Genomic DNA, 56,722 nt, shown 5'->3' with positions numbered 1-56,722 from the left:
TAGTGCCATTGTACGAGCATTGACCAAAATCGCATAAGAAAAGACTAATAATACAACTGGTTTTCGCATAGGACTGTCGATATAATAAAGATCAGAAAACAAAATCAAATACATCAAATAATAAATATAAGGGAGTGCAGCTCACATGTCACGAATGAATATTGGTTTGCAATTGTACACGTTAAGAGACGCTACCGCACAAGATTTTGAAGGCACGCTTCGCAAGGTTGCAGCAATGGGTTATGAGGGCGTAGAATTTGCAGGTTACGGTGATATCAAAGCTGAAGACATGCGCGACCTGCTTCAAGAATTGAATTTGAAAGCAATCGGCAGCCACGTCGGCTTGCATCTGCTTGAAGGCAATCTTGATGAGGAAATTGCTTATCTTCAAACCATTGGAGCTAAATATGCTATATGTCCTTGGTTGCCGGTAGATGCTCGTGATACAGAAGCATGGCGCGGACATCTCGTGAAATTTGAAGAGTATGGTAAGCGTTTCCGTGAAGCAGGCATTTCTTTTGCTTACCACAACCATGAATTTGAATTTGAAGTTGAAATCGACGGCCAAATCGTATTTGACGCTTTGTATGAGCGGATTGATCCGCAATATCTACAAGTTGAAATGGATATCGGCTGGGTACAATACTCCGGTGTAGATCCGCTTGCTTACATTGCAAAATATGCAGGACGTCTGCCACTTCTTCATTTGAAGGACTTCCGCGCTGGTGAGAAGGGTCAACAAATCGATACAGTAGAGCTTGGCCGTGGCGATTTGCCGCTTCTTCCTATTATTGATGCTGCCTCGAAAGCATCTGTAGAATGGATTATTGTTGAGCAGGACACTTGTGCGAATCCTCCGATTGAAGCTGTTGCAGAAAGCATGGAATGGTTGAAAACTAATTTTTTGAACAAATAATAATCTAATTAATAATAGATAGGGGAAAATATTCATGTCTAAAGTACGTGTAGCAGTTATAGGTTGTGGATCGATTTCGAAATACCGTCATATCCCGGAATATGCAGCTCATGAGAATGTTGAGCTTGTTGCATTCGTAGATCCAATTATCGAGCGCGCAGAACACTATGCGAATTTGCATGGCGGCAAAGCGTTTGCTGATTTCGAAACGATGCTTGCAGAAATCAAACCTGATGCAGTAAGCGTATGTACGCCAAATGCATTGCATGCTTCAATGTCAATTACTGCAGCTAATGCGGGCGCTCATGTTCTTGTTGAGAAACCAATGGCTGTAACAGATGAAGAAGCGGAAGCGATGATTGAAGCAGCTAAGAAAAACGGCGTTCACTTGATGGTTGGTCATAACCAACGCTTCATGCCGCCGCATGTTAAAGCGAAGCAAGTATTGCAGTCCGGCATTCTAGGCAAAGTACTTACATTCCGCACATCGTTTGGTCACCCTGGTCCAGATGGCTGGAGCATCGATGGCGCAGAAAGCTGGTTCTTCCGTAAGCCAGAAGCTATTATGGGCGCAATGGGCGATCTTGGCGTTCATAAATCCGATCTTATTCGCTGGATGCTTGACGACGAAGTTTCAGAAGTAGCTGGATTTGTTGGCACGCTTGATAAAGATACCGATGTTGATGATAACGCATCATGTTTGCTTCGTATGAAGAGCGGTGCAATCGGCACGCTTGTAGCAAGCTGGACTTACTATAAGGGTGAGGACAACAGCACTATTTTGTGGTGTGAGAACGGCGTTATGAAAATTGGTACGCATCCTGACGATCAAGTAATCGTGGAGCTGCGCAACGGCACAGTTGAGAAGCATAAAGTAGGCGCAATCTCGACTAACGATAAGCAAGAGACAAGCGGCGTAGTCAATGCTTTCTTGGAAAGCATTCTTACGAACACAACACCTGCTGTAAGCGGTGAAGATGGCCGTGCTTCTTTGAAAGTTATCTTGTGTGCATTTGAGTCACAAGCAACAGGTAAATTCATTAGCGTAAACTAAGTAATGTACAGGAATGCCTTCAACCGACGTGCGCAAGCCGTGAGGTTGGAGGTATTCTTTTTTGCACACTATCTTGCATTGTAGAATAGCATGTGGTAAATTATACAAAAGACGGAATTGCTGTACAGTGCTATACTGTATTGATTAATAGTAAGTTATGCTTAGTATCTTTCCACATACAGTACCGAAGAATTAGAACTTCAATGATGGAGGACACGAAATGAACATTCAATTTAAAAAGGGCGTGCTTGAAATATGCGTTCTTGTGCTTGCGACAAGGGGAGATCGATACGGCTATGAGCTGGCTGTTAAAATTTCCGAAAAGTTTGAAGTTGCAGTCGGAAGCGTCTATCCATTACTAAGCAGATTGACACAGGACGGCTATTTCTCAACCTATTTGAAGGAATCAACTGAAGGCCCGCCTCGGAAATATTATCAATTAACAGCAGAGGGCTGGAGTCATATGCGCAAATTAATTGCAGAATGGGAAAGTTTCACGCAATCCGTAAATGAAATTGTAGAGGAAGGTTTAAGACCATGACGACAAGAGAWCGATATATGTTGGAGCTTGAGAGCATGCTCAAAGTCATTCCAGAGCCGCAGCGGAAGGAATGGCTGTACGATTATTATCTTCATTTTCAGCAAGCGGTAGAGAATGGTCAAACCGAGGAGCAAGCAGCAAGCGAGCTGGGAGATCCAAGAATGATTGCGAACGAGATGCTGCTTGGATACCGAGTTAATCAGGCAGAGACGAACAAGGGCTTCGGAAAGCTCTCTAAGGCTGTATTTGCAACAGCAAGCCTTGGTTTATTCAATGTTATATTCGTTCTAGGCCCCTATCTGGCTCTGGCGTCGGTCATTGTTGCTTTATGGGCGTCAGCTTTGGGAATAGGCGTAGGCGGTATCGGAATCATGGTAGAGAGCTTATGGAATGGCACATTTACTATGCCACAGGCATTGACGATAGGCTTGATTACAAGCTCAATTACGATTTTACTCATCATCGGCTTAAAGGCACTTACAACTTCCTTCTATAAGATGACCTTAAAATATTTGAAATTCAACACAAGAATTGTAAAGGGGAATAACAAATGAAAAAACTAGCCGCATTCGCTTTAATTTTGCTTGGTATAGGAGTACTTTGCGCGTTTTTTGTATTCGATAAAGATGAACTTGTAACGAAATTTCAGGGCGAACCTTTTTTGCAGGAAAAAACGATTGATGCATCGTCCATTCGCTCGATCCATGCGGAGACGGATACGTTTAATATCACTTTCGTTCCCGGCACAGCAGATGATATTAAAGTGAGACTTGAAGGAGATGTAAGTGAAAAACTTGCTGGAGACGTCATCCTAACGGCAGCTCCTAAAGGGGATACGCTTAATATTGAGGCAAATACGAAGGATCGTTTTACATTCGGTATTTCTATCGTTAACTTGAAGCTGACGATTGAGGTGCCTGCTAAGCTATGGACCTCAGTTGATATCGAAACCGATACAGGAAACATTGTAGTGAATCAGATGGAAGCTGACAAAATGAAATTAAAATCAGAAACCGGCAATATAAAATTAACGAATTACACGGCTCAGGAGCTTGAATTAAAAACAGATACTGGAAACATTACTATTGCGGACGGAAAAGGCATCCTAAAAGCGGAATCTGAGACGGGAAATGTACGAGTTGAAACAGATGAATTGCGTAGCGATCTTACAATTAAGACGGATACCGGGAATATCGTCGTTAATGCAGATAAACAGCCTGCTTCGGCTTCTATTCGTATCAAGAAGGATACCGGAAACAGCAAGGTGGATTGGGATGGTTTCTCGGTTAACAAGGAAACAGAAAATAATATTGAAGGTGTAATCGGCAGCGGTGATATCAAAATAAGCATGGAGTCGGAGACGGGAAACATCAAACTCGGCACTCGATAAGCAAAAATTGATTTATAAAAACAAGAAGCAAGTCGTGGAATATATCCATGGCTTGCTTTTTTTATGTGTTTGCCGTCTCGATTCATTCATGTATCGCATAAAATATAGCAATTGTTTATCGAGAGGATGCGTTGCGAAATGGTCGTAGAGCGCAAATATTTTCAAAGGTTTACTTTTGCGGAGTATGTTGAGTATTTGAAACCATTCGTATCAAAAGTGAAGTTTTCGCAGATTCATGTGCATGGAACATGGAAGCCGACTATTGTGGATTATCGCAGAGCTGCGGATAAAATGAAAATCATTCAAGGGATGTGGCGGTTTCATGCGATTACACAAAATTGGGGTGATATCGCCCAGCACGCAACGATCGACCCTGACGGCTATATATGGGAGGGGCGTTCTCTTCTGGAGGCTCCGGCCTCTGCTGTTGGCTACAACGACCCTGATCCAGACCGCATACATCCGTTTATGTTCGAGATGATCGGTAATTTTGATGTTGGAGCTGAGAAGCTGGAAGGTGCTCAGCTTGCTTCAGCCGTTAAGCTGACAAGTCAAATTGCTGCCATGTGGAAGCTGCCAGACAGTCAAATTTTGTTTCATCGCGAAATGAATCCAGCGAAAACATGTCCAGGAAGTTCAGTTAACAAAGCGGCTTTCTTAGAGCTTGTTCGTGACTGGAGGGATGTTGATATGAACGCATCAGATGCTAACAAAATTATCTCTACTTGGCTCTCTCCAGCATGGTTTGCAGCAACCACCAAAGCGGAGAAAGATGAAATTCATCGGCTCGCAAATGAGCTTCGAAAAGCTAGCGGACAGCTCTAAAAGCAGCAAAAAGCGGTGATGAGCATATTCTCATAAAGCAGTAATGGTGCTGTTTTGCTAGCTATTTTCACGCGATTACCAGTTTTTGTGTCATGAAACACCAAAAACCCCATGGTAAGATAAGTGGCGTCAGGAAGAACGATGCGCAAACGAAACGAATGCGCAGCTGAAAAAGCTTCAGTCGTCAGACGCTTTTTTACAAAAACTTATCTTATTAGGAGGATTCATTCATGAAGATGCAACCAATACGTGTAGGTGTCGCTGGCATAATCGCAGCAACGGTGATCGGCGCAGGTTTTACGGCTCCAACGGCAGGTGCAGCACCGGCTGTGAAAACTTTCTCCACGATTCAACAACCATGCCTCATTAGCCAAGATACGATCAAACAGATCGGTGATAAATATGGAATAGATATTAGCAAGCTTTTGAATGGCAGCTTCATTCAATGGCCTACGACAGGCGGTAACACAGGAACAGTAACAAAACCAGGAACAGGTACTGGAACAGTAACTAATCCGGGAACAGGTACTGGAACAGTAACTAAGCCAGGAACAGGCACTGGAACAGTAACTAAGCCAGGAACAGGTACTGGAACAGTAACTAAGCCGGGAACAGGCACAGGAACAGTAACAAAACCAGGAACAGGTACTGGAACAGTAACAAAACCGGGAACTGGTACAGGAACTGAAACAAAACCTGGAACAGGTACCGACACAGGGGCTTCCAATTTGAGTGCTTATCAATCACAAGTTGTCGACTTAGTTAACAAGGAACGTGCTAAAGTTGGCTTGTCCGCTTTGAAGAGCGATACGCTTCTTACGAAAGTAGCGTCAGAGAAAGCAAGAGATATGGACGTTAACAACTACTTCAGCCACACATCGCCGACATACGGATCTCCATTTGATATGATGCGTTCTTTCGGAGTGACTTATTCTTATGCTGGTGAGAACATTGCTTCTGGTCAAAAAACACCACAAGATGTTATGACTGCTTGGATGAACAGCCCAGGTCACAAAGCAAACATTCTTAGCGGCAACTTTACAAAAATCGGCGTTGGTTATGTAAACGGCGAATGGGTTCAAATGTTTATCGGCTAGTCTTTCCTTAAACCTTAGATAACAGCAATACGTTAAGGGCGGACAACCGCCCTTAACAAGATTTATAATCACGTGATCGAAGTTGTGAAACTTCGGGAACGCACAGGAGGATTTACCCCATGTTTAAAAAACGTACATTAGCAGCAGCAGTAGTAGGATTATCGGTTATGATGGCAGCAGGAACAGTAAGTGCAGCTTCGAAAACACATACAGCGAATGACAATGATACATTCTGGAAGCTATCCAAGCAGTACAGTGTACCTTTGGATACACTAATGGAGGCTAATCCAAAAATCGATCCTCTTAACCTATATAAAGGTTTAAAGCTTACTATACCTTCCACAGAAGCTTCTGTAGAGAAGAAACCAGCAACGATGAATTCAGCAGCTGACGACTCCTCAAAAACAGTTAAAGCCATGAATGGTAAAGAATACGCTTACTCGAAGGCGCTTCTCGTACAAGCTACGGCTTATACAGCAGCAGCATCTGAGAATGGCAAGTGGGGAGCAGTTGACTACTTTGGAGACAAGCTCCAGGTTGGTACGATTGCCGTAGATCCGAAAATGATACCTCTTGGCACAAAGCTTTATGTGACAGGGTATTCCTATAATGGTTTGCCGCAAGGCGGAATGATTGCAACAGCAACAGATATTGGCGGTTCGATTAAAGGCAATCGCGTTGATATTTTTGTACCAGGCTCAACAAGCCAAGCCATGTCTTTTGGTATCCAAAACGTGAAAGTATTCGTTCTTGAATAAAAATATAGATGGAAAAGGCAATCCACTCTTCATGAGGGATTGCCTTTTTTTGTACAGAAAACTCAACGGGCTGCGGATTGTCCGACGAGTTCAGGCAATGTAACGAGCTCATACCCTTTGCTTTCCAGCAATTGGATGAGCTTCGGGAGTGCAGCAACCGTGCCGGATAAATTTTGTCCGACTCCTCCGCCTGCGTGCTGTAAAATAATCGATCCAGGTTGAAGTGTTCTTTTTATATTTTGCAGCACCAATGCGCTGCTAGGATTGTTTTTCCAATCTATGGAATCCACATCCCAGTTGACGATAGCAAAACCAGCCTGCTTGCTCCATCTTACTTGCTGAGGCAGCAGTTCACCGTATGGCGGTCGTATAAAATGAGGGGAATATCCAACTATATTTTTAATTATGGTGTCCGTTCTCCAAATTTGCTTCTGATACTTCGTTAAAGTAAGCTTTGAAAAAATGGCATGGTCATAAGAGTGATTTCCAATGACATGCCCTTCGTTATGTATCCGCTTTACTAATGCAGGGTATTTGGCAGCACGGTTCCCTACAATAAAAAAAGTAGCGCAAACATCATGCTCCGCTAATATATCCAAAATAGCTGGTGTATATCTGGGATCGGGAACATCATCAAACGTTAGCGCGACTCTTTTCTTATTACGAGGCCCATTAAGGAGAAAGGCATTGGGAAATTGCCTATGAAGCCTATCCCAAGACACGACAGCCGTTTTTCGTTTTTTTGATTCTTTTGCAGGTTTGAACTGAGCTATTTGCTGCTTATCAGCAGTTGAAGCATAGGAATCGGTTGATAGGTTAAGCAGCATAAAACCGATTAAAGCAATGCCCGCCACAGTCTTCCCCATTTTATGTGGTGTTTTCCACATTTGCATCAGTCCCCATGATTGATTGTAAACAAGCCGTGCCGCTATTTTACCCATGCTGCATACTTTCATGCGCTTTACTTTAAAAAAAGAGAGGCTTAAACTAAACATAGTTCACCAATTCATGGCAGGGAGGTTATCTTTTATGAAGTTATTGCAGTTTAAGCAATCCGATCAACTAAAACTCGGCGTGCAGGTTGACTTAGGAATTATTGATATTAAAATGGCCTCTCAAGCTCTGGATATTCCAGCTCCGCTTTCTATAGAAGAAGTTATAAGAGGCGGTAAAACAGCATTAGCGGAACTTCAAGCGGTTATTGAGGCTGTCGTTGCAACTAACAACCACATGTATGTGCTTGAGGACACAAATTTCGCTTACGCACCGGTCGTTTCGAACCCGCAAAAAATAATTTGCGTCGGTTTAAATTACCGCAAGCATGCAGAGGAGACGAAAGCTGAAATTCCGACCTCCCCTATTTTGTTTAATAAATTTGCCAATGCCCTGAGTGCACATGGTGATGAGGTGGAGCTGCCGCTTACGAGCAATGAGGTGGATTATGAAGCTGAGCTTGCGATCATTATAGGAAAAACGGCAAAAAACATCGAAGAAGCGGATGCGCTTGATTATGTTTTTGGCTATAGCTGCGCTAATGATTTGTCAGCAAGAAACCTGCAGCGCCGTACATCTCAGTGGATGCTTGGCAAAAGCTGCGACGGATTTGCACCAATTGGTCCTTATATCGTAACGGCAGATGAAGTAAATGATCCGGATAAGCTCACTATTTCTTGCCGCGTAAACGGTGTTCAAAAGCAGCATTCGAATACGGAAGATATGATTTTTTCTTGCCCATCTATAATTAGTTATATTTCTAAGCATATGACACTCGTACCTGGCGATATCATATTAACAGGGACTCCGGAAGGGGTAGTAATCGGATACCCGAGAGATCAAAGGGTTTATTTAAAATCAGGTGATGTGGTAACCGTGGAAATCGAGCAGCTTGGTGAGTTAACTGTCACAATGAGATAACGAAATGCAATTGATAATCATTTTCGTCCGTTGTATAATAAATCGTATCGTTTATTATTGTACATTCATGTTATGGAAGGACGAGAACATCAATGAATGAAGCGTTGTTTGCGATGTTGGAGGACAGCTATGATTTAACGGTAAATAAACGAGAAAATCTTCTGTTTACCTGCCCTGCAATAGATCTGTTGGATGAGAACAAATTGAAGCAATTATTAGCTTTCTATACACCGCTAGTTAAAGGCATGGACCCTTCCGTAGGGGAAGTGTACATGGCAGGTTGGTTTCGCGGGCCTATGCTGGGCTTGCTTTATACGTTGTCTGTTTTGAAACAAGCGCCGGATTTATCACTTAACAATTTAACAGTTCAAATATACAAGGCTGAATATAACAATCATGAATATATTGCTGTCAGCTTTTACTTACATAACTCTGAATTTGTAGCGGCTCCACTACTTTTAGATGAACAAGACATGTGGATTAAGGATAAAATCAGCTTTTTTTTTGAGCATACGATACGTCCTATATTTGACATGATTGCAAAGGTAGGAACGTTGAAAGTAGGCATGCTTTGGAGCCAGCTTCCTACCACGCTTGAATATGGGTATGACAGAATGCTGAGTGCCGAAGTAGATGAACAGGCAAAGCAAAGCATTGTGACCTATTTCAATATGGTCAAATCACTTGATGGCGATGTTTTCGGCAGAAGCAAAAATCCGCTTGATGTGAAATTCCGTATGACAGAGTCATTGGGAGACAAAGATAAGCAGGTTCGGCTGAAAGCAGCATGCTGCTTGTATTACTTAGTTGATGGCGGCTATTATTGTTATACTTGCCCAAGGGTTAAAGAAAGTGTTCGTGCAGAACAGCGTGAAGAATATCGCTGCAAGCAGCAGGCGTAAAATAAGAAAGACCATAATCATCCATTTTGAATGGAAAGATTATGGTCTTTTTTTGTTACGCGATAAGCAATCAAATACTTGATTATTTCATTTTGAAAACATTGATGGTTCTGAGCAGCTGAGCCGCCATTGTACGCATACGTTCCGTTTCTTCTACCACTGCTTGTACAGATGCGATCTGCTCATTCATCGAAGCGGATACTTGCTCCGTGCCAGCAGCCGATTGCTGCGTAATCGCGGATATGTTTTGGATGGCTCCGGAAATTTTGCGGGCACTCTCAAGCATAGCGTCGCTTTCTTGGGAGAAAACATAAATTTTATCCGTAATAAATTGAACACTTTGTACAATTTCTGAGAATACGACTTCGGATTCCTTAATATGCTCCGTTTGCAGCTTAACGACTTCTTCGTTTGTTTTCATATTGCTGATCGTTTGCTTGATACCCTCATCAATACTTTTCACTAGGTTGAATACTTGTTTAGTTGAAGCGCTGGATTCCTCAGCAAGCTTGCGGACTTCCTGTGCAACAACGGCAAAGCCTCGGCCGTGCTCGCCTGCTCTTGCAGCCTCGATAGAGGCATTCAATGAAAGCAGGTTAGTTTGCTCAGCCAAATCGGAAATAGTCGTCGTAATTGCACTAATGCCTCTTGCTTTGCGGGCTAGATCTTCAATTGTAGCTGATACCTTCTCGGTTGCCTCAACGTTGCGGCGCATGCCGTCGGCTTGAATATCAAGAGCCTTCATGCCTTTATCTACGAGCTGAAGCGTTTGCTCAGAGCGTGTGTTCATTTCCTTAGTTGAGGTAGCGTAATCGGAAACTTTCTCTTCGATCTCAGTAATGGATTCGCTCATCTCGGAAACGTCCTCGGAAATTTCGTTTGCGCCAGTAGCAAGCTCGTTTGCGGAAGCAGCAACCTGCTGCATCGCGATTTGAATATTATTATTTTTGTCAAAAATGCTGTGACTTGTATCGGACACATGACGGATGATGTTCGTCGTTTCCGTTAGAATGTCGCGAAGTTTATCAATCATACTGTTAAACGAATGTCCAAGCTCGCCTAAAGCTGATGAAGACGTTGTGTCGATTTTTTGAGTGAAATCACCTTTGGAAATACGAAGCGCAGTTCCTTTAATTTCATCAAATGAATTATTGATGGATCTCTCGATGAAGGAAACGAGTGGAAGCGTAGCGATTGCCATAATGATTGTGAAAATAATTCCAGCGATAAGCGAGCCGCCTGATACTGATAATATGACAAGCATAATGAGGGCAAACACTGCTAAATTTAGGTAAGAAGTAATCAGCAGCTTATTGCGCACGGAAAGCGAATAGTACCATTGGATCATTATGTAAGCGCTCCTTTTAATAGAATATCCATATTATAGCACCAGCTGCGAAATTGGTCTATAATTGTCGATTCATAAAAAATAGATAAATAATGACCGCATGCGGCGCTTCGGAAAATACTAAATACGTTTTCGGTGTAACAATAAATAGAAAATGATACCATTATCGGTAATTAGAAATCATTTTTATTATTAATTGATGGTTTAGATTGCATGGTACATAACTCCTAAGTAAGAAAGAAAAGCATCTTGAAATTAGAATTGAAAAATTAAATAAAAAATATTATTTTAGTTCGCAAGGTTCATTTTATTTAGATGTAATGAAATGATCTTTCTTTAATTATGTAAAAATAAGTTATATAATCATTAAATGAGAGTCGAATAATATCAAATAAACAAAAATAATGTTGTTTAGTATATTGATAATGATAGAAATGGACTATATAATATGCGTTGAGACCTAAGTGGAAACTCATGCCTAATAAATCATAAAGGAGGATAATAAGTATGCAAACGGAATCTGCAGCTCTCGCTCGTCAAGTTGAATTTGTGTTTCGTCAGCTTGAAAGTGAACTGACAAACGCTACGGCTGGTACAGTATTAATACATATTCGAAACAATGCGGTGGGTAAATTTGGGGTTAGGCACCATCCAATCGAATGCAAAAATGGAAAGTTCGAGAGTGTCGATAAAGGACTGACAGCTGTTCAGGTACAGGCATTTAAACAAATGGCCATTGAATCGCTTAAGTTTAGGAAAGACTGGTCGCATGGCGAAATTTTATATGATTTTTCCGTTCGTTCAAGCGCTAATTCTTGGTCGGCAAGCATACTTTTTGAATCTAATTACAATATGGCCAATTGGAATTCTCGCTATTATCCGAAAAGAAATGATTTATGGGATTCACAATAAACAAAATTACGTAAAGAAAAAAAAGAGCTGACGGCATCCGTCAGCTCCTCATTTTATTGTCCGAAATCAAGATCAGGATACACATAAGGCGATTCCGGCACCTTGATTCGTTCAAGCCGCTGGGCTTCTAAAGTCATGACAACATGATTCATATAAGTTGATGTCGTTAACCTTCCTGTCACCGTCACCCATTCATCGTCGGCGTAATCCATCGCTTTAGGCCAAGATACCATAAGTCCATAAGGCATAGCGTCGGCTGAACAACAATTCATTGCAAATCTACTGACCGCAAATCGCTCCTTGCCCATCTCGTCCTCGTGGTAAATAAACCCCGAAATTTCAACTTCTTTACCGATTAGTTTCTCTCGAAAGAGATCAAATGTCGTCAACGTCTCAATAAATTGAGTATCAGGTACACGGATAAGTGGTTGGCTGTACAGTTTCTTCGCGTATGCTGTATGTGCTTCCATATAGCCATCGAAAGGATAAAAGGCATCGACTCCGGAACCATTCTCTTCAGCTGTTGAAATTCCAGATAAGCTGATCCCTTTTTTTGAAGCAATATCGCTCCCAAGCGTCCCGGCAGGGACGAGAAAACCGAGCAGCAGCGGAAAAATAAACAACCCATAAATGATGATGTTTTTGAACACGGATGGAGATGGCTCGTGCTCGCAATCACAGCTTGGCGTTTGATTTCCGATACGTTTCTGTAAAGCGGCATAGACTTGATAAATAGCTGCTGCATAGAGACCTAACGCTGACAGCTTTACGTATACCTCCATTTTTGGAGCGATATAAAGAGCCATTTCACCCGTTCGATCCAAGTAGAGAATAAACAGAGCAAAACCTGTAAGAATTGCGGCACGCAAAAGATGATGAATCATAGCAGCGCCTCCATTATCCAAGCGCCGATGAAGGTTAGCGCCGCGGTTAGTACAATGAGAATAAATACGAATTTAATACGGAATGTCGTTAGCAGCATTAACGTATTTTTAAGATCGATCATTGGGCCGAATACAAGAAAAGCAAGCAGCGGTCCAAAATCAAACATGCCGCTGAACGATGAAGCAATGAAAGCATCTGAAGTGGAGCAGATTGATAAAATAAAAGCAAAGCCCATCATGAAAAGGTATGAAAATAAAGGCTGATCAGCAAATGCCTCAAAGGTGCTGCGATCAATAACCGTTTGAATAATGGCGGTCAACATTGCTCCGAAAATAAAATATTTGCCCATTTCAAAAAACTCGTTTGAAGCATGTGATAGGGTTGAGGCGGCTCTTCCACGGAATCCAGTACCGCTTGTCCCATGCTCATGATTATGGGTGTGATTGTGGCTATGTGTATGACCCTGCTTGATTAAATGAAACGGTTGAGCTAATTTGAGCGGACTGCTTCGCATAAATTTATAAAGGAGCAGGCCGATAATAACGGCTATGACAAAGGCCAATATCATTCGTGCATAAGCCATTTCTGGCGTCGTTCGAAAAGCAGCAAAGGTTGATGTAAAAACGATTGGATTAACGATGGGGCCTGCCAATAAATAAACGATTCCGATATAAGCAGGCATGCCTTTACGAATAAGCCGCCTGACAACCGGTATCATTCCGCATTCACATAATGGGAATAAAATGCCTAGCAGCGCCCCAAAAAGAACGCCTAATACCGGGTTTTTGGGCATGAATTTTTGAATGAGCTCGTCCGAAACGAAGACTTGCAGAAGTGCAGAAAAGATCACCCCGAGCAGGATAAATGGAAATGCTTCTAAAATAATGCTTATAAATAATATTTTGAAGGATTGCAAATTAGTGATACTAAAAAGATGTGTGGGAAGCTCTCGATTGGTTACGATAAGGGCGAGCATGATCAAGCAGCCTACTCCGAGCAATGGGGTGCAGATGCGGTAAAGAAATTTTGCCATAGTACAATATCCTTTCTTTATGTAAGGATTACGATTATGACTATAGCTTATGCGGTATCGATGCGGGATAGGACAACTTTCGTATCGCTTGACATTAACGATTACAGATGTATAATCGTTTTAAATGCAATGATGGGAATAAGTAGGCTCGATTGGATTGCGTACAGAGAGCCGGTGGTTGCTGCGAACCGGTGCAAACAACGATGCTGAATGGGCCCCGGAGCCTATGAACGGAAACTGGCTGCACGAGCAGCCGAAGATGTTTGTACGGACGCTCCCCGTTACGGAGCAACAAGGCTTATGGGATTTTTAATACGCTTCGATTGTATAACAAAGCGTACCATAAGCGAATTAGGGTGGCACCACGGTCCTTCGTCCCTTGCGGCGGGGGATTTTTTGCGTTTTTTTTTAGACTAAAATTGACAAGAAAGAGGTCGAAGCATTATGAAAAAAGTACTCTCCGGTATTCAGCCAAGCGGTCAGCTTACACTTGGAAACTACATTGGCGCCATGCAAAACTTCGTAAAGCTGCAGCATACAGAAGAATGCTTTTTTATGATTGTTGATTTGCATGCGATTTCGGTTCCACAGGAGCCGGCTGCCTTAAGAGAACAAACGGAAGCGGTAGCCGCATTATTTATTGCTGCAGGCATAGATCCGCTCAAAGCGAATGTATTTGTACAATCGCATGTTCGCGCGCATGCTGAGCTTGGATGGTTGTTTACAACGCTTGCTAATATGGGCGAGCTGGAAAGAATGACGCAGTTCAAAGATAAATCTGCAGGCAAAGATTCTGTTGGGGCGGGGCTATTCGTCTATCCGACGCTGATGGCTGCCGATATATTGGTTTATAATGCGGATCTTGTTCCTGTTGGCGACGATCAAAAGCAGCATTTGGAGCTTACTCGTGATTTGGCGCATCGCTTCAATACAAGGTTTGGCAAATACTTTACGATACCGGAGCCTTATATTCCGAAGGTAGGCGCACGGGTAATGTCGCTTGATGATGCCAGCAAAAAAATGAGCAAAAGCAATCCAAACGTAGGAAGCTTCATCGCGCTGCTTGATTCTCCAGATGTGATTCGCAAAAAAATTAGCAGAGCGACAACAGATTCAGGCCGTGAAGTGAAATACGATCCAGCAAATAAACCTGAGATTAGCAATCTAATGAGTATTTATGCTCATTGTGCAAATATGAGCATTGAAGATATCGAGGCTCGTTATGAGGGGCAAGGTTATGGACCTTTCAAGAAAGATCTTGCGGAGCAGGTGGTTGCGGTTATAGAACCGCTGCAAGCTAGATATAATGAAATTCGCAGTTCAGGCGAGATTCATCAAATCTTGAAGCAAGGCGCAGAAAAGGCTTCCTTGGTCGCAGATCGTACACTTGCAGACGTGAAAGAGCTTATGGGTTTTCTGCCGCCTCGCGGTTAATCTTTTAGGTACTTACAAGGCTGACGCCATAGCGTCAGCCTTGTTTTTTTCTGCGCAAACGAGCTTTTGTAATAAAGCCGGCTCCTACAGTGAAAAGGCTTAACAAACCAAACAATAATACAAACCAGCCATTATAGCTGATGGAAATAGCCATAGCGCTCATAAATACGATAGCTAGTACGGAAAAGAACAAAGAAAGCGGTTTGGACATCTTGTTTTCTCTCCTTAATAAATCGTCAATATATTTTAATGGTTTAAGAATAGATTCTTTGATGGTGCACATAATAAGCTTGCAAGCTTGCAACACACATCAAAGTGCAGAGGACGAAAGGAGAAATACATTATGGCAGGAAGCAGAAATCAACTTGTTGTTCCACAAGCAACTGCAGCATTACAACAAATGAAACTTGAGGCAGCGCAAGAACTGGGCGTACAAATTCCTCAAGATGGCTACTACGGTAATGTTTCAACTCGTGATGCAGGCTCCCTAGGTGGTTATATTACGAAAAAGCTTGTTCAAATTGCTGAACAACAATTGTCAGGCGGCTCCCGTTAATCGCTTCTAATACACAGTGATGAAATGAAGCCCAAGGGTAATCCTTGGGCTTTTTATTATGGTAACCATCATTTTAGCACAGGGCTGATCGACTTTCTTCAATAATATAAAACAAAAAAAAGAAAGCCCCCTCTATTTTGAAGCAAAGGGCTTTCGAACGTCAATACTAAAAAGTATCCATGCGCAATCTTTTCAATAAACGTTCATCGCTGAGCCAGCCTACATAAGAGCCAATGGTCTCATCCTTTTTATTCATAAGCAGAACGCCAACGAATGGGTATTGCTTGCGATGGCGATAACGTACGTCGCACCATCTGACCTCATAGCCCCATGTATGCTCCCGAACGTCTGCGCAGGCAAAGCTGGTGAAATATAAAAAGGATCGAATGGCGGGATCGTTTTTGGATTTGGCGACTGCCGGGTGATCAGAGCATTCCACATAATCAATCCATACTAAATTGTTATTGCGTAAATTTCCGATGGCGAATCCGCCATTTTTAACTTGCTTGACTACATTCCATATCGTTAGAGAAATCGTTGGAATGACGATATAAGCATCGCCTTCATGATATTCAGTGTCCAGCGTCTTCATCCGTTGCAGCGTACTTCTGGAGGTAACTGTTCGCCAAACAAAATAAACGGCTAGAAACAAGTACATAAGCGGGAATATTGAAGCTGGATTTACGAATCCGCCTGCCCACAGTAAAATAGCTATGACATGCGTTGTGAAAATGATGGGATCAAATATGTGTATAATGTTCCAAGAGATCCATTTGTCCGTGAAGGGTCGCATCGCTTGAGTGCCGTAAGTATTAAATAAATCGGTGAATACATGCACGCATACGGCGAGCAGCACCCAGCCCCCAATATGCAGCCAAGGGAGCGAGCCTCGGTAAAACAATTGGAGGAGGCCGGTAATTAGCGCAGTCCAAATGGCGATAGCCGGCAAGGAGTGAGAGATGCCGCGATGATTGCGAATGTAAATCGCATTGCCTTTTAAACGAAGTAGGCCATCTAAATCGGGCGCTTGCGATCCGATAACTGTGCCAAGCAAAACAGCGGTGTGAATGGCTGGATTTGCTGCTACCACGGGATCAATTGCGGCAAGGCCCCCTAAACCGATGCCCATGATAAGATGTGTGCCTGTGTCCATGACAAGTCCTCCCCAATCGATAATTAGATGTAGTATCGGCGGAGGGGAGCAACTTTATCAATATAATCTAAAGGAGACTGAAGGCAAATGTACATTTGTTTTGCAGAATATCGTGTTTCACCAGAATTTCGGGCACAATATCTTGACTACACAGCTTCGCTGCTAAAGGAAGGACACGAGGTGCAATTATATGAAGGAACAGATCAGCCGGGTTTATTTGTAGAGGTATGGAACGCAGCTACCTGCGAGCAAGCAGAGCAAATCAAAAAGGAACGCTGCAGTGAGCGTTCCTCTTGGATGCATATTTCGAGCTTTATTGTTGGGGGAGCTGCGAAAATGCACATTTGGACGTTTAAGCCGGCACATCTAAAGGGCGAAGCAGCGATTAACGGCTAGAATTTGCTGTGCCGAGAGTAGCCATGCCAAGTGGAGTGGAAGAGCTTACTACTCCGCCTTGGAACGGATATTCATAAGCAATCGGCTCATCGAATGTCACATAATCAAGATTAAGCGTCAAAAGTAAGTAGCGCATACCAGTCGTTGGATCGCTAATAACGATGTGATCACGTCCAGCAGCTTCGATGATTCCTTTAAAAATTTTGGCGTTCCACTCGCGATTGTTTTCGTAAGTCATATAAAAAGTTGCCATTTTGCCGCGGTTCAGACGCAAAATATTTTCTACATAGGATTCTTCAACGGTAGGCATTGCAACGATAGTGCCGCCTTGTGGCGTAATAAACGATCCGCTTGGCACATTTGGCGGAATGACTTGTGCTTGTTGGGTTTGAAAGTTGGCTGGGAGCGTAGTTGGCTGTTGCATGCCCATCGGCTGCTGCATCCCCATTGGAAACTGGTATTGACCATAACCGCCGTAGCCGAATCCTTGAACGGGACCTGTATTTGCGGGGCTTACCTGATTTTTGTAACCATAACCATTAGACATTTAGAATTTCCTCACTTTCATACATTAGAAATAGTTTTAATAAACGGCCGGACAATCCTCTGGCGTTGGAACGAAGAAGCAGTGTTTCTTATACCTGCCGCTGTTAGCCTGATCCCACCACGTATCAGGGCAGCTGCCTGCTGGGCGGAAAAACCATAATGCATTAGAAGCCGGGTGCTGACGTTCGCCGTTAATGACCCGCTTTGCTAATCGAATATCTTTATCACGAGCGCTTTGATAAAAGTAGCTTTTGGTGATTGCTTCGAAACCGCCAGGACTTTGATAGACCATGTCTGGGATGGACCGAAGATTTCTAAAGTCGATACAATTTCCTAGTACACGGTTTACGCCAACGTTGCCTACCATAAGCATGCCGAGCTCGCCCTCGCCCTCTGCTTCCGCTCGCATGAGCCTAGCGAGCATCTTCGTATCTTCGGAATTGGTTTTGATGACAGCCATGGAATTGACAGATCACTTCCTTTCGTAGACTTTAGGACGGTTTGATGTGCTGTTCGGCATAGGCATCAAACTACATAGTTATTGTATTGTGTACCCGCCCATTTGGTTACTAAATGATTTGTCACAATTTACGTGGCAAAATGATGAACAAAACCGTCGAACGTTGTCATCGTGTTCTTTTTTCGGTATGATTAAAAACGATTCATCAATGGATGATAGACGCCATCAGCGTCTTGTCGCATAACTTGGGAGGCTAGCTTCGTGCTTAAAGACTGGATTGCATTGACAAAACCGCGGCTACTTCGACTTAATGTATTTGCTGCGATAGGTGGTTTCATGGTTGCTTCCAAATGGGACATTAACGTTCTATTGCTTATATGGGCGATTATCGGCTCAACGTTGACGATAGCGTCAGCAACCGTGATTAATAATTATTGGGATCGGGAACTTGATTTGAAAATGGAACGTACGAAGGATCGCGCGCTTCCGACCGGTCGAATGACGCCAGGCTCTGTTCTGGCTTATGGTATTATTTTGGGGGTTGTTGGACTAGCTGTTCTCTTCCTGCTCGTTAATCCTTTATCAGGCTGGCTTGGACTGCTAGGCTGGGGTGTTTACATTGTGGTGTACACGATGTGGCTCAAGCGTACTTCAACTTGGAGTACATCGGTTGGAGGCATCTCTGGCGCGATGCCGCCGGTTATCGGTTATTGCGCGGTAACAGGTGAAATCGATGCGGGTGCTTGGATATTGTTTGCTCTGATGTTCCTGTGGCAGCCTGCTCATTTCTGGTCGCTTGCCATTAGAAGGGTAGAAGAATATCGCGCAGCAGGTTTTCCATTGCTGCCTGTCGTGAAAGGAATCAAACGTACGAAGTTTCAAATGATTCCTTACATCGTATTGCTTTTGCCAACGGGCATATTGTTTTATTCCTACGGTTACGTTGGTATTTTCTTCTTGGTCATATCCGTTGCAGGCGGCTTAATCTGGCTTATCCATACGTTGCGCGGACCAAAAGCCAAGGATACCGACAAATGGGCAAAAACCAATTTTCTTATCTCGGTCAATTATTTAATGGTTATATTTATCGTTATGATTCTTAATACGACGGGATCATAATTATCGTCTTAAGGAGTGACTGGCGTGGATTTTGTCAAAAAGCATAGCTTCAAAATTGCAGTACTTGCGCTTTGCGCAGCAATGGGAATTTATTTATTTATTACGTACGGCATGCCGGAGAAGCAGACTCTTCCAATCGAGAAGGCTGCGCCAGCGTTTGAGCTGACGGATCTGGATGATCAGAAGGTAACGCTCGCTTCAACAAATGGTAAGGCGCGAATTGTATATTTCTATTTCGCAAATTGTCCAGATGTTTGTCCGCCTACTACCTTCTTGCTGTCGCAAGTACAGGAGCAGCTTAAAGAGGAAGGCAAGCTCGGCACTAAAGCAGAGCTCATCTCCATTACGTTTGATCCGGTACGGGATACACCTGAAGTCATTCGTGATTTTGCAAAGCGGAATTTTGCTGATCTTAATGGTTGGCGTTTCCTGCGGGGCGATGAGTCAAACACGATGCAAATTGCTAGAGATTTTGGCATTGGCGTCATTAAAAATGAGGACGGCTCCTTCTCTCACTCCAATGTCATTACGATTGTGGATAAGGACGGTCAAATTCGCAAATGGATTGATGGCAGCAAAGAAGATTTGACGGCTGAGGAAATCGTAAATCAATTAAACAAGGTGCTTTAAAATTCATCTTTGCTCCAAATAGAAGCGGGACTCTGCGCAGGGTACAGGATATGCGCATCGAGGCCCGCTTTTTCTAATTGCTCAATTAAATATTCCTCTGGCGTATGCTCTACGCCTGAATAACCTCTGCGGGTATAAATATGCTCAGCATCTGGAAATACGTCGCGCAATAAGAAGCGAATCCGTTTTCCAGAGGAATCATTGTCGGTGAAAATATAAGCTTGGCTTTTGCCAATTTGTTTTCTAAGCTTGTCCAATTGCTCCGAACCGGGCGTGCCGAAGGTGCAGAAAATCGGTACATCTTGATGAAGGACGCGCTTAAGTCTTGCCTTGTCATTTTTTCCTTCTACGATAATGGCTATATCCATGGAACTCACCTCGCGTAGTGAATGTAGAGCAGGGTCATGAAGCATATGTATAGTTTACCACCAAAAATCGATTTTACCGAGATCGGGAATGATTGGTTCTTTCGTTTGAAAATGAATAAACGGTCTGCAGTTTGCAGACCGTTTATTATTTTACTAGTAGAGGCAAGTGCATGCTATGATTACGAGCAGGATAAACAGTACAAGGATAATGCCAAGGTTTGAGAAACCTCCGTGGCCATAACCACGATTTTCTGAACTTACATTTGCAGACATATATGGGGTCACCTCGTTTCCGTAGTGTTAGAAGGATGAATGCAAACAGCTGAGCTTAGCTGTTCTAACTAGTCACCTGTCATAATACAGCATATGACATGATGGGGAATTAGCCCTGTGCATTTACCTATGCCTACGAAAAATGGGTGCGGGAAGAAAGTGAACGGGAAATTCGCAGCGGAAGCAGAGCGACTGCTATCATCAATGCAATAAACGCTATGTAGTAAGGCGATATATAGTTGCGAAGCTGTCCTGCCGCCATCGGTCCGATAAACGCACCGATGGAGAAGGCGATGGATAATACGGAAAAAGTACGGCCGTAACGTGCTCCGCCGCTAAGCTCAATTAATAAGGTGGACAGCGCGGGCAAAATGACTCCTTTCGCCATACCGACAAAGAGCAGCATCAATGTTAGAGGTGCCGGTATATCGGATGCAATGCCAAAGTAAATAATGGCAAGAATGAGCGAGCCCCACAACGTTCGCAGATACGCGGATACGCGGTTCAGAAACAGCATGCTTAATGTGACGAGTGCACCGATACTGATAACGGAAAATAAAAGGCCGGTCGTCATCATCGCTTCCTGCGTTTTGGCTAGCAGTGGCAGCTCGAACGATAGGATACCCTGCGCGCAGCTTATTGCAACAGGCAGCAGGTAGACCAGCCAAGGAATTGGTACTGCAGGTTCAAGCGGGAGCATCGTTTTCTTTTTCCCGTCGTTGCTTTCAGCTTCCGTTTGCTCTACCTTCTGGCGAACTTCTTTAATAAAGAACAGAGCGCAGACAGATGTTACGATCAGAACCCATCCAAGCAGCGTAAAAGCGGTTGAAAATCCAATTTTTGCAACGAGATACGCTCCTGCTGCTGGAGATACGACTGATGCTAGTGTATGAACTAGTCCATTGCCAGCCATAAGCTTTCCTTGCTCCGTTCGATCGCTCGTTATTCTTGCAAGCAGGGACAAGCAAGCCGGAGACAGAAATGCAAGCACAAAACCGCTGATGGAGCGGAGCGTGAGGAGCTGCCAAGGATTAGTTACATGTGATTGAAACAGGAGAACAATGCCGGCTGCCATAAGACTGAACACGATAAACAATCTGCTGCCATAACGGTCAACGCCAAAGCCTGCAATGAGATTTCCAGGCAAATGCGTAATGGAGTACATGCCCATCATGAGTCCGATGAAGGAAGGCGCTGCACCTAAAGAGATGGCAAAAGGTGTTAAAATGGGGTATTGCGCATGCAAATCAAAAAAGGCGATAAACAAAAATAAGTACAGCCAAACCGCGGTTTTCACAGAGCTGACCCTCCTTGCCAATTACATTCTTATATACTTGTACGTCTAATTGGGACAGGATATGTCTGCATAAAAAGGAAACGAGCGTTTACGCCCTATATTCCGTAGGTTATAATATTTTGTAATGGGATTTTGTACGAGGTATAATGGAGGGGATCGCAATTGGATTTTTTGAATTTTTCGACCTATGATTGGGACACTTGGACAGCTTTTCTTAAAGAACATTGGCTTGTGCTTGTTATTGCGCTTATCTTACTATTAATTATTATCCGCATCGTGAAAACTGTAGTTAAATGGGCACTTGTGGTGGCAATCGTGCTTGGTATTGTCGTATATAGCGGCTACACTATGGATGATTTGAAAGAGATTGGCACTAAGGTTGCAGATACAGTGAAACAGGAAGCCGTTAATGCAATGGTAGGCGAAGCAAAGGATGCTACTTTCGTGAACAACGGGGATGGAACCTTTACAGTGAAAACTAAAAATGTAGAGCTTACCGGAGAGCCGGGTGCGAATGAGGTTGCCATTTCATTCCGCGGAACGGCGCTTGGCAAGTGGGAGCTCGATAATACGATACAAACCTTCATCGACCAAGCGAAGCAGAACGGGTAATGCCGATGACAAGCTGGGATCAATTATTTAGAGAGCCGGAGCCAATTGCTATCATTGTGCTTCTATTGCTAATTGGCTCTCTTATACAGGGGATGAGGAGAGGCGCATCGGGATCTGCGAGGCGTCTTTTCTTTTTTGTTTGGGAAGGTTTAGCAGTTATCGTATGTTTGGTACTGGCAGCACAGCTCACGAATACATTGTCACTAGCTGTAGCGAAGTGGTTGACTAGCAAGGTGAAGGTTCCTCTTCATGACCTCAGCGGGGTGGAGCAGGCATGGTACACGCTGCTTACGAGTTTGAGGGATTTTGCATTGCTGCGCTATGGCGTCTTGTTCCTGCTCAGTTATTTACTGCTGCGGGCATTGGCAGCTTTAATTGAGCCTTTGCTGGAAAGGGCAGTAGAAGGCGTTCTGAGGAGCGGCAAGGAAGAGCCTATTGCTCACTTGCAAGGCAGGCGAAGTGCAAGCCGTGCCATAGGGGCTTTAATTGGTGCTGCTCACGGAGCGGGTCGTTCATTTGTATTCGTCGTTCTTTTATTCGTTTATGTGTCCCTTGTGCCAAATGGCTGGTATGTCGACAAAATTTCCGAATCGACGGTTTATACCAAAGCGGCTTCGTGGCTGAGTCCAGTTGCCGGAGACGTTCTAGCAGGGCAAGGACCCGTGCTCGCCCAAGCGGTTGAAGCGCAGTTCAAACAAATTTTACAACGAAAATATGAGATTATTGATTACGCCATCCCAGCTGAGATTGAGAAAGCTGCTCTTTATGTGACCAAGGATGCGCAAACGAATGAGGATAAGGCGAGAAAGCTATATGACTTTCTTGGAACAAGAATTGCTTACGATTGGGACAAAGCTCGGAATTATGAAGAGCAGGGAATTTGGAAGGAACAGACACCTCCCGAAACATTTGATACGCGCAAAGGCGTATGTATAGATATAGCTCGTTTATATGCTGTAATGGCTAGGTCGGCAGGTCTAGAGGTTCGGGTTGTAACTGGAATGGGAGCTAACGGTAAGGGAGGCTTCGGTCCGCATGCTTGGAATGAGGTGCGAATCAGCGAAGGGGATAATGGCTGGATTCCACTGGATGCTACTTGGGCAAATACCGGGAATTGGTTTAATCCGCCGGCATTTGACGATACTCACATACGTGATGCATAGCTTAAAATGAGAAGGTTATGAGGTGATTAGACGTGCAAGATGATCCGCAGAAACGGGAAATTATAAATCGACGTCATTTTTCGTTTCGATTGAACTTATTTTTCTTTATTACGTTCGCATTATTTAGTGTTTTGATTGTAAGGCTAGCCATTTTACAGTTTGTTGAAGGGCCGACTCTAAGTGCTGAAGGGATCGGCAAAAGTACACGCAGCGTGAAGATTCCGCCGATAAGGGGCAATATTTACGACGCTACGGGTCATGCAATTGCGTATTCGACTTCGACCCAGTCTATTTATTTCACGATTCAGCCTGAGCTTAAGCTGGAGAAAGCGACTGCAAGTGCAAAAGAGATGGCGCAGAAGCTTTATGACATATTTACAGAGCTTGGCGATCCTGCCAAGGCGATGACGGTTGACGATATTATTCGCCAGATGGATCTTGATTTTAAACGGAATAATATCTCGACTCCGCGGCGGATTAAATCCGGCCTCACGAATAAAGAAGTGGCTTATTTCATGGAAAATCGCACGTCGTTCAAAGGTGTAGATATCATGGAGGAAAGCGTTCGGAACTATGATAAAGATTCGATTTCGGTGCAGCTTGTCGGGTATTTGAAGAAGTTTAATACCGTTCGCGAAAACGTAGACTTCTACAAGGAAAAGACGACTGAGGAAGATCCTACGCTGAGATATTTGGATGAAGAGGACGTTGGCTTCGACGGTCTTGAGCGGATGTATCAGGACGTGCTGCGCGGCAAAAATGGTTTGAAAACCTATCCCGTTAACAACGCGGAGCGTATTATCGGGCCAATGGAAATAACGAATCCTACAAAAGGGTCGGATCTTTATTTAACCATTAACAAAAACGTGCAGTTAACGACGGAAACAGCAATTATGGATCAGCTCAAAAAAATATCAACGTCTACAAACAAATATGAGCGTGCCAAATATGCACAAACCGGATTCGCAGTAGCGATGGAAGTAGATACAGGTAAAATCGTGGCGATGGCGAGTATGCCGGATTATGATCCAAATATTTGGTCAGGCGGCCGAATTAGCAAAGAGGATTACGAGAACTTCCAGAATATATTATCGAACGGTACGATTCGAACAGTCTATGGCAAATATTCAGAAGAGGAGCGCAATCAACATCCATCTTCCATCCTGCCACTTGGCTCGACAATGAAGCCGTTATCCGTATTAGTCGGATTGAATGAGAAATTGTTTAAGACGACAGATACCTACCCGGACACTGGGAGATTCTCGTATGGTAGAAAAGGATATGAGACTTATATCGGCAACTCCCAAGGCAAAAAGTTTGGCTACATTGATGGCGCGCAAGGCATTCAACATTCTTCCAATACGTTTATGGCAGCTATGATTGGCGATAGGCTTTATAGAAGAGACCCGCAAAATGGCGTAGAAATTTGGGACGAATACATGAAGCAATTTGGTCTTGGCGTCCTGACGGAAAGCGGCTTGCCTAACGAAACGAAGGGCGTTATTGAGTACTTTAACGAGGCGAAAAGTGCCAGTTCACAATCAGCGCTTGTTCAAGCCTCCTTCGGTCAGCAAGGGCGTTATACAACCTTGCAGCTCGCGCAATATACTGCCATGCTTGCCAATCGCGGCAAACGAATGAAGCCGCAATTTGTAAACGAAATTAAGGATGCAGACGGAAATATTATTCAAGGCTATACGCCTGTTATTTTGAATGAAGTAAATTACCCGATTGAATATTGGAAAGAAATTGAGCTAGGCATGTCGAAGGTTAGCTCGCAAGGCTTTGAAGGTGTGGATTACACCTATAACCGTAAGACAGGTACGTCAGAGCAACAAGTAAAAGGCCGGACTGCAGAAAATGCGGTATTTATCGCCTATGCGCCTGCCGATAAGCCGAAGCTTGCTGTAGCCGTTGTTGTACCTGATGGCGGGTTCGGGGGTTACGGTGCTTCTCCAATCGCTCGTAAGATTTTTGATGCTTATGACGAGGAAATTGGTTTGTACGGTGTGCCGAAAAAGAAGGCGCCAGCTACAAATGATACTGCTGGTAACACGGCTAATCATACAGCGGATGATGCTAATGCAGGAACTGATACAGGAACAGGAGCAAACGAATAGTGGTCTAAAAACATCAAAAAGGCAGGTCGGAGCATCAACTCCGATCTGCCTTTTTTGCTGTGCAAATCGCCCATTTCAAAATAAATGTTGCACGAGTGAAACATTTTTGTGTATTATTAAAAAAAAGGCATTAGGTAAACTAAGATTCATAAGGGCAAACTTTAGAGCATATAAAAAATGACAGGGATGGAGGAGGTAGCACAATGCGTAAAACGTACAAAACAAATTCTGCTCTTCGGAGATTTATTATGGTTATCGTTTTTTTGGCGATGACGGCAATGGTAACCTCAGCTTGCGGGCAGCAAGGAACGAGCGATGGGAAATTGAAAATTACGACAACAACAGGAATGATCACGGACGTAGTGCAGCAGGTAGGCGGTGAGTTTGTCGATGTTAGCGGATTGATGGGGGCAGGGATTGACCCCCATCTATACAAGGCATCTCAAGGAGACGTGCGGAAGCTGGATAATGCGGACATTATTTTTTATAACGGCTTGCACTTAGAGGGCAAGATGGCCGAGATGTTCGAGAAATTGGAGAAGCGCAAGCCGACGGTAGCCGTCTCCAAATATTTGACGGAAGATCAGCTGCACTCCGCCCCAGGGCAAGGGGCTGGCATGCATGATCCGCATATTTGGTTCAATGTGAAGCTTTGGATTTCTACAACAGAGGTGATCCGCGACACGCTGATGGAGAAGGATGCGGTCCATGCGGAGTACTACAAAGAGCATGCAGCAGCCTACATCAAGCAGCTGGAGGAGCTGGACAATTATGCGAGAGAGCAAATTGCACTTATTCCAGAGGCAGATCGCATTTTAGTAACAGCACACGATGCATTTGGATATTTTGGGGAAGCGTATGGTCTAACTGTCACGGGTTTGCAAGGGATGAATACGATGTCGGAGTACGGCTCAAAGGATGTTAGCAAGCTGCGCGACTACTTAGTTGAGAAAAAAATAAAAGCTGTTTTTATCGAATCCAGCGTTCCGAAAAAATCAATTGAATCGGTCATAGAAGGGGCAAGAAGCTTAGGCCATGAGGTGAAAATTGGCGGCGAGCTTTACTCCGACGCAATGGGAGATGCCGGTACGTTTGAAGGCACTTATATCGGAATGGTGAAGCATAACGTGGATACGATTGTAGCCGCTTTGAAATAGCACATAAAAAAGGCAAGGAAAGTGAGTGATAAAAATGAACCATTCTACAACAGCAGCCAAGCAAAATACGAAACAAATTGCACCGCTTACAATTAAGGGACTAAGCGTTGCTTATCAGAAGAAGCCAGTGCTTCGGAACGTATCGTTTGAAGTAAGCGAGGGTGAGCTCGTCGGGGTAATCGGACCCAATGGTGCAGGTAAGTCGACGCTGATGAAAGCGGCTCTTGGCCTCATACCGAGTATTGGCGGAGAAGTGTTAGTATACGGCAAATCTTATAAGCAGCAGCGGAAAATGATCGGTTATGTCCCGCAGCGAGAATCGGTGGATTGGGATTTTCCAACGAATGCGCTTGATGTTGTACTTATGGGCCGTTATGGTCATTTAGGCTGGTTCCGCCGCCCAAGCGCGAAGGATAAGGCGATTGCGCTGGAGTGCCTGAACAAGGTTGGCATGGCCGATTATGCGGGCAGGCAAATCAGTCAGCTCTCTGGCGGACAGCAGCAGCGCGTGTTTCTAGCGCGTGCACTGGCGCAGGACGCGAAGCTGTACTTTATGGATGAACCATTTGCAGGCGTGGATGCGGCGACAGAGAAAGCCATTATCACATTGCTGCAGGAGCTGAAGCTGCAAGGGAAAACGGTCATCGTTGTCCATCATGATCTAGCGACTGTGCAAGATTATTTTGACTCGGTACTGCTTCTGAATGTAGAGCTTCAAGCATTCGGCAAAACAGAGCAAACCTTTACGCAGGAGAAATTACAGCGTACTTACGGCGGCAGACTGGCGTTTCTTGATCGCAGCATGCAGTCTCCGTCACGTTTTGACGGAAAGGGTGAGTAATTCATGGATAGAATATGGTTGATGCTGACCGATCCGAATATGCAATGGATTTTTCTAGGCTGTACACTGCTTGGTTTAAGCAGTGGAGTGATCGGCTGCTTCTCGTATCTTCGGAAACAAAGCTTAATGGGCGATACGTTAGCCCATGCGGCATTGCCAGGCATATGCATTGCATTCATGCTCACTGGCGTTAAATCGATTGGACTGTTTCTCATAGGAGCAGGCATATCTGGTCTTATCGCAACATTCGGTATTGGATATATTACTCGAAACTCTAAGCTTAAACAGGATGCAGCGATGGGGATCGTCTTGTCAGGATTTTTTGGCCTAGGTATCGTATTGCTTACACTTATCCAGCATGGCAGCTATGGCAATCAAGCCGGATTGGATAAATTCTTGTTTGGGCAGGCGGCTTCCATGATTGCATCTGACGTTATTACGATGACAGTCGTGTGTGTGTCTCTTATTACGGTTTGCACGCTGCTCTTTAAACAGTTTAAAATTATTTCTTTTGACCCCGGGTTTGCTAGAGGTATCGGTTATCCCGTAGCCTTTCTTGAGCAGCTGCTCATGCTTCTAATCGTCGTTGCTGTAGTAGCGGGCATTCAAGCGGTAGGTGTCGTACTCGTAGCTGCGCTGCTTATTACACCGGCCGTATCGGCTAGATACTGGACGGATCGCCTTGGGCTCATGGTTGTATTGTCAGGCATATTCGGTGCAGTTAGCGGTGCGGCAGGCACTTGGATTAGCGCATCGGTGTCTAACTTGCCAACGGGACCTGTTACGGTGCTGGCAGCAACATTGCTCTTCTGCATTTCCATTCTATTTGGTCCAAAGCGCGGATTGCTTGCCAAAAGACTGGTGCGCCAAAGAGTGAAGCAAAGCTATAATCGTGACACCGATATGCTGCTTGAGGGCAAAGTGAAGAAGGAGGCGGCATTATGAGCGACTTCTGGATCTTGCTTACAGGTGCTCTAGTAGCAAGCTGCTGCGGTATTCTAGGTGTATTTCTTGTTTTGCGCAAAATGGCGATGATCGGCGATGCCATTAGCCACTCCGTCATGCCCGGTATCGTTATCGCGTTTCTGCTCAGCGGCTCGCGCGATTCGCTGCTAATGATGTTCGCAGCACTATTATGCGGATTGCTGACGACCTTTCTTATTCAAATGTTTCAGCAAAGCGGCATTCAATCCGATGCTTCGATCGGCGTTGTCTTTACAGCATTATTCGCCATTGGTGTCGTTCTCGTAAGCTTGTACGCTCGTCAGGTGCATTTGGACCAGGATGCGATTTTGTACGGTGAGATTGCGTATGTGCACTGGAATATTTGGGAGCTTGGCGGCGTGAATATGGGCCCGAAAGCCGTTTGGCTGCTCGGCACAACGCTGCTGATTATAACGTCAGTTATCGTTTTGTTCTATAAACAATTCAAGTTATGCGCGTTTGATCCTGCCCTTGCGGCTGCAATCGGCATACCTGTAGCTATCTTTCATTATTTATTAATGGGTCTCGTCTCGATGGCTACTGTAAGCTCCTTTGAAAGTGTAGGAGCGATACTCGTTGTAGGACTGCTGATTATCCCGGCATCTACCGCTTATTTACTGACAGATCGGCTCGGCCTGATGATCGTTTTGAGTGTAGCAGCCGGCGTAGCTAGTACATTCATCGGCTATGGTGCAGCTGTTTTATTGGATGCTTCAATTGCTGGCTGTATGGTGTGCGCAGCTGCAATATTGTTCGTTATCGCATTTTTGTTCTCGCCCTCGCATGGCATTGTAATCAAGAAACTGCGTCTAAGAAAGTTAGCATAATAATTGCGAAAAGCATCCTAAATGGATGCTTTTTTCATATTTATTTCAAAAAAAGGTGTATAACTGCAACTTTTATCCAAAAAGAAACGTAATGTAATTGGTACATATTAGGAGGAAACTGAAGAGGAGAGAAAATTGAACATGAAAGTGTTGTCAAAATTCGTCATACCGCTAGTTGTTTTTACATTATTGGTAACCGGTTGCAGCTTTGGGGGCAAAAACGAACAAAAAGAAAATGAACAGTCAACGCTGAAAATTATGTATTACGATGAAGGTTCTTTCTTTCAGGAGTATGGCATGGTGTTCTCGGCATTATATCCAAATATCGAAATTCAAGTCGTAGAAAATAGGAAAATGTATCAAAGCGAAAACAAGGATATGGATGCTGCACTCGACAAGTTTATTACGGAGGAGCAGCCAGATATATTGATGCTTGATACCGATCAATACAAAAAGATGGCACTTGACGGCAAGCTTTATGATCTTGATCCGGTTATGGAGAAGGAAAAGTATAATACAGAGGGCTTGATTCCCGGCATGCTTGATTATTTGAGAGAAAATGGCGGCGGACAGGTTTTTGGCATGACGCCAAGCTTTTATAGTCAAGTTATGTTCTACAACAAGGATTTGTTTGAGAAATACCAAATCGAGCCGCCGACCAATCGCATGAGCTGGGACCAGACGATACAATTGGCACGCCGCTTCCCTACGGATGGTGACAAAAAGGAACGCGTATACGGGCTGAAAATGGGCTACAGCGAAGATTTATTTGAAATGGCAAGCATTCTTGCTAATTCAGAAAACGTTAATTATGTGAATGCTTCGCAAAAACAAATGACGATAAACACAGATTCATGGAAAAATGCATTTAAGCAAGCGATTGACGCATTGGATTCGAACGCGCTTTATTTTGATAGCATGCGTAATCAAGGTGGCGACGAACCGATGTCTCAAACCTATGAGGACTATTTGTTAAGCGATCCCTTCATAGCGGGCCGATTGGCGATGACGATGGGCGATATTAATTTCATCAATCAAATCAAGCAAGCGGCTGAGAATGAGAAGGTAAAGGATAAGATCGTGAAAAACTGGGATATTGTAACGGTTCCGGTTGGACAACAAAATCCGGATCAATCAAGCATGATGTCTTTCAACAACATTTTCTCCATTCGCTCGGAATCACCAAGTAAGGACGCTGCGTGGAAATTCCTTAGCTATGTAACGAGTGAGGACTTTGCAAGAGTAAAGTCAAAGTCGAACAATTATAATGGATTGCCTGTCCGCACTAAATATATTACGGATACAGAAGGGCATAATTTTGCGGCATTTTATGATTTGAAGCCAAGTACATTTAATAGCTATAAAGATTTTGACAAGCTGCCACAAAGCTTCTGGGGAGAATTTAGAGGCGCAGCCAGCCAAGAGCTTGAAAAAGTGAAGAAAAAGGAACAGGAACTCGATGCGGCGCTTGACATTTTGCAGGTGAAAGGCCAAGAAATGCTGTTGAAGGAAGATCCTGTACCTACTGAAGGTGCTGAAGGAGCTGGAACTTCGGAAAGCAGCGGATCTGTTACTACCATTGAAACAACGGAGTAAGTTAAAAGATGGGGAGCATGCTTACGCAAATTAGCGGAGGCTGCTCCTTTTTTCTGAGCAAGTATGATGAATTCGTGTTTTTTAGAGTGACTTTCATTTGGAATCTGTCGTAAATGTGCTAAAATAATTTACTAGTTAGGTACAACAACGATACGGCATTTACGAGGAGGCACAATATTGGGAGATTATAAATTGCTTGCGCTTGATATGGACGGAACATTGCTAAATGAACAGAGTGAAATTAGTACGGAAAATGCAGAATGGATTCAAAAAGCACTTGATGCTGGAGTTATTGTCAGCTTCTCAACGGGCAGAGGTTTTCGCAGTGCACTGCCTTACGCTGAGCAATTAAAACTGGAAACACCTATGATCACAGTAAACGGCAGTGAGATCTGGCATCGTCCGCATGTGCTTCATAAACGTACCCATCTAAGCCACGTTTACGTGCAAAGGCTGCATGAGCTTGCTCTCGCACATGGCGAGCCGTGGTTCTGGGCGTATACAGCTGATGAAATTTACAATAAAGAGAAATGGATTACGCCTGCTGATGATTATGCATCACATCACTGGTTGAAATTCGGCTATTACACAGAGGATGACAACACTCGAGAGAAGCTGCTGGCAGAAGTACAAAGCTGGGGAGCGCTTGAGATTACGAATTCATCTCCATTTAATTTGGAGCTTAATCCGCTCGGCGTTTCAAAGGCAAGCGCACTTCAAGAGCTTTGCGGCTTGCTTAACATCGAGATGTCGCAAGTCATTGCTGTTGGCGATAGCTTGAACGATATTGCGGCGATTCGCGAAGCTGGCTTAGGCGTAGCGATGGGCAATGCGCAGGAAACGGTCAAGGAAGCTGCAGACTTCATTACTTTTACGAATAATGAGCATGGAGTTGCAGAAGTGATTAGACGTTACCTTCTGAAGGGATGAGAAACGTATGGATATTTTAGGCTGGACATTAGTTATTCTATTATTTGTAGTAGGGATGGCAGGAGCTATTTATCCGATTCTTCCGGGAGCTCTTGCCATTTATGGCGCATTTTTTGTTTATGGCTTATTTTTCTCGTTTAGTGAATTTGGTTTTTGGTTCTGGTTCATTCAGACGGTAACTTTAATCGTGCTGTTTGTCGCCGATTATGCGGTTAGCGCCTGGGGCGTCAAACGATTTGGAGGCTCGCGAGCCTCAGTGATCGGCAGTACAATTGGTCTTATCTTTGGTCCTTTCGTTATCCCAGCACTTGGCCTTATTATCRGTCCTTTTGTGGGTGCCGTCATTGGTGAGATGATTATCGGAACACGTTTTGACAAATCGCTCAAGGTTGGTTTAGGTTCAGTTGTAGGATTGTTTTCAAGCGTAGTCGTGAAGGTAATTTTGCAGCTGGCGATGATCGTGGTGTTTGTCCTATGGCTCGTCTTTTAATGAAATGAATAAAAGGTGGATAGCTCAATGATTAAAGTAACCGTATGGAATGAGTTTTTGCATGAGAAGATTCATGAGGAAGTCAAAAATGTATATCCAGATGGCATTCATCAAGCTTTAGCCAAAGGGATCGCAAGTGGAGATATCGAAGTAGCGACAGCAACGCTTGAGGAGCCGGAGCATGGCCTTACAGAAGAGCGTCTAGCCAATACGGATGTTCTAGTATGGTGGGGACATATGGGGCATGACCAGGTGGATGACACCATTGTAGATCGTGTTCAACAGCGCGTACTCGCAGGCATGGGCTTAATCGTGCTGCACTCGGGTCACTTCTCAAAAATTTTCAAAAAGCTGATGGGCACAGGCTGTGATCTCAAATGGCGTGAAGTGGGCGAGAAGGAAAGAATTTGGGTCGTAAATCCAGCGCATCCGATAGCAGCCGGCTTGCCGGAATACATTACGCTGGAGCATGAGGAAATGTATGGTGAGCATTTTGATATCCCAGCGCCGGATGAGCTTGTTTTTGTGAGCTGGTTTGAAGGCGGCGAGGTGTTCCGCAGCGGCTGTACCTTTAACCGCGGCCAAGGTAAAATCTTTTACTTCCGTCCGGGGCATGAGACTTATCCAACCTACTATAACCCGCAAGTGCTGCAAGTGATTCAAAATGGTGTGCGTTGGGCTTCTCCATCTCATGCAGCAGTGCCCGTACGCGGCAATCATCAGCCGCTGGAGCCCATTGGAAATAAAGGATAGGGAGACTTTGACAGACCATTATGCTAAAAAAAGACTCATTAATTAAAGGCACAATTATACTGGCAGCTGCAGCGTTGGTCGTCCGGTTTCTCGGCTTGTTCCAGCGGATTCCGCTCGAATATATGCTGGGAGCTGCCGGACAGGCGGCATTCAACTCAGCGAATACGATCTACTTATTACTGCTAACGATTGCGACGGGCGGCATACCGCTATCGATTAGTCGAATGATTTCTCAGCGCTATGCGCTTGGCCGGCCCGATGAAGCCAAACGAATTTATCGAGCGGCATTAATGTTTGGAGCAGTGACAGGGATATTGCTTGCCACTGCGATGTTTGTTTTTGCACCAGCTTATGAACGGTTCTCGAAGGTGCCGGATGCAGCTTTATCGCTGCAAGCTATAGCGCCTGCGCTGCTGCTATTTCCTATTATTGCGATGATGCGAGGTTACTTCCAAGGCCGACAGATCATGTCCGCAGGCGGGATTTCTCAAATCATGGAACAAATTTTGCGGCTCATCGGTGGAATTGGACTAGCCCTGATCGTACTCGGCTGGGGCTGGGGAGATAAGTACGGCGCTGCAGCTATTGCGTTTGGTTCTGTGCTCGGAAGTATTGGTGCATTTTCGGTTATGATGTGGTTTTGGCGGAAGCTGAAAAAACAAGATCAATCGGAGCATGCTAAATCCGCTATAAATGTGAAGGATAAGTCGGTAAAGACAAGCTCCAATCTGCCTTATCGGACCATTTATAAAGAAATATTCGGCACTTCCATTCCTGCTGTCGTAACGGCTATGACAGTACAGCTATTGTACTTTTTTGATATAACGATATTTATGCGATTGACGGAATCCTTTTATAATGAAAATTCCGCAACAAAAGCTTTGGCGGATTACTCCACGAAGGCGATGGGGATAGCAGGCATACCTCCGATTCTTGCGATTGCGCTCGGCGCGTCGATTATTCCGATCATATCCTCGGCATTTGCCTTGAATAATATGAAGGAAGTGCAGCGTCAATCCTCGCTCGTCATGCGGATTGTGTTGTTTACAGGCGTACCGGTTGCGCTGCTGCTGGCAGTAGCCTCTTATTCCGTTACTGGACTGTTATTTACGACTCCAAGCGGAAGCGGGACGGTAGCGATGCTTACAGCCGGAGCGATCTTCCAAATTACAATGATGATTTCTAATTCGATCCTATATGGACTCAACAAGCCTAAGCTGCCGATGAACCATACGTTTATTGGTTTGGCGCTTAAAGTGGTGTTCAGTCTGGCGCTTGCTCCTTTGCTTGGCGTATACGGATTTATTATTGGATCTACGATTTGTTTCGTTGTCATAACGTATTTGAATTTAAGAAGCATTAACAAGGACGTTAACTTGAACGTGCTAGGCGGCAAATGGATTGCCTATTTGATCGCAATTGCAGTACCTGCCCTCGCTGGCTGGGGAGCTGAGTACGGGGTGCTGGCTATTACTGGAGCATGGGCAGATAAGCTTTCCTATTTCTTGGCAGCTGCTGTTGCATCTGTTGTTGTAGGATCACTTTATCTCATATTGCTCGCTGCGCTTCGCGTTATTACACCAGAGGATGTACGCTCGTTCCCGGGGCCGCTCCGCAAAATACTCGGGATTGTTTTAAAGCCATTTTACAAAAAAGCGGTATAATCATAAGTTATCATGGAAGAAAGGACACAGCCCTTATAGGGGGATGTGTCCTTTTTTTCGTTAGAGCTCCCGCACTGCTTCGAAAACTTTGAAAAACTTAAGCATTCATTAAGCTAATGTTAAGAAATAGCAGAGAGAATTAGTAAGTTTTTTCCTCTAGACTATATATCAGTAGGATATGGATACATATTAGGGATAAGCGGAGAGGGAGAGAAACGAAAGATGAAAGTAAGGTCAAGGTTTGTTTTATCAGTCGTTGTTTTGGCATTAGTGGCAACTGGCTGCAGCTTTGGAGGAGACAATAAGGATAGTAATAAAATGAAGCAGTCGTCACTGAAGGTCATGTATTACGATGAAGGCATGTTCTTCCAAGATTATGGTATGGTGTTCTCGGCATTATATCCGAATGTTGAAATTGAAGTCGTTAGCAATCAGTCGATGTATAGTGAAGAAAATACAGACTACGATACTGCGTTTAACAAATTTATAGAAGAAAAACAGCCTGATATTTTAATGCTGGATGCAGAGAGGTACCAAAAGCTGTCACAAGAAGGCAAGCTTTATGATCTCGATGCTGTTATGGAAAAAGAAAAATACGAAACCGAGGGATTGATTCCCGGTATGCTTGACTATTTGAAAGAGCAGGGCGGCGGCAAAGTATACGGTTTAGCGCCTAGCTTCTACAGCCAAGTTATTTACTACAACAAGGATTTATTTGAAAAATACAAAATTGAGCTTCCGCGAAGTCGAATGAGCTGGAATGAAACGATACAATTGGCGAGGCGTTTCCCGACAGAAGGTGATAGGAAGGAGCGGGTATACGGTTTGAAGATGGGATATCGCGAGGAGCTGTTTGATTTGGCCATTATGCTGGCAGAGTCTGAAAAAGTTAGCTATGTGAATGCTGGGCAAAAGCAAATGACCATACATACGGATTCGTGGAAAAATGCATTTCAGCAGGCGCTGGATGCAATAGAATCAAACGCGCTTTTTTTTGAAAGTATGAGCAGTCAAGCGGGAGCGATGTCACAGTCCTATGAGGATTACCTGTTATCAGATCCTTTCCTGTCCGGTCGTTTGGCGATGACGATTCAAGACGTTGGTTACACGAACCAAATCAAGCAGGCAAGCGACTATCCAAGCCTAAAAGATAAGATCGTAAAAAATTGGGACATCGTGACAGCTCCAATCGGACAGCAAAGTCCAGATGAATCGAATCTGATGTCATTTAATAATTTATTTGCAATCCGAGCAGACTCTCCAAACAAGGAGGTTGCATGGGATTTTCTTAACTATGTGACAAGCGATGATTATGCGAGAGTAAAATCAAAGTCGAACAATTACAATGGTTTGCCGGTTCGCACGAAATATATTACGGATGTTGAAGGGCATAATTATGGTGCATTCTATGAGTTAAAGCCAAGTGCTTTTAATGGCTACAAAAATTTTGACAAGCTGCCTGACACCTTCTATGAGGAATTCACAAATGCGGTTAAGGAAGAGATGAAAAAGGTGAAGGAAGACACACAGGATTTAAACGCGGCACTTAGTATTTTGCAGGTTAAAGGCCAAGAAATGCTTGCTAAAGAAGATGCTGCACGGCCGGATGACGCAGCTGCTGGTGAAAACAGCGAAGCTTCGTCCAAAACGGAGTAAGAAATCAATCATAAAGGGGAGCTTGCTTACGCCTTCAAGCGAAGTCTGCTCCTTTTTTTATTTGCGGCGCCACTCTGTAACATACATAAATGAACCAATGGATACAGATCATGTTATATTTAATGAGAAGCACACCGCAGGAGGGAGTACAGAGATATGAATAGAGAAACGATACTTATGGTAGATGATGAGAAGGAAATATTAAGCTTAATGGAGATTTATTTTAAAAATGAAGGATTTACGATGCTAAAGGCATCCAATGGGCTTGAAGCGCTGGAGAAGCTTAATACGCATAAGGTGGATCTTATTATACTTGATGTGATGATGCCTGTTATGGACGGGCTTGAAGCATGCATGAAAATTCGGGAGCAAAACCATATTCCGATTATTATGCTGTCCGCCAAATCTCAGGATATTGATAAAATATCGGGTCTTAGCCTCGGTGCGGACGAATATGTCACGAAGCCATTCAGCCCGCTGGTACTGCTTGCCAGTGTCAAATCGCATATCCGCAGAGCGAAGCAATTTCATTCGAAAGCGAGTCATAATGACAATGAAATCATCATCGATGATCTCATTATAAATACAGCTACGCATACGGTAACCGTTGATCGGCAGGAAATTAAACTAACGCCTCGTGAATTTTCTATTCTTACCCTGCTGGCAGTCAATCGTGGTATCGTCCTCAGTATGGACAAAATATATGAGAGCGCTTGGAACGAGCCTTTTATGGAATCCAAAAACACCGTTATGGTTCACATCCGTAAAATTCGAGAGAAAATTGAGAAGGACGCCCAAAATCCGAGATTTATCAAAACCGTTTGGGGAATAGGCTATAAAATGGATGCGCTATAGGCATCGTGTGAACCTCGTCTTCCACCTGCCTATTTAGATGCAAACCTCGCAAATGAAGGTGCTGAAATGATGAAGAAAAAGAACAAATTCAACTTAAAGGCAGCTGCAGCAAGTTTAGGAGCAGCGGTGCTGTTTGCTGTGATTGGCTGGATGCTGCTGTGGTTTATGTTAGATATAAAGCCATACGACAAAACAATTATATGGACAATTGAGAACATCGGATCAACGCCAATCGCAGCTGCTGCGGGTTTATTGATCTTTGTAATTTGCTACAGGAAGCTTGACCAACGTGGGGCGAGTGATAATCAGAAGGGCTATAAGTTTTTCCGTACCATTCGCTTATCCTTTATCATTGCTTTCTTACAAAGCTTAGGTCTTATGTTATGCTGCGTCATTGCAGGACATTTGCTTGCCTATTTTCTTATACAATACACATCGTATAATCGTACATTAATTTGGATCGTAAACAATATTGGTTCTGCCCCTGTCATTGCTATTTTTGGATGTCTGCTTTTTCTAGCGTTATTTTTCTGGACAAGCAGGAACATGATTAACTATTTGAAGGAAATCCGATTTGGCCTGCAGCAGCTGGGTGCTGGGGAGCTTGATTATGTTATTCCTGTCAAAGCGTCGGATGAGCTTGGAGAAATAGCAAGCAGCATAAATGGATTAGGCCAGCAATTCAATCAGCTGCTGCAGGATGAGCGAAATGCCGAGAAATCAAAAAATGATTTAATTACCGGTGTATCTCATGATCTGCGTACACCGCTTACGTCCATTTTAGGTTTCCTTGAACTGATCGATCAGGATCGGTATCAGGATGAGGTAGAGCTCCGATATTTCGTTAACATCGCCTATGAGAAATCGAAGCATCTGAAACGATTAATCGATGATCTGTTTGAATACACAAAGCTAAACAACGGCATGCCGCTGGAGCTTGATGAACTAGACATTGTCGGCTTCGCACTCCAGCTTACCGAGGAGTTCGTTCCAAGCCTAGAGAAGGCGAAGATGACCTGCAATATTCAAACAAAGGAAAACACATTGTTCATTATGGCGGACGGGAATATGCTGGCGCGCGCCTTCGATAATTTAATGACGAACGCCATTCAATATGGCAGCTCAGGCAAAATTATCGATYTGCAGATCGAGAATATAGAAGATCGAGCTGTCATTCGAGTTATTAATTACGGCGAGCAAATTCCGGCACAAGATGTTCCTTTTATTTTTGACCGCTTCTACCGTGTTGACCGATCACGATCTTCTGAATCGGGGTCTGGAGGAACGGGCCTTGGACTCGCGATTACCAAAAGTATTATCGAAGCGCAAAATGGACGAATATCGGTTAGCAGTTCCACTAAGGAAACGATATTCGAGATGAGCTTCCCGTTGGCGCATCTTGAAACTTAAGATTTCTTTAAGCATATGTTAAGCGGCTATAAACGCAGTCGATAAGATTTCTCCTCTACACTATCCATTAGTTGGGTAGTTGAGGGGGAAATCATAATGGATCAAAAGAAAAAAGCAGCGCTAGCAATCGTCATTGCTGTCGCTATGATGGTTGGATGGCTGCTGACAGGATGTTCAAATGAGAACAAGGTAAACAGCGTTCAATTGATAGTAAATGGTACAAAGCTAGAGGGCCAAGCACCTGCTATGATTCAAAACGACCGCTTGATGGTATCGGCGCAATATTTGGAGCAAGCGTTTGACAAGCAGTTTGATTTATTCAGTATGTCTTCTAGTAAAAAGAGTGTTTATTATTCAGAGCAGGTCGCCGTTCTTATGTATCATGATATCGCAAGAAAACCTCAGTCTGATGGCATTATTGCTGTGGAGCGGTTTAAAAAACAAATGCAGCTTGTGAAGCAAAATGGCTTTCAAGTTATTACTATTGAACAATATATTAACTTCATGCAAGGAAAAGGCCATGTGCCGGATAACGCGCTGTTGATTACATTTGATGACGGCTATGAAAGCTTTTATAAGCTTGCTTATCCGATTCTGAAGGAATATGGTTATCCTGCTGTCAACTTTGTAATCGTCTCGACGATCGATGACCGTACGAAGCCGGGAACGCCAAAGCTGACTTGGGATCAGATGAGGGAAATGCAGCAAGCGGGAATGAGCTTTATGAGCCACACCTTTGATATGCATCGTTATGGAGCAGTGAACGAACACGGTAATGAAGCGCCTGTCATGTCCAAGCTTAATTATGATAAACAAAAGAAAAAGATGGAAACAAAGGCGGAGTACGTTGAACGGTTGAAAAAAGATTTGCTTAGGGCTGGGGAGCGGCTGAAGAGTGAACTCGGCAATAAGGTGAGTGCACTTGCGTTTCCATATGGTGCTCATAATGAAGCTGTTTTGGAGCTGACAAAAGCGGTAGGTATACCTATTACGTTTACGACGAAAGAAGGCATTAACTCTAAGTTGCATCACAATAGTTTCCGAATCAATGGGGCAAGAGCAGGTGAAACCGAAGAAGAGCTTTTCCGTAAGTTGAAGGGCGATCATTCTGCTAAGCTGTTTATTGACGAGAAAGAGGTTCCTGGCATCCATTTCTCCGAGAAATCCGGTACTGAGGTGCATATGATTGCGTTGCGAGACATTGCAAATTATTATGATTGGAAAATCAATTGGCGTCGTGAAACAAAGCAAGTGGAAATTCAAACAAAACAGTCGTAATGTCTGCTTGTAAAAGGCTTGAAAATTCGACAAAACTAGTGCTTTCCATACATTTACAACAAATAGAGTCTCCTGTACAATGAGTAGAGTTTGTGAATAACAATAACCTGCTTATTGATGTTCGATAACAAAGGAGACGAGTGGATGAAATCATTTTTTGCAAGACCAAGTAAGTTATTGATTCTTTTATTAGCTTTAACACTTATTTTCGTTGCCGGTTGTCAAGCGGTTTCCAATCTTGATTTTAATACGGCGCTCAAAAATTCACTTAAAGTTACTTCAAGTGAAAGCAAGCAGTCGCTAGAATTTAAGCTCTTGCTAGATGAGGAAGCCTATGAAGGTGCTCCTGAAGAGGAACTTGCCATTATGAAGCTGGTTTCCAATATGAAGCTTCAACTGGATCATGTTAAAGCGCAGGACAGCTCAAATATCTCCATGGATGGAAGTCTCGTTTTTGGAGAAACGGCAAGCATTAAATTTTCATTGAAAATGTCTGACAAACTTGCTGTGATGGAGCTTGAGGGAGCAAAGCATCCTTTTGTGCTTGATCTGACGAGCGAGGGTTTGCTTGGTTTGACAGGGGTATCAGATTTGACAGTCTTGCCAGCGGGAGCAGCATCTACTGAAGCTCCGGCAGTTGATGAAGCGGCGCTAACTGCGCTTGGTCACCAGATGCTGGATACCATTGGCTCGTATGTTATACATAACCTGCCAAATCCAGAACGAATTGAAGTGAAGCCAGTAAATGAATCCATTAATGGTTCACCGACTTCATTGATGAAAGTGCATGTTGACCTTGATGGTCCTGAAATTTGGGCATGGGTGAAAAAATATGTTGATGCACTTGTTGCTGATCGTGTTGGTTTAGACAAGATGATAACAGGCGTGTTTGAGATTCTTCAGAGCAATCCAAATGTATGGGCAGCTGCAGGTACGATTAACCCATTTGAAGGCAGCGAATTAGATACTCAGGATCCTAAGGAAGCGATCAAGGAAGCAACGGACGCTATCGCTCTTCTCTTAACGGAGCTGCAGGGCGAGCTGAAGCTGCTTGAGGAAGAGCCGGATGAAACATTAGATGAAATTTTCAGCAAGGACCTAACCATCAAAGCAGATGTTTATTTCGATAATAAGCTAGATATGCGGAAGCAGGCCTATGAGCTTTCTTATGTTCCAACAGTGGACCTAGAATACGGTATTTTGCCGGTTAAAGGGCTGACAATCAAGGTTGAAAGCGAAACTTGGAATGTAAACGGCGATGTAAAGGCAGATGCGCCTGTAGCATCCAAGACGGATATTTCTGTAGATAAGCTTTTTGGCATGCAAGGTTATCAAGTATTGAAGCAATTTGATGAAAAATCATTTGCTTATGATTTATTGAAAAATAAATTGCATATCGGCAAGCAGAACATCACATGGTATCCTTCTGATTATTATAATCCTGTCATTTTGACTGCCGACAATATTACAATTATTCCTCTCCGCGATACGGTTGAGCAGTTGGGTGCTACCCTGACGTATGACGCAAAAACAAAAAGCTTAAAAGTTAATGATGGAGCTACAAATACGACCATTGTTCTAAAAAATGGCAGCGATACAGCCGTCGTTAACGGTAAAAATGTAAAATGGGCGTTCCCGGTAACTGTTATTAATGGTACGACATATGTGCCAGCGCGTAATTTGGCTGCAGCATTAAAAGCAAAGATTGGCTGGGTCGACATGGGCGAAGACATGAGAATATTTACGCTGGATCGGGAAGTCTAAGCAACATAAGATCATGTTAAATACAACGATGTGCAGAGGTGCGAGATGAAAAAGTTAACGACAGATGAGGCTTTCCGCGAAGCAGTGGCAAGCGAAGGGCTCACGATTGCAGTATTTAAGACGACTTGGTGCAAGGATTGCCATTTTATCGATCCGTTTATGCCGGATTTAGAACGTCATTATGAGGGCAAGGTTACTTTCATCGAGCTGGATCGCGACGATCTACCTGATCTTTGCTCCGAACTGAACATACTGGGCATACCGAGCTTTATCGCTTTCCGTGAAAGCAAGGAGCTAGTTAGATTCGTTAGCAAGCTGCGCAAATCACGCGAGGAAATCGAGGAATTCGTCGATCGTTCCATCCAAGTCAGCGATGCGCTGGCTCATAAGTAATCGTTAGTCCGCGCCTTGTGAGAATTCGTTCTCTCAGCGCGGGCTTTCCTTTTTTTCAGTGCTTCTACTTGAAGTGTCACATTTTCAACATGGCTTTTGCCTTTTTTTATGGCTATAATTGAACTGTTATTAAAACATGAAATAAGGTGATTTTATTATGGTAACCGGGCGTTTTCGCGCGTTAGCTCTCGCTGCGTGCATCGGAATGCTTCTTGTACTGCTCGGCGGAGCATTAGTGACGAATACGGATTCTGGACGAGGCTGCGGTGATGACTGGCCTTTGTGTCATGGCAAATTTATTCCTGCTTATACAATTGAATCCATGATTGAATATTCACATCGGCTTGTGACAGGTTTTGAAGGTCTTCTTGTTCTCGCAACTGCCGTTGCAATGTTCCGTAAATTTAGACAAAACCGAAAAAGCTACAAAGAGCCACTTTTTTATGCTGGCGGTGCATTGTTATTCACAATCATCCAAGCGTTAATGGGGGCGGCCGCCGTCATGTGGCCTCAATCGCCACCTATTATGGCCATACATTTTGGTATTTCCTTAATCGCTTTTGCAGCAACACTGCTGTTAGTTATTTGGACGTTTAGAGCGAAAGACGGACCGCCAGTGGAGTTTAAAGTACCGCGCTCTGTTTTCCCTCGCGTCCTGCTTACCGCTATCTTTTGTTACGTTGTTGTATATTTGGGAGCATTCATTCGGCATACGGAGTCTGGCGGCGGATGTCTAGGCTGGCCGCTTTGTAACGGTGAAGTAATTCCAGAGATTAGCGGAGCAACAGGAGCGGTATTTATCCACCGTGTGGCTGCTTTGCTGCTTGGTATCAGCCTTGCAGGATTGTTTCTCCATATTCGTAAGGTCAGCCATGGCGGAGCGGGATTAACGAAGCCTGCTGCGTGGACGCTCGGACTTGTCATTACTCAAATTTTCAGCGGCGCACTCTTGACAGCTACGATTACAAACTCAGAGTGGTTTCTGTTCACCAATTTATTGCACAATCTAATTGTAACCGGATTGTTTGGATTATTAATGGACATATTAATTCGTTCATGGCGCCTCAGAGAAGGGCGCAAAGGATAGTAAAAGCATTTGAAATGAAATGATCAAAGTCAGCTGTAAGCATGTAAATGTAGAAGGGACTGTTCGATGATGCTGCGTTTCCTGTTTGATGAACCCTTAAGAAAAGCGGAAGGAACCCTTGCAGAAACGTATCGTTTCATGGATCAGTTCATCTCCATTTTGTCCAAAAAAATGGCTGAGAACGGAGCTGACGTTCAAAAGCTGCGCAAATATGAGATTTGGACGCTTGGACTTCGTTCTTCATTGGACGAGCTAGAGCAAAGCCATTATGTCGCCCTTCATTTTCAACATAAAATTACTTCCTCATCTCTCAAACAAATGACAGATGAGGAACGTATCCATTATAATCGTTATATCTACTTTGATAAAAACGCTTTTATCCGTGTATTTTCTTTGCTGGATAAGCTTGGTACGTTCCTTAATGAGCTGCTCGATATGAGAACGGAGCGGATCAAGCCGCATTTTTCTTATTTCACCGTTTTGCGCAACATGCGGGAGAAGAAAGCTCATCCAGGGCTTACTTGGAAGCTGAATGATGTGAAGGAGAAATACAAGGAATCAACAACAAGGATGCGCAAGCGCAGAAATACCGAGATTCATTTTATGAACTCGGAGATGCAGGATGATCTTATTCAAAGCAGCCGTATGTACGGTGAAGAGATCAAGCTGGAAAATGTAGCAGAGCAATCCGCTGATTTGACGCAGGGTCTATATTTAGCGATGGAATCGCTGCTGCTCACGTATCAATACGCATGCGGATTGATGCGAAACAAGCAACCATAATCCCGAGGGGGGAAAACTCGTGGGACTCAAAGGGAAAACAGCATTAGTAACAGGCAGCGCTAAGGGACTCGGCAAACGAACGGCGCTCCAGCTTGCTGAGCAAGGCTGCAATGTTGTCATTAACTACTACGAGAGCGAGCTTGAAGCACAGCAGGTAAAGGCACAGATCGAGCAGCTTGGTGTAAAGGCAATTACCGTGCAAGCTGATATTGCTACGACTGAGGGCGTTGAGCGGCTTGCTGACGAGGCTGAGCGCTCGTTTGGCGGCGTAGATATACTGGTCAACAACGCAGGCCCATTTGTCCGCAAGCGGCGTCTATTCAGCGAATATGATGAAGAGACTATTATTAGACTGCTCCATGGCAATTTGTTAGGCGTTATGCTGCTGGATCATCGCCTGCTGCCTGGCATGCGTGAGCGCAAATGGGGACGTATCGTTCACTTTGGCTTCGGACATGCAGGAGAAGCGCGGGCTTGGCCGCATCGAGCGGTATATGCCGCAGCGAAGACAGGACTTGTCTCGTTTACGAAGTCGTTAGCAGTCGAAGAAGCACCGCATGGCATTACCGTTAATTTAATTGGGCCTGGAGATATTCGGGGCGTCAACAAGGAACGATCTATTGCTGAGGTTGAGGAAGACTACGATAAAGAATCGCCGATCGGACGTCCGGGTACTGGCGAGGATGTAGCGCGCGTGGTGCTGTTTCTATGTGACCGGCAATCGAATTTCTTAACGGGTAATGTAATTGATGTCACAGGCGGCTTTGATCCAATTGTCGCCAATATTAAAGGGATGTTCTGATCTTATAGGAATTAAAAAAAAGAGTCTTATCGTTAAGCTTCGGAGCTAGCTCCTATGCTGTCGATAAGACTCTTCATCATTTGTCATGCCTAGAGCAATCATGATTCGTTCTTATATTTTTAGAATACTTGAACGACTTCGATTACACCTTCAACTTCTTCGAGAAGTGCGCGTTCGATACCCGCTTTAAGCGTGATCGTCGAGCTTGGGCAGCTTCCGCATGCACCCATTAGGCGAAGCTTGATGATGCCGCCTTCAACATCGACTAGTTCAACATCGCCGCCGTCGCGCTGCAAAAACGGACGAAGCTTATCGAGTACGTCCAATACTTCATCGTACATCGTGTCTTGTACTTGTTCACTCATTGCAATCATCTCCTTTCTCCCCTATTATAGTACAAAGTGAAGCAATTGAAAATGGATAGTAACTTAGTAAAGTTAGGTGAAGCATCATGTTTAAAACAATGATTGAGTTTTGTGCCAGTAATATGCACCACGGCACTGATCGTATAATGCAATTATTTGAGCAAAATGATGAATACGAAGTAACCGAATATGGCTGCTTAGGCAACTGCGGCGAATGTTATTTAAACCCATTTGCGTTAGTTGAGGGTGCAATCGTATCCGCAGACTCGGTAGACGAGCTGTACGACAATATTTTGAAAGCCATTGAGCAGCAAAAGGCAGATCAAGATGAGCTGGATAAGCTGCTCGATGATTTGTAATACCATGTACTAGCCAAGGTGACGTTTAGATCTCCAAAGCACTCCACTCTTAACAAGGCGCGGCACACGGCCCATAATCGCGGTTCCGCCCATCAAGCCGAAGCCGCTTTTTTTGCCAAGTGAACCGAGAACGCCTTTTAGCTTGATTTTGCCAAGACGAGGTGTCTTATCATGCCAGATAGCCTGCAGGACCTCGGCAATTTGCTTGCCTTGGGCACCTGCGGCTTGACCGCTTGGCGACAGCGGCAGTGCCGCGCAGTCACCAACGATAAATACATCGGTATGATCCGGCAATTGATGGTATTCATTAATGATAAGTCTGCCTTGATTATCCTTCGGCAATTCCATTCGCTGCACAAGCGGTACAGGCTGGATGCCTGCTGTCCATACCGTTACGTCTGTATAAATAGGCGTTGAAGAATTGCCATCATGCAAAATACCGCCTTCGACTTTTGTAAGTCCGACATGGCCGCGCATTTCAACATGATGCTCTCCGAACCATTCCGCTACAAAGGATTGCAGCTTGCTCGGGAAAGCCGAGAGCACCTTAGGCCCGCGATCCAAAATACGAATGTTAAGATCAGGACGACTCTCGCGCAGTTCCGCTGCAACCTCGACACCGCTTAGTCCGCCGCCTACAATGGACACTTGGCCATAAGGTTTAACGTCATTGAGCTGAGCGTAGGTTTGTCTAGCGGCTGAGAAGGTCTGAATGCTCGTAGAATACTGCTCAGCGCCTTCAATCCCATGATATTTATCCGTACATCCAAGGCCGATCACAAGCCATTCATATTCCATTGATTCTTGACCTTCGATATGAACAAGCTTCAGCTCCATATCCACATCGGTGACCTCGCCGTAAGCGAGTGAAATTCTCGGATCAACTGGAAATTTTACGCGAAGCTCCAGGTCTGAAACAGTTCCTGCAGCAAGCGCGTAATATTCCGTTTTTAAGCCTTGAAAAGGCATTCGGTCAATCAGTACGATGGAAACATCGATCGGCAACTGTTTTTCTAAGAGCTCGTTAGCTATGGCAAGACCGCCATAACCTCCGCCCAAAATAATAAGTTTTCTCATATGATTTCCAACTCCACGTTTCTAGATGATGGTCTATTTTGTGCGTTCGTGTTGTAGATTACTCACTCGTAAACTTTAATTTCATTGTAAAAAGTATCGCGTTCCACCGGAATTCGTCCTGCGCCTTTAATGAGCCAAATGAGATCTTCGCGCGTTATGCCTTCAGGAGTTAGGGCACCTGCAGCATGACTGATTTTTTCCTTCACAATCGTGCCATGCGCATCCGATGCTCCCATCGTTAATGCGACTTGTGTAAGCTGTACACCAATGTTAATAAAGTAAGCCTTAATATGCTGGAAGTTGTCGAGCATCAAACGGCTGATTGCAATCGTCTTAAGATCCTCGAATGCTGAATTACGTCTGCGAATGCCGGCTCTTGGATTAATCGGCTGCATGGAAAGCGGAATAAATACTTGGAAGCCGTTTGTTTCGTCTTGAAGATCACGAATATGCATCATGTGGCGGATGCGGTCTTCTTTCGTTTCAATTGAACCATATAGCATGGTTGTGTGCGTGCGCAGGCCTAGTTCATGGGCAGTCCGGTGAACCTGCAAATATTGGGTAACATCGGCTTTGTCTACACGCATTTTTTTGCGGTAATGATCTGATAATATTTCTGCGCCGCCGCCTGTTAGCGACTTCAGGCCGGCTTTCATGAGCTCCTCAAGCACCTCGCGGTAAGTCAAGCCGCTGATTCGGGAGAAAAAGTCGATCTCCGCAGCAGTATAAGCCTTAAGAGTTACGTCGGGATAACGCTCATTTAATGCTTTCAAAGAATCTACATAATATTGGAAAGGAACATTCGGATTATGACCGCCTACGATATGAAATTCCCGAACGCCAGGGTGGAAATGCTGTTCTACATATTCAATCATTTGCTCGCCGCTAAGCGTGTAGGAGCCTTCCTCGCCTTCATCCTTGCGGAAGTTGCAAAATGCACAATGGGCTTCACATACGTTCGTAAAGTAAAGACTCATGTTCTCAATAAAATAAACCTTCTTGCCATTTTTGCGCAGGGCAACTTCATTTGCGAGCTGTCCAATTGTAAGCAGATCGTCTGATTGATATAAGAAAACACCATCTTCAAGCGTTAAACGCTGCCCATGACGCACTTTTTCAATAATGTGCTGCATCTTTGTATCCTCTGTCGGTATTATAACGTTCATGGCTAAGCCTCCTGATTTAAGTAGTTTGTGAAAAAAATAACTTTCTTTTCCGATTAAAGAAGCTGTAACTATTATAAACCTCATACGTAGCAGGGGCAATAAGAAAAGTATTGGCATTTACACAAATTGTAAATTTCATTTGTGGGCATGCTTCTATTGAGCAACTGAACAAACTGGAGTATACTACAAATAAGTAAGTGAAAAGTAATCAGCAATTAAAACGAATGATGGATAAACGGAGGGATGTAGCATGATCACAATCAGTGATACAGCATCTGACAAAATAAAAGAAATGCTTGCTGAAGAGGGCGGCCCTGAAATGTTTTTGCGCATTGGCGTAAAAGAAGGCGGCTGCAGTGGTTTCTCTTACGGCATGGGCTTTGACGATGAAGAGCATGAAGGCGATAAGGCTTTAGATATGGAAGGCCTTAAAGTGGTTGTAGATGGAGAAAGCGTCAAATACTTAACCGGTCTTGTTATCGATTTTAAGGAATCGGCAATGGGCGGCGGTTTTACGATCGAGAACCCGAATGCAAGTGCAACTTGCGGCTGCGGTTCATCGTTCCGCACAGCGAAGGATGCAGGAAAACCAGCTGCAGCAGGCGAGTGCTAATAACGAGCGGTGAATGTTATCTTCCGAAATGCGTATGAAATTCATATGCATTCCGGAAGTTTTTTTTGTTGTCGGTTTGGCTTTAAGTCTATAAATCGATCATCTTGGGGGATAACAGCGCATGAAATTTATTCGTGATTATAGACAGTTTATTGAGGTAGGTTGTACATCATGCAATAGAAAGCATACAGTTCAAACAGACAACTATACGATTTCCTCAGAAGGCTATGCGTTTCATTCACCGATCCAATGTGCTTGCGGCCACATGGCGAGTACGGCAATAAAGGACAAGAGAACATGGACAACCATGAAAACCGAAAAAAATGAAATGATGAAAAGAAATAAAGCGACGACGATTAAGCTAATGTTAGTCATTGGTTTTACGATCGTATTTTTTGCAGGCGAAATGTTCTATTTGCTGAACAAAAATGAAGCGGAGCAGAAGAGCGCTCAACACGATGCAGAGAAAGAGTCATCCAGCCTTATTGTTGTTCAAACCCAGGAGAACTTCTAATCATTATGGGATGAATGCAGGCATCAAAAAAATTTTCAAAACAGGTATAAGGAAGCAAAATGATGTGCATATTAGATTTGACGGTGTGAAGAGAGGTGTGGTTCCGTTGGACCTTTTGGTGCTAGGGCTACAGGAGGAACTTATTTAATCACTAAGCTTTTATGAAAGCGAGGGGTTGTGTCGCAGAGCATCTCTGAACACACACGCTAAGCGCAATCCATTAAAACGGAATGTGTACAAGCGGTGCCCAAGTAATCTTAACAATGTGAAGTGTTAGATGTGAAGACTCGTACGATCAAACACCGTCGAAGAAGGAGCCTGTAAAAGGGCTCCTTTTTTCTATGCCGAAATCTCGATGCATACTAAGGCAATGATGGTTTGGATGGCATTAATTCAGGGAATTCCCTGACATACAAAGCATTTGCTTAGCTTTATAATAAGGTTAGAGAATGCTTGTATTTCCTGAAGGAGGAATGAGGATGAAGACGATAGAAGCGGAAATCGCTGCATACATCGAGCGATTGAAGAGGGAGACAGGCAGCGATTTCGCTATACTCGGCTTGATCGATACGGGCAAACGTAAGCTGCGCTGGTCCAAGGCGTCAGGCAGCATAAGTGAGCGCACACCGCTTGTTGAGCAGAAGTCGTCTGCGGGTTTGTCCGGTACTGCGATACGCTCCGGCAGAACCGCAAGCACAAGCTCGGCAATGACTGATACGGTGCGGTTCAAGTTAGGAGAGCCGATTCTGCTGACAGAGCAGCTGCGCATTGCTGCAAGCGTACCCATTCAAACGCCTAAAGGCATCTGCGGCGTTCTGCTTATCGGTAGACGCTCGGAGAAGACCTATGTCGCCGAAGAGCTGGAGAAGGCTTCACATATTACAGTAGAGCTCTCATCAATGCTCGTTTGATGATGGCTTTTTTTGACTGTAAATACAATTCACTGTCTAATGTAAGCTATACTAGTATAGATAATAGAAATGATAGACTCATATCGACAGAGGTATCATTCCAGTGAGGGGAGAACAAGATGATTAAGCTGCTTATTTGTGATGATCATGCCATGGTCAGATCGGGTCTAGCAATGCTGCTGCACGGCAAGCATGATATCGAGGTAGTAGGGGAAGCCTCGGAAGGGGACGAAGCCATTCAGATGGCACAGCAATTAGTGCCGGATGTTGTATTGATGGATCTTAGTATGCCGCATGGCAAAGACGGGATGACAGCAACGACGGAGCTGAAGAAGCTGCTGCCTGAGACGGCGGTTCTTATTTTGACGATGCATGACGATGACGAATATTTGTTCCGTGCGATTCATATCGGAGCTTCAGGCTATATTTTGAAAAATGCGCCTCATGATGAGCTCATATCAGCGATCCAGTCGGTTGCGCAAGGAAATGCATATCTTTATCCTACGGCTACCAAGCGGTTGATGAGCGAATATCTCGTCAAGCTGAAGCAAGGCGGGGAGGACAACAACCCTTACAACACGTTATCTGAGCGTGAAAAGGAGATTTTGGGCTGGATCGCCAAAGGGTATTCAAATAAGGAAATAGCGGAAAGTTTAATTATTAGCGTAAAGACAGTCGAGACTCACAAAAGCCATGTGATGGATAAGCTTGGGCTTAGAACAAGGCCGGAGCTCATTAAGTTTGCGCTAGAGAAGGGGCTGCTGCATTTTGATTAAGCATGGCGGTAACAACTTTCGGCGAATGATTGGGTCAGACGTCGATTATCTTCTATCCGTTTTGGAGGATGAGATTGATGATAAGTCGATGCTTACGCAAGTTAATCAATCGCTTAAGCAGCTTGCAGATGTGAAGTTTGCGCTGGATGAATCGTCAATCGTTGCGGTAACGGATCATAAAGGCCGCATTGAATATGTAAACGATAAGTTTTGTGAAATTTCTAAGTACAGCCGTGAAGAGTTAATAGGCAAGGATCATCGGATTATCAACTCCGGATTTCATGGGCGCGATTTCTTCCGCAAGCTGTGGGAGGTTATTTCAAGCGGCGAAGTATGGCGTGGCGAAATTAAAAATCGCGCCAAGGACGGCAGCTACTACTGGGTTAACACGACGATTGTTCCCTTCGTTGATGAAGCGGGCAACCCTTATCAATATTTAGCCATTCGCAGTGAAGTGACGCAGCGGAAGCGGGCTGAGCAAGAGCTGAAGGAAATGATGGTTAAGGTGATTGAAATCCAAGAGGAAGAGCGAAAACGAATATCGAGAGAACTGCATGACGGGATTGGCCAAAGTCTCTTTTCGCTGCTTATTCGGCTTGACCGCATTATCGGCGATCACGATGACATTCCTGAGCTGGGCGCGCTTCGCAGCGATGTATCTGGCGTGATGGAGGATATTCGTGGTTTGGCTTGGGAGCTGAGGCCATCGGTTCTCGATGATTTAGGTGTCGTTCCGGCAATAAGAACTTATGTGGACAATTATTCACAGCATTTTGGCATTCGATTGACGCTCACATGCAATTTAAAGAGCAGGCTGGGCATTATGAAGGAAACAGCTATTTATCGTGTCATTCAAGAAGCATTAACGAATATCGCGAAGTATGCCGATGTAGGCGAGGCTGAAGTGGTGGTTGAGGAGCTGGAGGATGAGGTCGTTGTCAGCGTAACAGATCAAGGGCTCGGTTTCAGTCCTGATCGCATCGGCCACGGTGTAGGCTTATTCAGCATGGAGGAGAGAGCTCGCAGCATCGGCGGTTATTTGGATATTGTTTCGGAGCCTGGCAAAGGAGCAAAGGTGAAGCTTATTGTTCCTAAAGATAAGAAGTCGGAAGGAAAAGGCGTAAACCTATAGGAGGAATTTCATGTATCGAGTTTTCATCATTGAGGACGACGATAAGATTGCTTTAATTCTCAAAAAAAATATGGATAAATACGGATTTGAGGCAGCCGTTGTTACACAGTTTCGTGAAATTATGCCGGAGCTGGAGGCTTTTGATCCGCATGTCATTTTGCTCGATATTAATTTGCCTTACTATGATGGTTATTATTGGTGCAGACAAATTCGAACACGTTCAAGCCTCCCTATTATTTTTATTTCTGCCCGTGCTGGCGAGATGGATCAAGTTATGGCTATAGAGAACGGCGGCGATGATTATATTACAAAGCCTATCCATTTGGATTTATTAATGGCAAAGGTGAAGAGTGTGCTAAGGCGAGCTTACGGGGAATATGCGGCATCCGGGTCTGCAGCAGCAGAAACCGGCGTTGCCTCGCAAACAGGGGAGCTGTCAGCTGGTGATCTCCGTCTTTACTTGAACCGTAATGAGCTTGAATGGAAAGACTGCCGCATTGAGCTGACAAAAAACGAGCAGCTGCTGGCTGAATGCTTGATGAAGCGGCAAGGCATGGTTGTTTCGCGAGAGCAGCTGCTTGAAGCGCTTTGGGACGATGTGCAATTCGTCGATGATAATACGCTTACGGTCAATGTGACCAGACTTCGGAAAAAGCTGGAGGAGCTTGGGCTTCCTAAAGCGATTGAAACGGTGCGGGGACAGGGCTATAAGCTCGTAATAGAAAATGCAGTAGGAGAAACGTCACGATGAGAGGCTTATCGCTGGCGTTATTTTTACGTGATCGTCTGTTATTTATATTTATGGTTTGTTTAATTATTTTACTCGCCGTCAGCCTGCTTCTCCTTGAGCGTGAGCGCTACCCAGGGTTAGTCGAGCTGGGTACGATTTATTATTTTATTGTTATTGCTTTATTTTTGCTAGGGACGTGGCTGATCGTCGATTATTTGCGGCAGCGCACGTACTTTAAGCAAATGTTGGAGGCGATCGCACGGTCTGAAGAACTGCAAGCTTCAACAATCGTACAAGCTACAGTAACACAAGAGCAGAAGCTTGTCGCTAAAATGCTGGAGGAGCAGAGTAGGGCTTATTTGAACGAGCTTGGCAAATATCGAAGGCAGCAGGAAATACATAATCATTTTGTGCTGCAATGGGTGCATCATATGAAGACGCCGGTATCTGTCATCGATTTGCTCGCTCAGGAGGTTTTGCAGCAGAACTCGTCCTCGCAGCAGGAACAGCAGCAGCTGGCGCTAAGTATGCAGGAGGAAACTGACCGAATGACGCGGGGGCTTGAGATGATGCTGTATACAGCTCGTCTGGATAAGTTTGAAATCGACCTGCATGTCAAGCAGGTAGCGCTTCATGAACTTGTGCGCTCGGTCATCAACGCCCATAAGAAGCTTTGCATCCGTTACTCCATTTTCCCTCGTGTCGAGGGGGAAGCATCCGTGGAAACCRATGAGAAATGGATGACCTTTGTGCTTAATCAGTTCATTAGCAACGCAATCAAATATAGTAAAAGCAAAGAAGGCGGCAAAAAACTGCTCTTTCAATTGGAAGCGTTCAATGACGGAGGAGGCAGGCTGCAGGTGATCGATGAAGGCATTGGTATTGCGCCGCATGATCTTCCACGCATCTTTGATCCTTTCTTCACAGGTGAGAATGGACGAACGGCGGGCGAGTCAACTGGAATGGGGCTTTATTTGGCTAAGCAGGTATGCAATCGGTTAGGTCATGAGATGACCGTTTCCTCGGTACTCGGAGAAAGTACGACGGTCAGTGTCGCATTCAAACCGCGCGGCATTCATATTATGGGCAGCCGAGGTAACGGAAGCTCAGGTTAGGTGACAAATTTGTAAGGTTGGCAGGGTGTGAATGAAAGGGAAATCGATGGGTTTAACCTCTTCCCCTCGTCTATACTAACGGTAATGAAGCACATTACAGATAGATCTGGGGAGGAACAAAGCAATGAGCGTACTAAAAGCAGAAGGGCTTGGCAAAATATACAGCAGTAAAGGCAATGTCGCTTACAAAGCGCTTGAGGATATAGAGCTTCAAGTGGAAGCGGGAGAATTCGTAGGGGTAATGGGGCCCTCTGGCAGCGGAAAAACAACTCTGCTGAATTTATTGTCCACGATCGATCGACCAACCTCTGGTCAAATTGAAATCAACGGCATAAATCCGAGCAAGCTAACGGACAAGAAGCTTGCCTTATTTCGCCGCCGCGAGCTCGGTTTCGTCTTTCAGGATTTTAACTTGCTAGATACATTATCAATCAAGGAAAACATCATTTTGCCGCTCGTAATGGAGGGCATGGCACCGAAGCTAATTGAACAAAAACTGGATTCGCTCGCTGAATTGCTGCAAATCAAACAAATCTTGAATAAGCGGACGTATGAGGTGTCTGGCGGCCAGAAGCAGCGCGCAGCAATCGCCCGTGCTATTATTCATCAGCCTTCGCTCGTGCTTGCAGATGAGTTGACGGGCAATCTCGATTCCAAATCAGCGAAGGATGTTATGGATTCCCTGAAGGACATGAATGAGCGTTTTAAGGCGACCGTATTGATGGTAACGCATGATCCATTCTCTGCGAGCTACTGCCAGCGCATCGTATTCATCAAGGACGGCAAGTTTTTCTCGGAAATTCGCCGCGGCTCAAACAGGCAAGCGTTTTTCCAACAAATACTAGATGCGCTCAGCGTGCTGGGAGGTAATTTCGATGACGTTCCGTTCGCTCGCGCTTAGTAACATTCGGGGCAACTGGCGGTCGTACAGCGCATTTTTCCTGAGCAGCGTCTTTTCCGTTATGATCTTTTATATTTATGCAGCGTTTCTATACCATCCAGAAGTAACGAGCGGCCACATTATGGCAGCATCAAAAATTCGTACAGGCATGGTGTTTTGTGAATATATTATCGTCATATTCTCGTTTTTGTTTGTGCTCTATTCTAATTCAGCATTTCTCAAAACGAGGCAGCAGGAATTTGGTTTGTTCTCCTTATTCGGGATGACAAAAGTTCAGCTTCGAAAGCTTGTTATTTATGAAAATGCAGCCATCGCTGCGCTGGCCATCGCTGTAGGCATCGGTCTTGGCATGCTGTTCAGCAAGGTGTTTTTTATGGCTCTAACGGTGCTTCTTAATTTGCAGGAAGCGATATCTTTTGCGGCTCCAATCAAAGCCATTGGCTTAACGGCAGGCGGTTTTTTTGTTCTGTTCATGCTGATCTCCATTTGGACAGCGCTTCGCATTGGACGAACTGAAATTATTGATTTGCTGAAAGCGGCTCGCAAGCCAAAAGGACAGCTCGTATTCTCGCCTTGGCTGGTTGCTGTGTCTGTCGTTTGCTTATCGGCTGCATATGGCATGGCTTTGGTTATGAACGATGGAAATTTCATGCTCCTAGCCTTGCCAATACTAATTACTGTCGTTATCGGGACGTACTTTCTCTTTACTCAGCTGAGCATTTTGCTGCTCCGCTATATTCAAAAAAGATCATCGATATATTATAAACGGACCAATATGATCGTGTTTGCACAGCTCGGCTATAAGATAAAGGATAATGCGCGTATTTTATTTATTGTATCAATTCTTAGCGCGATCGTTATGACTGCCCTTGGGACGGTATATGTGATGAACATCGGTGCCAAAAAAAATATGATAGAATACTCTCCTTTCTCACTAGCTTATAGTGAAAAAGGCTTGAATACACATGAGGTTATTGACCCAGGTAAGCTTAGACAAGTAGTCAAAGAGGACGGCTACAAAATTGTGCGTGAAGCAAAGGCAGCTGGCGTACTGTTGAATCGCTTTTCGGTTAAATGGGGAGACGAAAAGGCGCATGATTATGATTATGCTGCTTTGGTTATTTCAGCTACCGACTACAACAAGCTAGCAGCATTGACGGGTCAGCCGAGCATTCAGCCTGAGAATGGCAAGCTAACGCTTATAAAGTCCTATTTATCAAAAGGAAGAGAACAAGCAGGTACTGTAAAAGGCAGCATTAACGGTAAGGAAACGGCATTCGATATAAGCGGCTCGGTACAAGCGCATGTAATGAATTATCTCGATAGCAACTATTTTACTTTCGTAATGGATGATTTTTCCTACATGCAGCTGCTAACGAGTGTGCCTGAAGATGAGCTTTATGTGATGTATGGCTATGAATTAAGCAATTGGGAGAAAACAGCAGCTACGGTTGAGAAGCTTAGCAAGCTTGTGCCAGAACAATTTCAATCCCAAACCGATTTTAGCCGTGTAAAAACGCTGCAAGAAATGAATCAAACGGTTTCTTTGACTTTATTTATCGGAATGTTCATTAGTTTGTTATTCTTTATTGCTTCGGGAAGCATGATTTATTTCAAGCTGTTCACCGAGCTGCAGGATGATCAAGCACAGTTTAAGGCTTTAGTTCGCATCGGGATGACCAAGGGCGAGATTCGGAAAATCGTCGTCACACAGGTTGGCATTGTCTTTTTCGTTCCCGTTATCGTTGGCATTTGTCATGCCTTGTTCGCAATGAAAGCACTCGATAACCTGATGGAGTCATCCAATTGGATTTACTCTTTCGTCGTTATCGGCATTTATATCGTGATGCAGACGTTGTACTTCATAACCGCATGCAGCAGCTACATGAAGAGCATGCTTCGCGGGGCTAACGCATAATAAAATTAAAAAAACGGCTTTTTCCTCAGAAAATGAGGAGAAGTCGTTTTTTTATGTTCATATGAACATTTAGAAGCAAGTGAAAGAGCTGATTCTCCGTAAATCTATACCGGTGTAACCCCATGATCTTCCGAACCAACGGAAACCGGAGACAGATGTACGTCCGACAAATA

The 56,722-nt window shown here is 44.3% G+C and carries 62 protein-coding genes and 1 other annotated feature (1 of these 63 running past the window's edge); of the genes, 48 read left to right on the top strand and 14 right to left on the bottom strand.

Annotated features, from left to right (window positions below; translation table 11 throughout):
- The first annotated feature begins 145 nt into the window (after positions 1-145).
- The 8 genes from AC1DPK_RS01665 (at position 146) to AC1DPK_RS01630 (ending at position 6,581) form a co-directional block, all read left to right on the top strand.
- On the top strand, positions 146-916 hold the full coding sequence (locus AC1DPK_RS01665; RefSeq protein ID WP_339204504.1) for a sugar phosphate isomerase/epimerase family protein: 771 nt from the start codon (positions 146-148) through the stop codon (positions 914-916).
- Between the two features lie 34 nt (positions 917-950).
- Entirely contained in the window at positions 951-1,970 is a 1,020-nt protein-coding gene (locus tag AC1DPK_RS01660) for a Gfo/Idh/MocA family protein (RefSeq protein ID WP_076267483.1), read from the top strand.
- A 220-nt stretch (positions 1,971-2,190) separates the two neighbouring features.
- Positions 2,191-2,511, top strand: coding sequence for a PadR family transcriptional regulator (locus tag AC1DPK_RS01655; RefSeq protein ID WP_076267484.1), 321 nt, complete (start codon positions 2,191-2,193; stop codon positions 2,509-2,511).
- Complete coding sequence (locus AC1DPK_RS01650; RefSeq protein ID WP_477509058.1) at positions 2,508-3,065, top strand: HAAS signaling domain-containing protein; 558 nt, start codon at positions 2,508-2,510, stop codon at positions 3,063-3,065. Before AC1DPK_RS01655 ends, AC1DPK_RS01650 begins: the two co-directional genes overlap by 4 nt.
- Positions 3,062-3,901, top strand: coding sequence for a DUF4097 family beta strand repeat-containing protein (locus AC1DPK_RS01645; protein ID WP_477509057.1), 840 nt, complete (start codon positions 3,062-3,064; stop codon positions 3,899-3,901). Before AC1DPK_RS01650 ends, AC1DPK_RS01645 begins: the two co-directional genes overlap by 4 nt.
- Positions 3,902-4,039: 138 nt before the next feature.
- Positions 4,040-4,726, top strand: coding sequence for a peptidoglycan recognition protein family protein (locus AC1DPK_RS01640; protein ID WP_475443534.1), 687 nt, complete (start codon positions 4,040-4,042; stop codon positions 4,724-4,726).
- 230 nt (positions 4,727-4,956) lie between these two features.
- Positions 4,957-5,823, top strand: coding sequence for a CAP domain-containing protein (locus AC1DPK_RS01635; RefSeq protein ID WP_477509056.1), 867 nt, complete (start codon positions 4,957-4,959; stop codon positions 5,821-5,823).
- Between the two features lie 119 nt (positions 5,824-5,942).
- Positions 5,943-6,581 (top strand): 3D domain-containing protein, encoded by a 639-nt coding sequence (locus AC1DPK_RS01630; RefSeq protein ID WP_076267489.1) that lies wholly within the window; start codon positions 5,943-5,945, stop codon positions 6,579-6,581.
- A 62-nt stretch (positions 6,582-6,643) separates the two neighbouring features.
- On the opposite strand, the gene AC1DPK_RS01625 is transcribed toward AC1DPK_RS01630, so the two are convergent.
- The gene (locus AC1DPK_RS01625; protein WP_477509055.1) at positions 6,644-7,522 is read right to left on the bottom strand and encodes a polysaccharide deacetylase family protein; all 879 of its coding nucleotides are present in this window, start codon (positions 7,520-7,522) and stop codon (positions 6,644-6,646) included.
- An 88-nt stretch (positions 7,523-7,610) separates the two neighbouring features.
- Here AC1DPK_RS01625 and AC1DPK_RS01620 point away from each other — a divergent pair, with 88 nt between their 5' ends.
- Positions 7,611-8,495: a fumarylacetoacetate hydrolase family protein gene (locus tag AC1DPK_RS01620; protein WP_477509054.1), complete on the top strand. Its 885-nt coding sequence runs from the start codon at positions 7,611-7,613 to the stop codon at positions 8,493-8,495.
- 92 nt (positions 8,496-8,587) lie between these two features.
- Positions 8,588-9,397 (top strand): (2Fe-2S)-binding protein, encoded by an 810-nt coding sequence (locus tag AC1DPK_RS01615; protein WP_477509053.1) that lies wholly within the window; start codon positions 8,588-8,590, stop codon positions 9,395-9,397.
- 82 nt (positions 9,398-9,479) lie between these two features.
- Here the strand turns inward: AC1DPK_RS01615 and AC1DPK_RS01610 are convergent, their stop codons facing one another.
- Positions 9,480-10,742, bottom strand: coding sequence for a methyl-accepting chemotaxis protein (locus AC1DPK_RS01610; RefSeq protein WP_430060426.1), 1,263 nt, complete (start codon positions 10,740-10,742; stop codon positions 9,480-9,482).
- A gap of 510 nt (positions 10,743-11,252) precedes the next feature.
- On the opposite strand from AC1DPK_RS01610, the gene AC1DPK_RS01605 reads away from it, so the two are divergent.
- Positions 11,253-11,657 carry an O-methyltransferase gene (locus AC1DPK_RS01605; RefSeq protein ID WP_076267494.1) on the top strand — a complete coding sequence of 135 codons (405 nt, stop codon included), beginning with the start codon at positions 11,253-11,255 and terminating at the stop codon, positions 11,655-11,657.
- Between the two features lie 53 nt (positions 11,658-11,710).
- On the opposite strand, the gene AC1DPK_RS01600 is transcribed toward AC1DPK_RS01605, so the two are convergent.
- Both AC1DPK_RS01600 and AC1DPK_RS01595 read right to left on the bottom strand, forming a co-directional pair.
- Positions 11,711-12,541 (bottom strand): TIGR03943 family putative permease subunit, encoded by an 831-nt coding sequence (locus AC1DPK_RS01600; protein ID WP_477509052.1) that lies wholly within the window; start codon positions 12,539-12,541, stop codon positions 11,711-11,713.
- Entirely contained in the window at positions 12,538-13,575 is a 1,038-nt protein-coding gene (locus AC1DPK_RS01595) for a permease (RefSeq protein WP_441876583.1), read from the bottom strand. The genes AC1DPK_RS01600 and AC1DPK_RS01595 overlap by 4 nt, the downstream gene beginning before the upstream one ends.
- A 120-nt stretch (positions 13,576-13,695) precedes the next feature.
- Positions 13,696-13,958: a binding site (T-box leader), on the top strand.
- 61 nt (positions 13,959-14,019) lie between these two features.
- Here AC1DPK_RS01595 and trpS point away from each other — a divergent pair.
- Positions 14,020-15,009 carry a tryptophan--tRNA ligase gene (trpS, locus tag AC1DPK_RS01590; protein ID WP_339204492.1) on the top strand — a complete coding sequence of 330 codons (990 nt, stop codon included), beginning with the start codon at positions 14,020-14,022 and terminating at the stop codon, positions 15,007-15,009.
- Between the two features lie 34 nt (positions 15,010-15,043).
- Here trpS and AC1DPK_RS01585 read toward each other — a convergent pair whose 3' ends face one another.
- The gene (locus AC1DPK_RS01585; RefSeq protein WP_477509051.1) at positions 15,044-15,220 is read right to left on the bottom strand and encodes a DUF5325 family protein; all 177 of its coding nucleotides are present in this window, start codon (positions 15,218-15,220) and stop codon (positions 15,044-15,046) included.
- 132 nt (positions 15,221-15,352) lie between these two features.
- Between AC1DPK_RS01585 and AC1DPK_RS01580 the strand changes: the two genes are divergently transcribed.
- On the top strand, positions 15,353-15,565 hold the full coding sequence (locus AC1DPK_RS01580; RefSeq protein WP_054023438.1) for an alpha/beta-type small acid-soluble spore protein: 213 nt from the start codon (positions 15,353-15,355) through the stop codon (positions 15,563-15,565).
- Positions 15,566-15,731: 166 nt separating this feature from the next.
- On the opposite strand, the gene AC1DPK_RS01575 is transcribed toward AC1DPK_RS01580, so the two are convergent.
- Complete coding sequence (locus AC1DPK_RS01575; RefSeq protein ID WP_475443517.1) at positions 15,732-16,718, bottom strand: metal-dependent hydrolase; 987 nt, start codon at positions 16,716-16,718, stop codon at positions 15,732-15,734.
- Between the two features lie 87 nt (positions 16,719-16,805).
- Here AC1DPK_RS01575 and AC1DPK_RS01570 point away from each other — a divergent pair, with 87 nt between their 5' ends.
- Positions 16,806-17,114 (top strand): hypothetical protein, encoded by a 309-nt coding sequence (locus tag AC1DPK_RS01570; RefSeq protein WP_477509050.1) that lies wholly within the window; start codon positions 16,806-16,808, stop codon positions 17,112-17,114.
- Here the strand turns inward: AC1DPK_RS01570 and gerQ are convergent.
- Positions 17,104-17,661: a spore coat protein GerQ gene (gerQ, locus tag AC1DPK_RS01565; RefSeq protein WP_477509049.1), complete on the bottom strand. Its 558-nt coding sequence runs from the start codon at positions 17,659-17,661 to the stop codon at positions 17,104-17,106. The genes AC1DPK_RS01570 and gerQ overlap by 11 nt on opposite strands.
- Before the next feature lie 36 nt (positions 17,662-17,697).
- A complete protein-coding gene (locus tag AC1DPK_RS01560; RefSeq protein WP_076267501.1) occupies positions 17,698-18,120 on the bottom strand; it encodes a cell wall hydrolase in 423 nt (140 codons plus the stop codon).
- A gap of 261 nt (positions 18,121-18,381) precedes the next feature.
- Between AC1DPK_RS01560 and cyoE the strand changes: the two genes are divergently transcribed.
- Together cyoE and AC1DPK_RS01550 are read left to right on the top strand one after the other, a co-directional pair.
- A complete protein-coding gene (gene cyoE, locus AC1DPK_RS01555) occupies positions 18,382-19,239 on the top strand; it encodes a heme o synthase (RefSeq protein WP_339204488.1) in 858 nt (285 codons plus the stop codon).
- A gap of 24 nt (positions 19,240-19,263) precedes the next feature.
- A complete protein-coding gene (locus AC1DPK_RS01550) occupies positions 19,264-19,869 on the top strand; it encodes an SCO family protein (protein WP_339204487.1) in 606 nt (201 codons plus the stop codon).
- Here AC1DPK_RS01550 and AC1DPK_RS01545 read toward each other — a convergent pair.
- The gene (locus tag AC1DPK_RS01545) at positions 19,866-20,237 is read right to left on the bottom strand and encodes a toprim domain-containing protein (protein WP_430059985.1); all 372 of its coding nucleotides are present in this window, start codon (positions 20,235-20,237) and stop codon (positions 19,866-19,868) included. The two genes, AC1DPK_RS01550 and AC1DPK_RS01545, sit on opposite strands and share 4 nt — an antisense overlap.
- A 45-nt stretch (positions 20,238-20,282) precedes the next feature.
- Between AC1DPK_RS01545 and AC1DPK_RS01540 the strand changes: the two genes are divergently transcribed.
- Entirely contained in the window at positions 20,283-20,459 is a 177-nt protein-coding gene (locus AC1DPK_RS01540; RefSeq protein WP_441876599.1) for a hypothetical protein, read from the top strand.
- Between the two features lie 184 nt (positions 20,460-20,643).
- Here the strand turns inward: AC1DPK_RS01540 and AC1DPK_RS01535 are convergent, their stop codons facing one another.
- Positions 20,644-21,807: an MFS transporter gene (locus AC1DPK_RS01535; RefSeq protein ID WP_477509048.1), complete on the bottom strand. Its 1,164-nt coding sequence runs from the start codon at positions 21,805-21,807 to the stop codon at positions 20,644-20,646.
- Positions 21,808-21,969: 162 nt separating this feature from the next.
- Here AC1DPK_RS01535 and AC1DPK_RS01530 point away from each other — a divergent pair, with 162 nt between their 5' ends.
- From AC1DPK_RS01530 to AC1DPK_RS01430, 21 genes are all read left to right on the top strand, one after another.
- On the top strand, positions 21,970-22,419 hold the full coding sequence (locus tag AC1DPK_RS01530) for a hypothetical protein (RefSeq protein ID WP_076267507.1): 450 nt from the start codon (positions 21,970-21,972) through the stop codon (positions 22,417-22,419).
- Positions 22,419-23,582, top strand: a complete 1,164-nt coding sequence (locus AC1DPK_RS01525) for a transglutaminase domain-containing protein (protein ID WP_477509047.1) — start codon at positions 22,419-22,421, stop codon at positions 23,580-23,582. The genes AC1DPK_RS01530 and AC1DPK_RS01525 overlap by 1 nt, the downstream gene beginning before the upstream one ends.
- A gap of 32 nt (positions 23,583-23,614) precedes the next feature.
- Positions 23,615-25,702 (top strand): peptidoglycan D,D-transpeptidase FtsI family protein, encoded by a 2,088-nt coding sequence (locus tag AC1DPK_RS01520; RefSeq protein ID WP_477509046.1) that lies wholly within the window; start codon positions 23,615-23,617, stop codon positions 25,700-25,702.
- A 203-nt stretch (positions 25,703-25,905) separates the two neighbouring features.
- Positions 25,906-26,859 (top strand): metal ABC transporter solute-binding protein, Zn/Mn family, encoded by a 954-nt coding sequence (locus AC1DPK_RS01515; protein ID WP_477509045.1) that lies wholly within the window; start codon positions 25,906-25,908, stop codon positions 26,857-26,859.
- Positions 26,860-26,893: 34 nt separating this feature from the next.
- Positions 26,894-27,700: a metal ABC transporter ATP-binding protein gene (locus tag AC1DPK_RS01510; protein ID WP_441908328.1), complete on the top strand. Its 807-nt coding sequence runs from the start codon at positions 26,894-26,896 to the stop codon at positions 27,698-27,700.
- 3 nt (positions 27,701-27,703) lie between these two features.
- Positions 27,704-28,645, top strand: coding sequence for a metal ABC transporter permease (locus AC1DPK_RS01505; protein ID WP_477509044.1), 942 nt, complete (start codon positions 27,704-27,706; stop codon positions 28,643-28,645).
- Entirely contained in the window at positions 28,642-29,511 is an 870-nt protein-coding gene (locus AC1DPK_RS01500; RefSeq protein WP_441876619.1) for a metal ABC transporter permease, read from the top strand. Before AC1DPK_RS01505 ends, AC1DPK_RS01500 begins: the two co-directional genes overlap by 4 nt.
- Positions 29,512-29,652: 141 nt before the next feature.
- A complete protein-coding gene (locus AC1DPK_RS01495; RefSeq protein WP_477509043.1) occupies positions 29,653-31,107 on the top strand; it encodes an ABC transporter substrate-binding protein in 1,455 nt (484 codons plus the stop codon).
- A gap of 177 nt (positions 31,108-31,284) precedes the next feature.
- Positions 31,285-32,037, top strand: a complete 753-nt coding sequence (locus AC1DPK_RS01490; protein WP_076267514.1) for a Cof-type HAD-IIB family hydrolase — start codon at positions 31,285-31,287, stop codon at positions 32,035-32,037.
- 7 nt (positions 32,038-32,044) lie between these two features.
- Positions 32,045-32,527 carry a DUF456 domain-containing protein gene (locus AC1DPK_RS01485; RefSeq protein ID WP_477509042.1) on the top strand — a complete coding sequence of 161 codons (483 nt, stop codon included), beginning with the start codon at positions 32,045-32,047 and terminating at the stop codon, positions 32,525-32,527.
- A 27-nt stretch (positions 32,528-32,554) separates the two neighbouring features.
- Positions 32,555-33,280, top strand: coding sequence for a ThuA domain-containing protein (locus AC1DPK_RS01480; protein ID WP_477509041.1), 726 nt, complete (start codon positions 32,555-32,557; stop codon positions 33,278-33,280).
- Positions 33,281-33,300: 20 nt separating this feature from the next.
- Positions 33,301-34,944: a putative polysaccharide biosynthesis protein gene (locus AC1DPK_RS01475; protein ID WP_076267517.1), complete on the top strand. Its 1,644-nt coding sequence runs from the start codon at positions 33,301-33,303 to the stop codon at positions 34,942-34,944.
- A gap of 222 nt (positions 34,945-35,166) precedes the next feature.
- Entirely contained in the window at positions 35,167-36,600 is a 1,434-nt protein-coding gene (locus AC1DPK_RS01470; RefSeq protein ID WP_477509040.1) for an ABC transporter substrate-binding protein, read from the top strand.
- Between the two features lie 156 nt (positions 36,601-36,756).
- Entirely contained in the window at positions 36,757-37,455 is a 699-nt protein-coding gene (locus tag AC1DPK_RS01465) for a response regulator transcription factor (protein WP_339204471.1), read from the top strand.
- A gap of 66 nt (positions 37,456-37,521) precedes the next feature.
- Positions 37,522-38,865, top strand: coding sequence for a sensor histidine kinase (locus AC1DPK_RS01460; RefSeq protein ID WP_477509039.1), 1,344 nt, complete (start codon positions 37,522-37,524; stop codon positions 38,863-38,865).
- A gap of 96 nt (positions 38,866-38,961) precedes the next feature.
- A complete protein-coding gene (locus tag AC1DPK_RS01455; RefSeq protein WP_477509038.1) occupies positions 38,962-40,143 on the top strand; it encodes a polysaccharide deacetylase family protein in 1,182 nt (393 codons plus the stop codon).
- 144 nt (positions 40,144-40,287) lie between these two features.
- Positions 40,288-41,907, top strand: coding sequence for a copper amine oxidase N-terminal domain-containing protein (locus AC1DPK_RS01450; protein WP_477509037.1), 1,620 nt, complete (start codon positions 40,288-40,290; stop codon positions 41,905-41,907).
- A 45-nt stretch (positions 41,908-41,952) separates the two neighbouring features.
- Entirely contained in the window at positions 41,953-42,300 is a 348-nt protein-coding gene (locus AC1DPK_RS01445; RefSeq protein ID WP_477509036.1) for a thioredoxin family protein, read from the top strand.
- Positions 42,301-42,457: 157 nt separating this feature from the next.
- Complete coding sequence (locus tag AC1DPK_RS01440) at positions 42,458-43,387, top strand: COX15/CtaA family protein (RefSeq protein WP_477509035.1); 930 nt, start codon at positions 42,458-42,460, stop codon at positions 43,385-43,387.
- A gap of 66 nt (positions 43,388-43,453) precedes the next feature.
- On the top strand, positions 43,454-44,170 hold the full coding sequence (locus AC1DPK_RS01435; protein ID WP_339204464.1) for a Cthe_2314 family HEPN domain-containing protein: 717 nt from the start codon (positions 43,454-43,456) through the stop codon (positions 44,168-44,170).
- A 19-nt stretch (positions 44,171-44,189) separates the two neighbouring features.
- Positions 44,190-44,972: an SDR family oxidoreductase gene (locus tag AC1DPK_RS01430; RefSeq protein ID WP_076267524.1), complete on the top strand. Its 783-nt coding sequence runs from the start codon at positions 44,190-44,192 to the stop codon at positions 44,970-44,972.
- A gap of 119 nt (positions 44,973-45,091) precedes the next feature.
- Here the strand turns inward: AC1DPK_RS01430 and AC1DPK_RS01425 are convergent, their stop codons facing one another.
- The gene (locus tag AC1DPK_RS01425; protein ID WP_054026871.1) at positions 45,092-45,337 is read right to left on the bottom strand and encodes a NifU family protein; all 246 of its coding nucleotides are present in this window, start codon (positions 45,335-45,337) and stop codon (positions 45,092-45,094) included.
- Between the two features lie 86 nt (positions 45,338-45,423).
- Between AC1DPK_RS01425 and AC1DPK_RS01420 the strand changes: the two genes are divergently transcribed.
- Positions 45,424-45,696, top strand: a complete 273-nt coding sequence (locus tag AC1DPK_RS01420; protein ID WP_477509034.1) for a YuzB family protein — start codon at positions 45,424-45,426, stop codon at positions 45,694-45,696.
- A gap of 9 nt (positions 45,697-45,705) precedes the next feature.
- Here AC1DPK_RS01420 and AC1DPK_RS01415 read toward each other — a convergent pair whose 3' ends face one another.
- Positions 45,706-46,773 carry an NAD(P)/FAD-dependent oxidoreductase gene (locus AC1DPK_RS01415; protein WP_076267526.1) on the bottom strand — a complete coding sequence of 356 codons (1,068 nt, stop codon included), beginning with the start codon at positions 46,771-46,773 and terminating at the stop codon, positions 45,706-45,708.
- 62 nt (positions 46,774-46,835) lie between these two features.
- Positions 46,836-47,939: an aminofutalosine synthase MqnE gene (gene mqnE, locus AC1DPK_RS01410; protein ID WP_076267527.1), complete on the bottom strand. Its 1,104-nt coding sequence runs from the start codon at positions 47,937-47,939 to the stop codon at positions 46,836-46,838.
- 250 nt (positions 47,940-48,189) lie between these two features.
- On the opposite strand from mqnE, the gene erpA reads away from it, so the two are divergent.
- The 9 genes from erpA (at position 48,190) to AC1DPK_RS01365 (ending at position 56,549) form a co-directional block, all read left to right on the top strand.
- A complete protein-coding gene (gene erpA, locus AC1DPK_RS01405; protein WP_339204459.1) occupies positions 48,190-48,552 on the top strand; it encodes an iron-sulfur cluster insertion protein ErpA in 363 nt (120 codons plus the stop codon).
- A 121-nt stretch (positions 48,553-48,673) separates the two neighbouring features.
- On the top strand, positions 48,674-49,066 hold the full coding sequence (locus AC1DPK_RS01400) for a hypothetical protein (RefSeq protein ID WP_477509033.1): 393 nt from the start codon (positions 48,674-48,676) through the stop codon (positions 49,064-49,066).
- Between the two features lie 479 nt (positions 49,067-49,545).
- Positions 49,546-49,977 carry a GAF domain-containing protein gene (locus AC1DPK_RS01395; protein ID WP_076267530.1) on the top strand — a complete coding sequence of 144 codons (432 nt, stop codon included), beginning with the start codon at positions 49,546-49,548 and terminating at the stop codon, positions 49,975-49,977.
- Positions 49,978-50,096: 119 nt separating this feature from the next.
- A complete protein-coding gene (locus tag AC1DPK_RS01390) occupies positions 50,097-50,753 on the top strand; it encodes a response regulator transcription factor (RefSeq protein ID WP_477509032.1) in 657 nt (218 codons plus the stop codon).
- A gap of 25 nt (positions 50,754-50,778) precedes the next feature.
- The gene (locus AC1DPK_RS01385; protein WP_477509124.1) at positions 50,779-51,885 is read left to right on the top strand and encodes a PAS domain-containing sensor histidine kinase; all 1,107 of its coding nucleotides are present in this window, start codon (positions 50,779-50,781) and stop codon (positions 51,883-51,885) included.
- A 10-nt stretch (positions 51,886-51,895) separates the two neighbouring features.
- Positions 51,896-52,636 carry a response regulator transcription factor gene (locus tag AC1DPK_RS01380; RefSeq protein ID WP_477509031.1) on the top strand — a complete coding sequence of 247 codons (741 nt, stop codon included), beginning with the start codon at positions 51,896-51,898 and terminating at the stop codon, positions 52,634-52,636.
- The gene (locus AC1DPK_RS01375; protein ID WP_477509030.1) at positions 52,633-53,730 is read left to right on the top strand and encodes a sensor histidine kinase; all 1,098 of its coding nucleotides are present in this window, start codon (positions 52,633-52,635) and stop codon (positions 53,728-53,730) included. The genes AC1DPK_RS01380 and AC1DPK_RS01375 overlap by 4 nt, the downstream gene beginning before the upstream one ends.
- A gap of 124 nt (positions 53,731-53,854) precedes the next feature.
- The gene (locus AC1DPK_RS01370) at positions 53,855-54,631 is read left to right on the top strand and encodes an ABC transporter ATP-binding protein (protein ID WP_477509029.1); all 777 of its coding nucleotides are present in this window, start codon (positions 53,855-53,857) and stop codon (positions 54,629-54,631) included.
- Complete coding sequence (locus tag AC1DPK_RS01365; RefSeq protein WP_477509028.1) at positions 54,606-56,549, top strand: ABC transporter permease; 1,944 nt, start codon at positions 54,606-54,608, stop codon at positions 56,547-56,549. The genes AC1DPK_RS01370 and AC1DPK_RS01365 overlap by 26 nt, the downstream gene beginning before the upstream one ends.
- A 69-nt stretch (positions 56,550-56,618) precedes the next feature.
- Here the strand turns inward: AC1DPK_RS01365 and AC1DPK_RS01360 are convergent, their stop codons facing one another.
- Positions 56,619-56,722 carry the 3' portion of a hypothetical protein gene (locus tag AC1DPK_RS01360; protein ID WP_477509027.1) on the bottom strand. The gene runs 289 nt beyond the window's last position, so 104 of the gene's 393 nt are visible here — the last part of the coding sequence; its start codon lies beyond the right edge, outside the window; the stop codon is at positions 56,619-56,621.

It is taken from the genome of Paenibacillus sp. 01T424 (assembly GCF_056398745.1).
This window is presented reverse-complemented; position numbering and strand designations above follow the sequence as displayed.

Excerpts from the sequence above, each read along its gene's own strand:
- AC1DPK_RS01515 (WP_477509045.1), top strand. The coding sequence starts at position 25,906 with ATGCGTAAAACGTACAAAACAAATTCTGCTCTTCGGAGATTTATTATG.
- AC1DPK_RS01560 (WP_076267501.1), bottom strand. The coding sequence starts at position 18,120 with ATGGCTGTCATCAAAACCAATTCCGAAGATACGAAGATGCTCGCTAGG.
- gerQ (WP_477509049.1), bottom strand. The coding sequence starts at position 17,661 with ATGTCTAATGGTTATGGTTACAAAAATCAGGTAAGCCCCGCAAATACA.
- AC1DPK_RS01605 (WP_076267494.1), top strand. The coding sequence starts at position 11,253 with ATGCAAACGGAATCTGCAGCTCTCGCTCGTCAAGTTGAATTTGTGTTT.
- AC1DPK_RS01635 (WP_477509056.1), top strand. The coding sequence starts at position 4,957 with ATGAAGATGCAACCAATACGTGTAGGTGTCGCTGGCATAATCGCAGCA.
- AC1DPK_RS01625 (WP_477509055.1), bottom strand. The coding sequence starts at position 7,522 with ATGGGTAAAATAGCGGCACGGCTTGTTTACAATCAATCATGGGGACTG.
- AC1DPK_RS01505 (WP_477509044.1), top strand. The coding sequence starts at position 27,704 with ATGGATAGAATATGGTTGATGCTGACCGATCCGAATATGCAATGGATT.
- AC1DPK_RS01630 (WP_076267489.1), top strand. The coding sequence starts at position 5,943 with ATGTTTAAAAAACGTACATTAGCAGCAGCAGTAGTAGGATTATCGGTT.
- AC1DPK_RS01380 (WP_477509031.1), top strand. The coding sequence starts at position 51,896 with ATGTATCGAGTTTTCATCATTGAGGACGACGATAAGATTGCTTTAATT.
- AC1DPK_RS01655 (WP_076267484.1), top strand. The coding sequence starts at position 2,191 with ATGAACATTCAATTTAAAAAGGGCGTGCTTGAAATATGCGTTCTTGTG.
- AC1DPK_RS01475 (WP_076267517.1), top strand. The coding sequence starts at position 33,301 with ATGCTAAAAAAAGACTCATTAATTAAAGGCACAATTATACTGGCAGCT.
- AC1DPK_RS01420 (WP_477509034.1), top strand. The coding sequence starts at position 45,424 with ATGTTTAAAACAATGATTGAGTTTTGTGCCAGTAATATGCACCACGGC.
- AC1DPK_RS01665 (WP_339204504.1), top strand. The coding sequence starts at position 146 with ATGTCACGAATGAATATTGGTTTGCAATTGTACACGTTAAGAGACGCT.
- AC1DPK_RS01435 (WP_339204464.1), top strand. The coding sequence starts at position 43,454 with ATGATGCTGCGTTTCCTGTTTGATGAACCCTTAAGAAAAGCGGAAGGA.
- mqnE (WP_076267527.1), bottom strand. The coding sequence starts at position 47,939 with ATGAACGTTATAATACCGACAGAGGATACAAAGATGCAGCACATTATT.
- trpS (WP_339204492.1), top strand. The coding sequence starts at position 14,020 with ATGAAAAAAGTACTCTCCGGTATTCAGCCAAGCGGTCAGCTTACACTT.
- AC1DPK_RS01370 (WP_477509029.1), top strand. The coding sequence starts at position 53,855 with ATGAGCGTACTAAAAGCAGAAGGGCTTGGCAAAATATACAGCAGTAAA.
- AC1DPK_RS01510 (WP_441908328.1), top strand. The coding sequence starts at position 26,894 with ATGAACCATTCTACAACAGCAGCCAAGCAAAATACGAAACAAATTGCA.
- AC1DPK_RS01425 (WP_054026871.1), bottom strand. The coding sequence starts at position 45,337 with ATGAGTGAACAAGTACAAGACACGATGTACGATGAAGTATTGGACGTA.
- AC1DPK_RS01465 (WP_339204471.1), top strand. The coding sequence starts at position 36,757 with ATGAATAGAGAAACGATACTTATGGTAGATGATGAGAAGGAAATATTA.
- erpA (WP_339204459.1), top strand. The coding sequence starts at position 48,190 with ATGATCACAATCAGTGATACAGCATCTGACAAAATAAAAGAAATGCTT.
- AC1DPK_RS01525 (WP_477509047.1), top strand. The coding sequence starts at position 22,419 with ATGCCGATGACAAGCTGGGATCAATTATTTAGAGAGCCGGAGCCAATT.
- AC1DPK_RS01450 (WP_477509037.1), top strand. The coding sequence starts at position 40,288 with ATGAAATCATTTTTTGCAAGACCAAGTAAGTTATTGATTCTTTTATTA.
- AC1DPK_RS01540 (WP_441876599.1), top strand. The coding sequence starts at position 20,283 with ATGTATAGTTTACCACCAAAAATCGATTTTACCGAGATCGGGAATGAT.
- AC1DPK_RS01500 (WP_441876619.1), top strand. The coding sequence starts at position 28,642 with ATGAGCGACTTCTGGATCTTGCTTACAGGTGCTCTAGTAGCAAGCTGC.
- AC1DPK_RS01660 (WP_076267483.1), top strand. The coding sequence starts at position 951 with ATGTCTAAAGTACGTGTAGCAGTTATAGGTTGTGGATCGATTTCGAAA.
- AC1DPK_RS01470 (WP_477509040.1), top strand. The coding sequence starts at position 35,167 with ATGAAAGTAAGGTCAAGGTTTGTTTTATCAGTCGTTGTTTTGGCATTA.
- AC1DPK_RS01365 (WP_477509028.1), top strand. The coding sequence starts at position 54,606 with ATGACGTTCCGTTCGCTCGCGCTTAGTAACATTCGGGGCAACTGGCGG.
- AC1DPK_RS01595 (WP_441876583.1), bottom strand. The coding sequence starts at position 13,575 with ATGGCAAAATTTCTTTACCGCATCTGCACCCCATTGCTCGGAGTAGGC.
- AC1DPK_RS01575 (WP_475443517.1), bottom strand. The coding sequence starts at position 16,718 with ATGGACACAGGCACACATCTTATCATGGGCATCGGTTTAGGGGGCCTT.
- AC1DPK_RS01415 (WP_076267526.1), bottom strand. The coding sequence starts at position 46,773 with ATGAGAAAACTTATTATTTTGGGCGGAGGTTATGGCGGTCTTGCCATA.
- AC1DPK_RS01385 (WP_477509124.1), top strand. The coding sequence starts at position 50,779 with ATGATTGGGTCAGACGTCGATTATCTTCTATCCGTTTTGGAGGATGAG.
- AC1DPK_RS01585 (WP_477509051.1), bottom strand. The coding sequence starts at position 15,220 with ATGTCCAAACCGCTTTCTTTGTTCTTTTCCGTACTAGCTATCGTATTT.
- AC1DPK_RS01390 (WP_477509032.1), top strand. The coding sequence starts at position 50,097 with ATGATTAAGCTGCTTATTTGTGATGATCATGCCATGGTCAGATCGGGT.
- AC1DPK_RS01455 (WP_477509038.1), top strand. The coding sequence starts at position 38,962 with ATGGATCAAAAGAAAAAAGCAGCGCTAGCAATCGTCATTGCTGTCGCT.
- AC1DPK_RS01580 (WP_054023438.1), top strand. The coding sequence starts at position 15,353 with ATGGCAGGAAGCAGAAATCAACTTGTTGTTCCACAAGCAACTGCAGCA.
- AC1DPK_RS01495 (WP_477509043.1), top strand. The coding sequence starts at position 29,653 with ATGAAAGTGTTGTCAAAATTCGTCATACCGCTAGTTGTTTTTACATTA.
- AC1DPK_RS01645 (WP_477509057.1), top strand. The coding sequence starts at position 3,062 with ATGAAAAAACTAGCCGCATTCGCTTTAATTTTGCTTGGTATAGGAGTA.
- AC1DPK_RS01570 (WP_477509050.1), top strand. The coding sequence starts at position 16,806 with ATGTACATTTGTTTTGCAGAATATCGTGTTTCACCAGAATTTCGGGCA.
- AC1DPK_RS01400 (WP_477509033.1), top strand. The coding sequence starts at position 48,674 with ATGAAATTTATTCGTGATTATAGACAGTTTATTGAGGTAGGTTGTACA.
- AC1DPK_RS01620 (WP_477509054.1), top strand. The coding sequence starts at position 7,611 with ATGAAGTTATTGCAGTTTAAGCAATCCGATCAACTAAAACTCGGCGTG.
- AC1DPK_RS01545 (WP_430059985.1), bottom strand. The coding sequence starts at position 20,237 with ATGGATATAGCCATTATCGTAGAAGGAAAAAATGACAAGGCAAGACTT.
- AC1DPK_RS01445 (WP_477509036.1), top strand. The coding sequence starts at position 41,953 with ATGAAAAAGTTAACGACAGATGAGGCTTTCCGCGAAGCAGTGGCAAGC.
- AC1DPK_RS01440 (WP_477509035.1), top strand. The coding sequence starts at position 42,458 with ATGGTAACCGGGCGTTTTCGCGCGTTAGCTCTCGCTGCGTGCATCGGA.
- AC1DPK_RS01640 (WP_475443534.1), top strand. The coding sequence starts at position 4,040 with ATGGTCGTAGAGCGCAAATATTTTCAAAGGTTTACTTTTGCGGAGTAT.
- AC1DPK_RS01615 (WP_477509053.1), top strand. The coding sequence starts at position 8,588 with ATGAATGAAGCGTTGTTTGCGATGTTGGAGGACAGCTATGATTTAACG.
- AC1DPK_RS01600 (WP_477509052.1), bottom strand. The coding sequence starts at position 12,541 with ATGATTCATCATCTTTTGCGTGCCGCAATTCTTACAGGTTTTGCTCTG.
- AC1DPK_RS01480 (WP_477509041.1), top strand. The coding sequence starts at position 32,555 with ATGATTAAAGTAACCGTATGGAATGAGTTTTTGCATGAGAAGATTCAT.
- AC1DPK_RS01395 (WP_076267530.1), top strand. The coding sequence starts at position 49,546 with ATGAAGACGATAGAAGCGGAAATCGCTGCATACATCGAGCGATTGAAG.